Source organism: Microbacterium sp. M1A1_1b, from assembly GCF_053345565.1.
On record NZ_JBKFAJ010000007.1, the window covers coordinates 114,169 to 167,550 of the forward strand.

The 53,382-nt window shown below is 70.2% G+C and carries 43 protein-coding genes, 3 tRNA genes and 3 rRNA genes (1 of these 49 only partly in view); 12 read left to right on the forward strand and 37 right to left on the reverse strand.

The genetic code is table 11. From position 1 onward, the window contains the following. The 7 genes from ACLBWP_RS15520 to ACLBWP_RS15550 all read right to left on the reverse strand — a co-directional run. Positions 1–1,635 carry the start of an AAA family ATPase gene (locus ACLBWP_RS15520; RefSeq protein WP_447655841.1) on the reverse strand. It extends 2,091 nt beyond the left edge of the window, so only the first 1,635 of its 3,726 coding nucleotides appear in the window; it begins with the start codon at positions 1,633–1,635; its stop codon lies off the left edge, out of view. Positions 1,636–1,706: 71 nt separating this feature from the next. Beyond that, entirely contained in the window at positions 1,707–2,672 is a 966-nt protein-coding gene (gene mutM, locus ACLBWP_RS15525; RefSeq protein WP_447655842.1) for a bifunctional DNA-formamidopyrimidine glycosylase/DNA-(apurinic or apyrimidinic site) lyase, read from the reverse strand. Between the two features lie 3 nt (positions 2,673–2,675). Further along, a complete protein-coding gene (rnc, locus tag ACLBWP_RS15530; RefSeq protein WP_447655843.1) occupies positions 2,676–3,431 on the reverse strand; it encodes a ribonuclease III in 756 nt (251 codons plus the stop codon). A 12-nt stretch (positions 3,432–3,443) separates the two neighbouring features. Further along, on the reverse strand, positions 3,444–3,647 hold the full coding sequence (gene rpmF, locus ACLBWP_RS15535) for a 50S ribosomal protein L32 (RefSeq protein WP_056126067.1): 204 nt from the start codon (positions 3,645–3,647) through the stop codon (positions 3,444–3,446). A 27-nt stretch (positions 3,648–3,674) separates the two neighbouring features. Continuing rightward, positions 3,675–4,217, reverse strand: a complete 543-nt coding sequence (locus ACLBWP_RS15540) for a YceD family protein (RefSeq protein WP_447655844.1) — start codon at positions 4,215–4,217, stop codon at positions 3,675–3,677. A gap of 60 nt (positions 4,218–4,277) precedes the next feature. Beyond that, positions 4,278–4,769: a pantetheine-phosphate adenylyltransferase gene (gene coaD, locus ACLBWP_RS15545; protein ID WP_243561908.1), complete on the reverse strand. Its 492-nt coding sequence runs from the start codon at positions 4,767–4,769 to the stop codon at positions 4,278–4,280. Positions 4,770–4,797: 28 nt separating this feature from the next. Next, positions 4,798–7,017, reverse strand: a complete 2,220-nt coding sequence (locus tag ACLBWP_RS15550) for an ATP-dependent DNA helicase RecG (protein WP_447655869.1) — start codon at positions 7,015–7,017, stop codon at positions 4,798–4,800. 194 nt (positions 7,018–7,211) lie between these two features. On the opposite strand from ACLBWP_RS15550, the gene ACLBWP_RS15555 reads away from it, so the two are divergent. Further along, positions 7,212–7,775, forward strand: coding sequence for an RsmD family RNA methyltransferase (locus tag ACLBWP_RS15555; protein WP_447655845.1), 564 nt, complete (start codon positions 7,212–7,214; stop codon positions 7,773–7,775). An 83-nt stretch (positions 7,776–7,858) separates the two neighbouring features. On the opposite strand, the gene thiL is transcribed toward ACLBWP_RS15555, so the two are convergent. Next, positions 7,859–8,872: a thiamine-phosphate kinase gene (gene thiL, locus ACLBWP_RS15560; protein ID WP_447655846.1), complete on the reverse strand. Its 1,014-nt coding sequence runs from the start codon at positions 8,870–8,872 to the stop codon at positions 7,859–7,861. 24 nt (positions 8,873–8,896) lie between these two features. Between thiL and ACLBWP_RS15565 the strand changes: the two genes are divergently transcribed. After that, on the forward strand, positions 8,897–9,373 hold the full coding sequence (locus tag ACLBWP_RS15565) for a DUF3515 family protein (RefSeq protein WP_243561905.1): 477 nt from the start codon (positions 8,897–8,899) through the stop codon (positions 9,371–9,373). Between the two features lie 227 nt (positions 9,374–9,600). On the opposite strand, the gene ACLBWP_RS15570 is transcribed toward ACLBWP_RS15565, so the two are convergent. The 6 genes from ACLBWP_RS15570 to leuC all read right to left on the reverse strand — a co-directional run bounded on the left by ACLBWP_RS15570 (position 9,601) and on the right by leuC (position 16,079). Beyond that, on the reverse strand, positions 9,601–10,698 hold the full coding sequence (locus ACLBWP_RS15570; RefSeq protein WP_447655847.1) for a D-alanine--D-alanine ligase family protein: 1,098 nt from the start codon (positions 10,696–10,698) through the stop codon (positions 9,601–9,603). 29 nt (positions 10,699–10,727) lie between these two features. Beyond that, entirely contained in the window at positions 10,728–11,741 is a 1,014-nt protein-coding gene (locus tag ACLBWP_RS15575) for an NAD(P)H-dependent glycerol-3-phosphate dehydrogenase (RefSeq protein ID WP_243562122.1), read from the reverse strand. Positions 11,742–11,847: 106 nt separating this feature from the next. After that, positions 11,848–12,681, reverse strand: coding sequence for a lysophospholipid acyltransferase family protein (locus tag ACLBWP_RS15580; RefSeq protein WP_243561903.1), 834 nt, complete (start codon positions 12,679–12,681; stop codon positions 11,848–11,850). 1 nt (position 12,682) lies between these two features. After that, positions 12,683–14,050 carry a UDP-N-acetylglucosamine 1-carboxyvinyltransferase gene (gene murA / locus ACLBWP_RS15585; protein ID WP_243561902.1) on the reverse strand — a complete coding sequence of 456 codons (1,368 nt, stop codon included), beginning with the start codon at positions 14,048–14,050 and terminating at the stop codon, positions 12,683–12,685. Beyond that, positions 14,050–14,646, reverse strand: coding sequence for a 3-isopropylmalate dehydratase small subunit (gene leuD, locus ACLBWP_RS15590; protein ID WP_447655848.1), 597 nt, complete (start codon positions 14,644–14,646; stop codon positions 14,050–14,052). Before leuD ends, murA begins: the two co-directional genes overlap by 1 nt. Beyond that, positions 14,646–16,079, reverse strand: a complete 1,434-nt coding sequence (gene leuC / locus ACLBWP_RS15595; protein ID WP_243561900.1) for a 3-isopropylmalate dehydratase large subunit — start codon at positions 16,077–16,079, stop codon at positions 14,646–14,648. The genes leuD and leuC overlap by 1 nt, the downstream gene beginning before the upstream one ends. A gap of 120 nt (positions 16,080–16,199) precedes the next feature. Here leuC and ACLBWP_RS15600 point away from each other — a divergent pair, with 120 nt between their 5' ends. Together ACLBWP_RS15600 and ACLBWP_RS15605 are read left to right on the forward strand one after the other, a co-directional pair. Continuing rightward, on the forward strand, positions 16,200–17,267 hold the full coding sequence (locus tag ACLBWP_RS15600; protein WP_447655849.1) for an FUSC family protein: 1,068 nt from the start codon (positions 16,200–16,202) through the stop codon (positions 17,265–17,267). Between the two features lie 67 nt (positions 17,268–17,334). Further along, the gene (locus ACLBWP_RS15605) at positions 17,335–18,891 is read left to right on the forward strand and encodes an MFS transporter (RefSeq protein WP_447655850.1); all 1,557 of its coding nucleotides are present in this window, start codon (positions 17,335–17,337) and stop codon (positions 18,889–18,891) included. Positions 18,892–19,112: 221 nt separating this feature from the next. Here ACLBWP_RS15605 and ACLBWP_RS15610 read toward each other — a convergent pair whose 3' ends face one another. Genes ACLBWP_RS15610 through ACLBWP_RS15620 form a run of 3 tightly spaced genes read right to left on the reverse strand, consistent with a single transcriptional unit; the run spans position 19,113 to position 20,511 of the window. Further along, complete coding sequence (locus ACLBWP_RS15610; RefSeq protein WP_447655851.1) at positions 19,113–19,715, reverse strand: histidine phosphatase family protein; 603 nt, start codon at positions 19,713–19,715, stop codon at positions 19,113–19,115. Beyond that, the gene (gene crcB, locus ACLBWP_RS15615; protein WP_243561896.1) at positions 19,712–20,086 is read right to left on the reverse strand and encodes a fluoride efflux transporter CrcB; all 375 of its coding nucleotides are present in this window, start codon (positions 20,084–20,086) and stop codon (positions 19,712–19,714) included. The genes ACLBWP_RS15610 and crcB overlap by 4 nt, the downstream gene beginning before the upstream one ends. Next, positions 20,083–20,511: a fluoride efflux transporter FluC gene (locus tag ACLBWP_RS15620; protein ID WP_447655852.1), complete on the reverse strand. Its 429-nt coding sequence runs from the start codon at positions 20,509–20,511 to the stop codon at positions 20,083–20,085. Before ACLBWP_RS15620 ends, crcB begins: the two co-directional genes overlap by 4 nt. A gap of 84 nt (positions 20,512–20,595) precedes the next feature. Between ACLBWP_RS15620 and ACLBWP_RS15625 the strand changes: the two genes are divergently transcribed. From ACLBWP_RS15625 to ACLBWP_RS15635, 3 genes are read left to right on the forward strand one after another with little or no spacing between them, the layout of a single operon-like run. Further along, positions 20,596–20,853 carry a BatC protein gene (locus ACLBWP_RS15625; RefSeq protein WP_243561894.1) on the forward strand — a complete coding sequence of 86 codons (258 nt, stop codon included), beginning with the start codon at positions 20,596–20,598 and terminating at the stop codon, positions 20,851–20,853. Beyond that, positions 20,850–22,091 carry a cupin domain-containing protein gene (locus ACLBWP_RS15630; RefSeq protein WP_447655853.1) on the forward strand — a complete coding sequence of 414 codons (1,242 nt, stop codon included), beginning with the start codon at positions 20,850–20,852 and terminating at the stop codon, positions 22,089–22,091. The genes ACLBWP_RS15625 and ACLBWP_RS15630 overlap by 4 nt, the downstream gene beginning before the upstream one ends. After that, positions 22,088–23,020 carry a sucrase ferredoxin gene (locus tag ACLBWP_RS15635; RefSeq protein ID WP_243561892.1) on the forward strand — a complete coding sequence of 311 codons (933 nt, stop codon included), beginning with the start codon at positions 22,088–22,090 and terminating at the stop codon, positions 23,018–23,020. Before ACLBWP_RS15630 ends, ACLBWP_RS15635 begins: the two co-directional genes overlap by 4 nt. Before the next feature lie 71 nt (positions 23,021–23,091). Here the strand turns inward: ACLBWP_RS15635 and ACLBWP_RS15640 are convergent. The 8 genes from ACLBWP_RS15640 to ACLBWP_RS15675 form a co-directional block, all read right to left on the reverse strand. Continuing rightward, positions 23,092–23,167 (reverse strand) — tRNA-Glu (locus ACLBWP_RS15640). A 37-nt stretch (positions 23,168–23,204) separates the two neighbouring features. Continuing rightward, positions 23,205–23,280: transfer RNA gene (locus ACLBWP_RS15645), tRNA-Glu, on the reverse strand. Positions 23,281–23,370: 90 nt separating this feature from the next. Beyond that, a complete protein-coding gene (locus ACLBWP_RS15650; protein WP_447655854.1) occupies positions 23,371–24,006 on the reverse strand; it encodes an MBL fold metallo-hydrolase in 636 nt (211 codons plus the stop codon). 134 nt (positions 24,007–24,140) lie between these two features. Beyond that, a complete protein-coding gene (locus tag ACLBWP_RS15655) occupies positions 24,141–25,148 on the reverse strand; it encodes a LacI family DNA-binding transcriptional regulator (RefSeq protein ID WP_447655855.1) in 1,008 nt (335 codons plus the stop codon). Between the two features lie 19 nt (positions 25,149–25,167). Continuing rightward, a complete protein-coding gene (locus ACLBWP_RS15660; protein ID WP_243561889.1) occupies positions 25,168–25,392 on the reverse strand; it encodes a hypothetical protein in 225 nt (74 codons plus the stop codon). 5 nt (positions 25,393–25,397) lie between these two features. After that, positions 25,398–26,309: a carbohydrate ABC transporter permease gene (locus ACLBWP_RS15665; RefSeq protein ID WP_374202509.1), complete on the reverse strand. Its 912-nt coding sequence runs from the start codon at positions 26,307–26,309 to the stop codon at positions 25,398–25,400. Further along, the gene (locus ACLBWP_RS15670) at positions 26,306–27,328 is read right to left on the reverse strand and encodes a carbohydrate ABC transporter permease (protein WP_374202508.1); all 1,023 of its coding nucleotides are present in this window, start codon (positions 27,326–27,328) and stop codon (positions 26,306–26,308) included. Before ACLBWP_RS15670 ends, ACLBWP_RS15665 begins: the two co-directional genes overlap by 4 nt. Positions 27,329–27,440: 112 nt before the next feature. Continuing rightward, positions 27,441–28,724 carry an ABC transporter substrate-binding protein gene (locus ACLBWP_RS15675; protein ID WP_447655856.1) on the reverse strand — a complete coding sequence of 428 codons (1,284 nt, stop codon included), beginning with the start codon at positions 28,722–28,724 and terminating at the stop codon, positions 27,441–27,443. A gap of 316 nt (positions 28,725–29,040) precedes the next feature. On the opposite strand from ACLBWP_RS15675, the gene ACLBWP_RS15680 reads away from it, so the two are divergent. Then, entirely contained in the window at positions 29,041–30,366 is a 1,326-nt protein-coding gene (locus tag ACLBWP_RS15680) for a glycosyltransferase family 2 protein (RefSeq protein ID WP_447655857.1), read from the forward strand. A gap of 163 nt (positions 30,367–30,529) precedes the next feature. On the opposite strand, the gene ACLBWP_RS15685 is transcribed toward ACLBWP_RS15680, so the two are convergent. Beyond that, the gene (locus tag ACLBWP_RS15685) at positions 30,530–31,837 is read right to left on the reverse strand and encodes a glycosyltransferase family 2 protein (RefSeq protein ID WP_243564437.1); all 1,308 of its coding nucleotides are present in this window, start codon (positions 31,835–31,837) and stop codon (positions 30,530–30,532) included. A gap of 157 nt (positions 31,838–31,994) precedes the next feature. Between ACLBWP_RS15685 and ACLBWP_RS15690 the strand changes: the two genes are divergently transcribed. From ACLBWP_RS15690 to ACLBWP_RS15705, 4 genes are all read left to right on the forward strand, one after another. Continuing rightward, positions 31,995–32,168, forward strand: coding sequence for a hypothetical protein (locus ACLBWP_RS15690; RefSeq protein WP_447655858.1), 174 nt, complete (start codon positions 31,995–31,997; stop codon positions 32,166–32,168). A 103-nt stretch (positions 32,169–32,271) separates the two neighbouring features. Further along, on the forward strand, positions 32,272–33,195 hold the full coding sequence (locus ACLBWP_RS15695; RefSeq protein ID WP_447655859.1) for a beta-1,6-N-acetylglucosaminyltransferase: 924 nt from the start codon (positions 32,272–32,274) through the stop codon (positions 33,193–33,195). Then, positions 33,192–34,703, forward strand: a complete 1,512-nt coding sequence (locus tag ACLBWP_RS15700; RefSeq protein ID WP_447655860.1) for an oligosaccharide flippase family protein — start codon at positions 33,192–33,194, stop codon at positions 34,701–34,703. Before ACLBWP_RS15695 ends, ACLBWP_RS15700 begins: the two co-directional genes overlap by 4 nt. After that, positions 34,703–35,911, forward strand: coding sequence for a glycosyltransferase family 4 protein (locus tag ACLBWP_RS15705; protein ID WP_447655861.1), 1,209 nt, complete (start codon positions 34,703–34,705; stop codon positions 35,909–35,911). Before ACLBWP_RS15700 ends, ACLBWP_RS15705 begins: the two co-directional genes overlap by 1 nt. A gap of 71 nt (positions 35,912–35,982) precedes the next feature. On the opposite strand, the gene ACLBWP_RS15710 is transcribed toward ACLBWP_RS15705, so the two are convergent. The 11 genes from ACLBWP_RS15710 to ACLBWP_RS15760 form a co-directional block, all read right to left on the reverse strand. Next, on the reverse strand, positions 35,983–37,023 hold the full coding sequence (locus ACLBWP_RS15710; protein WP_447655862.1) for a glycoside hydrolase family 16 protein: 1,041 nt from the start codon (positions 37,021–37,023) through the stop codon (positions 35,983–35,985). Continuing rightward, entirely contained in the window at positions 37,005–39,392 is a 2,388-nt protein-coding gene (locus ACLBWP_RS15715) for a DUF7402 domain-containing protein (protein WP_447655863.1), read from the reverse strand. The genes ACLBWP_RS15710 and ACLBWP_RS15715 overlap by 19 nt, the downstream gene beginning before the upstream one ends. Positions 39,393–39,429: 37 nt before the next feature. Next, positions 39,430–42,984, reverse strand: coding sequence for a glycosyltransferase (locus ACLBWP_RS15720; protein ID WP_447655864.1), 3,555 nt, complete (start codon positions 42,982–42,984; stop codon positions 39,430–39,432). After that, positions 42,981–43,952, reverse strand: coding sequence for a glycosyltransferase family 2 protein (locus tag ACLBWP_RS15725; protein WP_243564447.1), 972 nt, complete (start codon positions 43,950–43,952; stop codon positions 42,981–42,983). Before ACLBWP_RS15725 ends, ACLBWP_RS15720 begins: the two co-directional genes overlap by 4 nt. Next, positions 43,949–44,773 (reverse strand): glycosyltransferase family 2 protein, encoded by an 825-nt coding sequence (locus ACLBWP_RS15730; protein ID WP_243564448.1) that lies wholly within the window; start codon positions 44,771–44,773, stop codon positions 43,949–43,951. The genes ACLBWP_RS15725 and ACLBWP_RS15730 overlap by 4 nt, the downstream gene beginning before the upstream one ends. 383 nt (positions 44,774–45,156) lie before the next feature. Beyond that, positions 45,157–45,231: transfer RNA gene (locus ACLBWP_RS15735), tRNA-Gln, on the reverse strand. A 44-nt stretch (positions 45,232–45,275) separates the two neighbouring features. Continuing rightward, entirely contained in the window at positions 45,276–46,214 is a 939-nt protein-coding gene (locus tag ACLBWP_RS15740; RefSeq protein WP_447655865.1) for an NAD(P)/FAD-dependent oxidoreductase, read from the reverse strand. Between the two features lie 13 nt (positions 46,215–46,227). Then, a complete protein-coding gene (gene gltX / locus ACLBWP_RS15745) occupies positions 46,228–47,715 on the reverse strand; it encodes a glutamate--tRNA ligase (RefSeq protein WP_447655866.1) in 1,488 nt (495 codons plus the stop codon). Between the two features lie 126 nt (positions 47,716–47,841). Beyond that, a 5S ribosomal RNA gene (gene rrf / locus ACLBWP_RS15750) occupies positions 47,842–47,958 on the reverse strand. 128 nt (positions 47,959–48,086) lie between these two features. Continuing rightward, positions 48,087–51,216, reverse strand: a 23S ribosomal RNA gene (locus ACLBWP_RS15755). A 462-nt stretch (positions 51,217–51,678) separates the two neighbouring features. Next, positions 51,679–53,200: ribosomal RNA gene (locus tag ACLBWP_RS15760) — 16S ribosomal RNA — on the reverse strand. Together the 16S, 23S and 5S rRNA genes form the textbook arrangement of a ribosomal RNA operon. Positions 53,201–53,382: the final 182 nt, after the last annotated feature.

Here is a 53,382-nt window from a genome sequence, read left to right on the forward strand (position 1 = left end):
GAGCGCGACAGCTCGGTCGTCCGCCAGGACCGCGTCGGCCAGGCCGTCCAGGGCCGTGGCGATCGCGCTCTCCCACCCGGGCGTCACCGTGAGCTGGTCGGCCAGGCGACCGGTGATCCCGGCACGCCCGGCATCGATGAGCGCCTGCGAACCGTCGCGCACGTCGATCGACATGCCGAGCGCAGCGACCCGGGCGTCGAGGGCGTCGCGTTCACGCTCGAGGGTGTGCAGTCGGTCGCGCGCGGCGTCCCGTGCGGTCTGCGCCTGTTCGAGCCGCGCGCGGGCGGCCTCGAGCGCGCGCTGGAGTGCTTCGGGGTCGGCGTCGACGGACGGGTCCCGTCCGACCTCGGCCAGCGCGGCCTGTGCGGCACGGGCACGGTCTGTCGCCTCGGTCAGCGCGCGTTCACGACGCTCGCGGTCGGCGACGGCGGATCCGCGCCGCGACCGGGCGACCTCCACCGCGCTGGCGAGTCGTTGCGCGTCGAGGTCGTGCTGGGACACCTGCGCTGCCTGGGCTGCGATCTGCTCGTCGAGCGCGTCGAGCTCGGCACGGGCGCGCTGCACCGCCTGGGCGGCGGCAGTCTGGTCCCCGGCCATCGCCGTGGCCCTGGCGTCGAGGCGCTCGGCCTCGTCCCGCACACCCGCGACCTGTTCGGCGGTGACGGTCGGGCCCTGCTGCGGGGCGTCGGCCTGCTGCGCCAGGAACATCAGCCGCTGGTTCGCCAGGCTCGACAGGCCGCGCAGGCGTTCCTGGACGCTCTCGAGCCGGTGCACCACGGTGCGGGCCCGGTCGACGTCGTCGCCGACCATGCTCTGCTCGACGTGCTGCTGGCGCGCCCGGGTCTGGTCGAGCCGCTCGGTCAGGACGATGCGCTCGGACTTCCGGCCGGCCTCGACCTCCTGGTGCTCGTGGAGTTCGCGGCGCAGGCGGACCACGTCGTCGGCCAGGATGCGGGCCTTGGCGTCACGGGCGACCGCGGCGACCGACTGGGCCTTGCGCGCCACCTCGGCCTGCCGCCCCAGCGGCTTCAGCTGGCGGCGGATCTCCCCCGCCAGGTCGGACAACCGGGTCAGGTTGGTCTGCATCGCCTCGAGCTTGCGGAGCGTCTTCTCCTTGCGCCGGCGGTGCTTGAGGATCCCCGCGGCCTCTTCGATGAAGCCGCGGCGGTCCTCCGGGGTGGCGTGCAGGACCTTGTCGAGCTGCCCCTGCCCGACGATCACGTGCATCTCGCGACCGAGACCGGTGTCGCTCAGCAGTTCCTGCACGTCGAGCAGACGGCAGTTCTCACCGTTGATGGCGTACTCGCTGCCCCCGTTGCGGAACAGGGTGCGCGCGATCGTCACCTCGCTGTAGTCGATCGGCAGCAGCCCGTCGGTGTTGTCGATCGTCAGCATCACCTGCGCCCGACCGAGCGGACCGCGGGTCGAGGTGCCAGCGAAGATGACGTCCTCCATCTTGCCGCCGCGCAGGGTCTTCGCGCCCTGCTCCCCCATCACCCAGGCCAGGGCGTCGACGACGTTGGACTTGCCCGAGCCGTTCGGGCCGACGATGCACGTGACACCGGGCTCGAATGCGAACGTCGTCGGCTGCGCGAAGGACTTGAACCCCTTGATGGTCAGGCTCTTCAAGTACATGCGGTCTCCGGTGGTCCGGTGGTGCTCCGGGTGGCTCGTGGCTCGCTGTTCGGGCGGTGCTGGGCGTCAGGCTAGCGCGTGCGGAGGCGCGGGCTGGGTTGGCACACGGGGCAACGGTGGCTGGAGCGGTTCATGAAGGCCTCGCGGACGATCGTGGTGCCGCACCGGGGGCACGGCTTGCCCTGCTGCCCGTAGACGTTCAGGCGCTGCGAGAAGTACCCGGACTGCCCGTTCACGTTGACGTACTGCGCGTCGAAGCTCGTGCCGCCGTCCTCGAGGGCCCGTCGCAGCACGCTCCGCACCTCGTCGAGCAACAGCTGCACGGTCGCCCGGGGCAGGCGGTCGGCGGGGCGGTCATGGTGGAGCTTCGCCGCCCACAGGGACTCGTCCGCGTAGATGTTGCCGATACCGCTGATGACGCCCTGGTCGAGCAGCACGCGCTTGATGCCGCTCGAGCGCTTCCGGGCCATCTGGACGAACCGGGCGTCGTCGAAGGCGGCGTCCAGCGGGTCGCGGGCGATGTGCGACACCTGGCCGGGGATGCGTCGTCGCCACGCGGCGTCGGGCTGCTGCAGGTCGACGCCCCCCGCTGATCCGGCCGGAGCGCCGTCGACGGTCGGCACCATGCGGTCGATCGCCATCGAGCCGAACGTCCGCTGGTCGACGAACTCCAGCTCGACCGGCGACTCCGGGAAGCCGTCGCGGGTGGTGCCCGCAGGCTGGACCTGCAGCAGGATCCGACGATGCCTGGCGGCCGGTCGATCGCGGCCGAGCAGGATCTGACCGCTCATGCCGAGGTGCGCGACCAGGGCCTCGGGTCCGTCGGCAGCGTCGTCGAGCGGCATCCACAGGAACTTGCCACGGCGGACGGCCGCCTGGATCGTGCGCCCGGTCAACCGGTGCGCGAAGTCCTCGCCGGGGCCGTCGTGCCGGGTCAGGGCTCGCTCGTCGACGACCTGGACCGCCGTGATGCGGGCGCCGCTGACGGCGGGTTCGAGGCCGGCGCGGACGACCTCGACCTCGGGGAGTTCCGGCACGCCCTAGGCCTCGGCGGGCAGGACGGCCGGGGTGTCGATCGTGCGGCCGGACAGGCGCGTCCACGAGTCGAGCGCGGCGGCCATCTCGGCGGTCTTCTTGCTGGTGCCCGAGCCGGTCGCGATGTCCTCGCCCTGCAGCACGACGGTCGCGTGGAAGACCTTGTCGTGGTCAGGGCCCTCTTCGGTCACGCGGTAGGCGGGGTTGCCGAGGGAGAGCGACGAAGCCAGTTCCTGCAGGCTGGTCTTCGGGTCCATCGCGGCACCGAAGCGGTCCGGGTCGATGAGCAGCGGCTGCACGAGCCGCAGGACGAGCGCGGTGGCGTCGTCGGGACCGGCGGACAGGTAGGTCGCACCGATGACGGCTTCGACGGTGTCGGCCAGGATCGAGGACTTGTCGCGGCCGCCGGTGAGCTCTTCGCCCTTGCCCAGGCGGACGTAGGCGCCCAGGCCGATCAGTCGGGCGATCTCGGCCAGCGCGACCGTCGACACCAGGCTCGCCCGGCGCTTGGCCAGGTCGCCCTCGTCGAGGTGCGGGAAGTCGCGGTAGAGCTTCACCGTGACGGCCTGGCCGAGGATGGAGTCCCCGAGGAACTCCAGGCGTTCGTTGTGCCCGATCCCGCCGTGCTCGTACGCGAACGAGCGGTGGGTCAGGGCGAGCTGCAGCAGCTCAGGGTCGACCTGCACGCCCAGCAGGGCCTGCAGACGAACGACGTCCGACCCCACGGGGTTGGACCCCGCGGAACCGGACGTCGCCTTCATGCGTGTCGTCACTCAGACGTCGGCGACCTTGCGGCCCTTGTACTCCATGTACAGGGGGGTGCCGGCCGAGTCCTCGACGACCTTCGCGCGGTGCGGGAGGCTGTAGGTGACCTGACCGTTCTCGATCGTCTTCACGAGCTGGACCGGCGCGGCCTTCCACTGCGAACGACGGGCGTGCGTGTTGGCACGGGATTGCTTGCGCTTGGGAACGGCCATGGTGGTTCTCTTTCGGTTGGTCGGTGGTCAGTCGGTGGAGGTGCGGTCGGTCTCGTCGAACGTGAGTCCGTCGAGCGCGGCCCAGCGGAGATCGGTCGGCGCGGACGCCGGGCGATCACCCAGATCTGCCAGTCGCTCACCCGTCACCGGGTCGAGTCCTGGGCAGTCCGGTCGGCAGACCGGCTGGAACGGCAGCGACAGCACCACCGCGTCTCGAACGACCGGTTCACAATCCACGTGGTCTTCGTGAACATGGAAGTCGAAATCCTCCGAGGGATCATACGCGAACAGCTCGGCGAAATCGACCTCGACGGGCTCGGCGATGTCGATCAGGCAGCGCGAGCACTGCCCGGTGGCCTCGGCCGAGGCGTGCCCGGACACGAGCACCCCTTCGTGGAGCCCCTCGAGCCGGAGCTCGATGTGCATCTCCGCGCCTTCCTGGACCGCGACGACACCGGCACCGAGGGCTTCGGGGACGGTGATGTCGAGCGTGTGCTCGCGCATCTCGCCCGGGCGGTGCGCGAGGTCACGCACGCGCAGGGCGTAGGGGCTGTTCACGGGGGAAGACACGATCGACCATCCTAGCGCGGACCAGAGCAGACGTCGAGGAGCGGCGTGGCGCGCGCGTCGTCAGCCCAGGCGCCGACGGAGCGCCTCGCCGACCACCGCGGGCACGTACGGCGTGACGTCGCCGCCCAGGCTGGCGACCTGGCGGATGAGCGAACTCGACACGTGGGCCCGTGCGGCGTCGGGCAGCAGGAACACCGTCTCGACGTTCGCCAGGTGCCGGTTCATGATCGCCATCGGGGTCTCGTAGGCGACGTCCTCGCCGGAGCGCACGCCCTTCACCAGGACCGAGGCCCCGACCTGGCGGCAGTAGTCGACGAGCAGCCCAGCCGTCCACTCCCCGACCCGGATGTTCTCCGGTGCACCGACCTCGGCCAGGGACTCCTCGATGAGCCGGACGCGGTCGACGGCGTCGAACATCGCGGTCTTCTTGTCGGGGTTGTGCACCACGAGCACGTGGACCTCGTCGAACAGCCCGGCCGCGCGCCCGATCACGTCGAGGTGCCCCAGGGTCACGGGGTCGAAGGAGCCGGGGACCACCGCGATCTGCGTCATGGCAGCGACGATACCGAACCGGGCTCTGCTAGTTCTTGCCGAGGAACGCGGCGTCCGACTCGTCGAGGCGCCGGGCCAGCGCGGCGCGGAGCTCCGGCTGGTCCTGGAGGCCCGGGTCGCGTTCCAGTAGCCGCTCGGCTTCCTCGCGTGCGTCCATGATCAGGTCGGCGTCGCGGACGACGCGCAGCAGGTTGAGCGAGGACCGCCCACCGGACTGCCGCTCGCCCAGCACGTCGCCCTCACGCCGGAGCTCGAGGTCGACCCGGGCGAGTTCGAAGCCGTCGTCCGAGGCGGCCACCGCGTCGACACGCTCGCGCGAGGTGGTGTCGGCCTCGGCGGTGGTCACGAGCAGGCACACGCCCGGCCACTGGCCACGGCCGATGCGGCCGCGCAGCTGGTGCAGCTGCGAGACCCCGAAGCGGTCGGCGTCGAGGATCGCCATCATCGACGCGTTCGGCACGTCCACGCCGACCTCGATCACGGTCGTCGCGACCAGGACGTCGACGTCGCCGGCCGCGAACGCCGTCATCACGCGGTCCTTCTCGTCGCCGGACATCCGGCCGTGCAGGACCTCGATCCGGCGCCCCTGCAGCACGGGCATCGTGCGCATGCGGTCCGAGGTGGCCAGCACGGTCGCCGGCGCGCGTTTCGGTGCCTCGTCGTCGCCGTCGGGAGCCTCCTGCTCGCGGACCAGCGCAGGGCCGTCGTCCTCGGCGTGCGCTTCGTCGATCGCGGGACAGACCACGAAGGCCTGCCGTCCCGTGCCGAGTTCCTCGGCCATCCGCGTCCAGATGCGGGGCTCCCACCCGGGGTGCTCGGCGAGGCCGACCGCGTGGGTCTCGACACCGGCGCGTCCGGACGGCATGCCCGCGATGGTGGAGACGTCGAGGTCGCCGAACACGGTCATGGCCACCGTGCGCGGGATCGGCGTCGCCGTGAGCACCAGCACGTGCGGCGGGGTCTGCCCCTTCGTGCGCAGGGCCTCGCGCTGTTCGACCCCGAACCGGTGCTGCTCGTCGACGACCACCAGCCCGAGTTCGGCGAAGTCGACCCGGTCGCCCAGCAGCGCGTGCGTGCCGACGACCAACCGCGACCCGCCGGAGGCAGCGGCCAGCAACGCGCGCCGTCGTTCGTCGGTGGACTGCGAGCCGGTCAGGATGACGGGACGGAGCTCGGCCGCCAGGTCGGGGCCCAGGAACTTCACGATCGACCGCAGGTGCTGCGCGGCGAGGACCTCGGTCGGCGCGATGAGCGCGGACTGCCCGCCGGACTCGGCCACGGTGAGCATCGCCCGGATCGCCACCAGGGTCTTGCCCGAGCCGACCTCGCCCTGCACCAGCCGGTGCATCGGCCACGACCCGGCCAGGTCGTGCGCGATCTCGGCCCCGACGCTCTGCTGGTCGTCGGTCAGGGTGAAGGGCAGCATGGCGTCGAACCGTTCGAGGATGCCGCCGGGTGACGCGGTGCGCGACGTCGAGGCGGTGGCACGGGCCGCGATCCGCCGCTGGACCAGTGCGGTCTGCAGCACGAACGCCTCGCGGTACCGCAGTGCGTCCTGGGCACGCTTGAAGTCGGCGACCTTCTCGGGGCGGTGCAGCAGCTCGAGCGCGCGACGGAACGGCACCAGGCCCAGCCGTGTGCGCACCGAGGACGGGATCGGGTCGGCGATGTCCGGCAGGGTGTCGAGCACGACGGCCATGGCCTTGGCGATCTGCCACGAGGACAGCGAGGCCGTCGCCGGGTAGATCGGGATCGGCTGCTGCGAGAACCGGATCGCCTCGTCCGACTCGGGGTCGGCCGCGGCCCGGGGGTCGTCGTCGTCGAAGAGCTCGTAGTCGGGGTGCGCCAGCTGCCGGGCGCCGCGGTAGTCGCCGACCTTGCCGGCGAAGATGCCGCGGGCACCCACCACCAGGTCCTTCGTGCGCCAGCCCTGGTTGAAGAACGTCAGCGTCAGCAGGCCCTTGCCGTCGCCGATCTTGGCTTCGAGGATCGAGCCGCGCCGCTGCCGCATCGTGCGTTCTCGGACGTCGACCACCTCGGCCACGATGGTCACCGACTCGCCGATCGCCAGGGAGTCGAGCGCGGTGAGTGCCCCGCGCTCGGCGTACCGCCGGGGCGCGTGCTCGAGGAACTCCCCCACCGTGCGGTGACCGAAGGCCTTCTCGACGGCCTTCGCGGTCCGACCGCCCAGCACCGTGGCCAGCCGGGTGTCGAGCGGAGCTGGGCCCCACTCGGTCCGAGCGGGCACCGCGGCGCCAGCGACCCCGTCGGGGGTGTCGGAGGGCGCGTCCGCCGGTGCGGCGGCTCTGGAGGTGACCACACGGCAACGGTACCCGTCACGGCCGACGTGCCCCGAGCCTCCCGGCCGGCCTGTGGAGAACGCTGTCCGGCGGCCCTGTGGACAACTCCGGTGGGACCGCCTGCGGCCGCTACGGTTGCAGCATGACCCGCATCATCGCCGGCGCCGCCGGCTCCCTGACGCTCCGGGTGCCGAAGTCGGGCACCCGCCCGACCAGCGACCGCGTGCGCGAGGCACTGTTCTCGTCGCTCGACGCCCGCGGGCTGGTGGACGACACCTCGGTGGCGGACCTGTACGCGGGGACCGGGGCGCTCGGGCTCGAAGCGGCGTCGCGCGGCGCGGTCGAGGTCGTGCTGGTCGACCGCGCTCCGGCAGCGGCGGCCGTCTGTCGTGAGAACGCGCGTGCCGTGCAACAGCGCGTCAAGGGCGTGCGGATCGACGTGTACCCGCAGCCGGTGCTCGGCTACCTGCGCGGCACGGTGCGCACCTTCGACCTGGTGTTCATCGACCCGCCGTACGACGTCCCCGAGACCGAGCTCACCGAGGTGCTCGCGACCCTCGCGCCGAAGCTGACGCCGGACGCCGTGGTCGTCGTCGAGCGCAGCAAACGGTCCCCGGAGCCGACCTGGCCCGCGGGCCTGGCGCCGTTCAGCAAGCGCAGCTACGGCGAGACCGTGGCGTGGGAAGCCGTGGCGTCCGAGGCCTGAGCGCCCGAGCCCGCAGCACCTGCGGTGCACGCAGCGCACGCGGCGCCCGCGGCTCCCGCGGCGTTCGACCCGGCGTGGCGCCCTCAGCCCGCAGCGCCGTCCCAGTCGGCGTAGGGGTCCCACCCCGTCGTCGGCACGGGTCGGTCCCCGAGCAGGACGTCGGTGGCGCCACGCTGCACCACCACGCCCAGCCGCCGGAAGCCGCTCGGCAGGGCGACGTCCGCGGGGAACGTCGCGAGCAGTCCGTGGTCCTCGCCGCCGTGCAGCGCGACGTCGTCCTGCACCGCGTCGGCGTCGAGCGCCAGGGTGACGTCACTCGCACGCGCCAGACGGCCGCCGTCGATGGCGAGTCCGTCGGACAGGTCGAGCATCGCCGTCGCGCCGACCCGTGCGGCACCCGCCCCGCCGTCGATCGGCGGCACCGGGCGACGCTGCCGTGCCACGGTCGGGTCAGCATCCAGGTCGTTCACCCGCACCGCCTCGGCGGACGGCACCCCGGAGGCGTCGACCCCGAAGCGGAACAACCGCCCGAGCCCACGCGCCGCCTCGCCGAGTTCACCCGCGACCGCCAGCACGTCCCCGACGCGAGCACCCGAGCGGAGCACCGGCGCCCGGCCCTGCAGGTCGCCGAACGCGGTCACCGCCAGGGTGAACGCCGACGACGTCGACAGGTCACCGCCGACGACACCGCACCCGGGAGCGAGTGCGTCGACCGCCAGACGGAACCCGTCCGCGATGCCCTCGAGCACGGCCACGGGGGTGTCCTGCGGTGCGGCGATCGCGACGACGAGTCCGGTCGGCACCGCCCCCATCGCCGCGACGTCGGACAGGTTCGTCGCGGCCGCCTTCCAGCCGACGTCCTCGGGCGTCGACCACGCCCACCGGAAGTCCGGCCCGTGCACCATCATGTCGGTCGTGACGACGAAGCGTCCGTCGGGCGCCGCGACCACGGCGCAGTCGTCCCCGGGGCCCACGATCGGCGCCCCGGACGGCAGCCGCGCGGTCACGCGGTCGAGCACGACCAACTCCCCGAGCTCCCCCACCGTCGGCCCCGTCCAGGCGTCCACCGGTCCGGTCCGTTCGTCCGTCGCGTCCACACGAGAACGGTAGCCTGGACACCGATGTCCGCCGCACGCCGCACCCTCGTCGCCCTGGGCGTGACCGTCCTGGTCGCCGCCGCGCTGACCGGGTGCACGAACGCCGTCGCGATGACCGCCGCCCCGTCCGCGAACGCCGCCGCGTGCGCCACCGCCCAGGTCCGCCTGCCGGACACCGTGGACACGAAGTACGCCCTGCGCAACACGAACGCCCAGGCGACCGCCGCGTGGGGCGACCCGTCGGCGGCGCTGTACCGCTGCGGGGTCGCCGTGCCGACGGTCTCCGACCTGCCGTGCTTCACGAAGGGCACGGTGGACTGGATCCGCGACGACGAGGGCAAGCGGATCGTCTACACGACGTTCGGCCGTGACCCGGCGGTGCAGGTCGTCATCGACTCGACCAAGACCACCGACCAGGTGCTGCAGGACATCGGCACGGCCGTCGCGTCCCTGCCGAAGGACGGTCACCGGTGCCTCGACCCGTCCGACGTCAACGGCTGACGCACCAGCTTCCGCCACGGGCCCGGCCAGCCGGCTTTCCGACCGGGCACGACACCCCGCTCAGCTCCGCCGAGTGGTCACGATCCGTCGGTCACCAGCGAGCGAACCGACGGATGCTGACCGGTCGACGCACACCGCACGGGGTGTCGCGACCACCCACCGGACATGAGGCGCAACAAGAGGCGCGACAGCCGACACGCACCCAGCCACAGGCGCGCGCGGTGCGGTCAGCGGACCGCGGCGTGTCCCAGCTCGATGAGCTCGGTCACGAGCTCCGGGTAGCTGACGCCGGACGCGGCCCAGCAACGGGGGTACATCGAGAACGGGGTGAAGCCCGGCATCGTGTTGACCTCGTTCACGACGAAGCCGTCGTCGGTCAGGAAGCAGTCGACGCGGGCGAGCCCGGAGCCGCCGATCGCCTCGAACGCGCGAGCACCGATCGAGCGGATCACGTCGGTCTCCGCCGCGGTCAGAGGTGCCGGGCACAGCAGCTGCTCGTCCCCACCCAGGTACTTGGCCGCGAAGTCGTAGAAGCCGTCCTCGGCCACGACGATCTCGCCGGGCAGGCTGGTGCGCGGCACGCCGTCGCGGCCCTCGAGCACCGCGACCTCGACCTCGCGGCCGACCACGCGGGGCTCGACGATCACCTTGGTGTCGTGCTCGAACGCCAGGTGCATCGCGGCGGCCAGTTCGTCCGAACCGTCGACGCGCGAGACGCCCATGCTCGAGCCGGCGCGGGCGGGCTTGACGAAGAGCGGCCACCCGTGCGCGGCGATCGTCTCGGCGACACCGAGCTCGTCGGCGATCCACTCGCGGCGCAGCACGGTGGTCCACGGGGCGACGCGCAGGCCGGCGTGCTCGAGCACGGCCTTGGCGACGTGCTTGTCCATCGCCAGCGCGCTCGCGAGCACCCCGTCGCCGACGTAGGGCAGCCCGGCGGTCTCGAGCATGCCCTGGACGGTGCCGTCCTCGCCGAACGGTCCGTGCAGGATCGGGAAGACGATGTCGACGGGGACCGTGGTCGTGGAGCCGTCGGGGTGTTCGACGGTCAGCGCGCGGGGTTCGGCAGCGGACGGGAACCGCACGCGCGTGCCGTTGTCCGGCACGACGGGGAGCTGCTGGCCGACCAGGGCCCACCGGGCGGGGTCGTCGGGCTGCAGCGTGAACGCGCCGTCCTTCGTGATGCCGACCGGCACGAGGTCGTACGCGCCGCGGTCGACGGCGTCCATGATGCCGCCCGCGGTGACGCAGCTGATCTCGTGCTCGCTCGACCGGCCGCCGAACAGCACGACGACGACGGTGGTGGCGGGGGCGTTCTCGCTCATGGGCGCTCCAGTCCGGGTGGTCGGACCGGTCACTCGCCCTGGGGCTCGTCGGTCTCGGTGAGGTGCGGCGCGATGTTGCGCGGATCGAGCCTACCGGCGAGGACCTCGGCCACCTGCCCCACGATGGGCATGTCGACGCCGTTCGCCGCGGCGAGTGCCAGGATCGGTGCGACCGATGCGAGTCCCTCGGCGGTCTGGTTCATCTGCCGCACGACCTCGTCGAAGCGGTACCCCTGGCCGAGCAGCCGACCCGCGGTGTTGTTCCGCGACAGCGGCGACTGGCACGTCGCGATGAGGTCGCCCAGGCCCGCGAGCCCGGACAGCGTCGACGGCTGCGCGCCGAGCGACACCGCGAACTCGGTCATCTCGGCCAGTCCGCGGGTGATGATCGACGCCTTGGTGTTCTCGCCGTAGCCGACCCCGTCGACGATGCCGATCGCGACGGCGATCAGGTTCTTCAGGACCCCGCCGAACTCGGTGCCGATGACGTCGGTGTTGATGAACGACCGGAAGTAGGGGTTCGTCGCCACGGCGGCCACCGCGCTGGCGGTGTCCGCGCTCGTCGACGACACGACGGCCGCGGTGGGCTGGCGGCGGGCGATCTCGAGCGCCAGGTTCGGGCCGCTCGCGACGGCGATGCGGTCCTGGTCGATCCCCAGGCCCTCGAGCAGCACCTCGCTCATGCGCAGGCCCGTGGCCTTCTCGACGCCCTTCATCAGGCTGACGACGGGCACACCGGCGGGCAGCAGCTCGCGGATCGCGGCGAGGTTCGAGCGCAGGGTCTGCGACGGCACCGAGACGTAGACCTGTTCGGCGCCGTCGAGCACCGCGGCCAGCGACGTCGACGCCGTCAGGGTCCGGGGCAGGTTGATGCCCGGCAGGTACTCGGAGTTGCGCTTGGTCTCGGTGATCTCGCGCGCTACCTCGGGCCGGCGGGCCCAGACGACGGTGGAGGCGCCGCCCTCGGCCAGGACCTTCGCGAACGTGGTCCCCCAGCTGCCGGCGCCAATGACGGCGACACGGGGCTTGTCCGTGGACTGCATGACCACGCGGATCGCCGCGGTGTCGACGGCGCCGCGGGCAGCGGCGGTCGGGTCCGGGTGGTCGTCGTGCGGTCGGAGGCCGGACACGCCGGTCCGGTCGGCTGCGTCACTCAAACCTGCCGGTCTCCTTCTGGTTGTTCGCGGTCGGGTCCCAGCGCACCGCTGGCGCCCGTTCGCCACGCAGCTGTTCGACGAGCGCGGTGATCTCGGCCATCAGCTTGTCGGTGACCTCGTTGAGCAGCTTGGCGTCGAGTGGACGACCCCGGTACGCGGAGAGGTCCATCGGCGTGCCGAACACGACGTCGACGTGGGCGCGACGGAACAGGTTGAGCTTCTTGGAGTACCGCGGCATGATCCGCTGCGTGCCCCAGTGGGCCATCGGGATGAGCGGGACGTCGTTCTCGAGCGCGATCCGGGCCGCTCCGGTCTTGCCGCGCATCGGCCACAGGTCCGGGTCGCGCGTCAGGGTGCCCTCGGGGTAGACGATCACCGCGCCGCCCTGCTCGACCAGGCTGCGTCCACCGCCCAGCGGATCGTTGAGCCGGGTGCGTCCCGAGCGTTCGACGGGGATCTGCCCCATACCGGTCATCAGCTTGCCGACCACGGGCACGCGGAAGATCGAGGCCTTGGCCAGGAAGCGCGGCAGGCGCCGACTGACCCACACGGCCGTGCCGACGACCAGCGGGTCGATGTTCGTGTAGTGGTTCGGTGCCACCACGAACGCGCCGTGCTCGGGCAACCGGTTCGGGCCGTGCCAGCGGTACGCCGACACCCACCGGAACAGCGGGATGACGGCGACCGCCGTGATGCGGAAGGCGACGTTGGGTTCGCCGCGCTTCCACCGGCGGCCGGGGTTCGGCAGCCCGGTGGTCACCACGTCGAGGTCGCCACGCACCGGGCGCGCGGCATCGTCCGGCGTCGCGCCGTGGTCGGTGGCCACGTCAGCCTGCGAAGTCGAAGTCCGCGCCGAGCTTCCGCAGCTTCGGGATGAAGTGCTCGTACCCGCGGCTGATGATGCCGACGTTGGTGATGTGCGACTCGCCCTCGGCGGTCAGCGCCGCGATGAGGTGGCTGAACCCGCCACGCAGGTCGGGCACGCGCACGTTCGCGCCGTGCAGCTTGGTCGGACCGGTGACGACGGCGGCCTGCTCGAACGGACGACGCGCGACGCGGCGGTCGTGCCCGGGCAGTCCCTCCTTGTGCACGACGATGTCGGCACCCATCTCGTTCAGGGCGTCGGTGAAGCCGAAACGGTTCTCGTAGACGGTCTCGTGCACGACGCTGCGGCCCTCGGCCTGGGTCAGGGCGACGACGAGCGGCTGCTGCCAGTCGGTCATGAAGCCGGGGTGCACGTCGGTCTCGATGACGACGGGCTTCAGGACGTCGAGCTCGCGGTAGAACCGGATGCCGTCCTCTTGGATGTCGAACCCGCCGCCGACCTTGCGGAAGACGTTGAGGAACGTCATGAGCTCCTGCTGCTTCGCGCCCTCGACGAAGATGTCGCCGTTGGTCGCGAGTGCTGCGGAGGCCCAGCTGGCTGCCTCGTTGCGGTCGTTGATCGCCCGGTGCGTGTAGCCGCGGAGCGTCTTGACGCCCTCGATGAAGATCGTGCGGTTCGGCTCGACCGTGATGATCGCGCCCATCTTCTGCAGGATCGCGATGAGGTCCATGATCTCGGGCTCGATCGCGGCGTTGCGCAGCTCGGTCACGCCCTCGGCCAGGGTCGAGGACAGCAGGACCTGCTCGGTCGCACCCACACTCGGGTAGGGCAGCTCGATGTTGGCGCCCTTGAGGCCGTTCGGGGCCGTGATGTGGATGCCGTTGATCTGCTTGTCGACGACGGCACCCATGGCGCGCAGGGCGTCGAGGTGGAAGTCGATCGGGCGGTCACCGATGCGGCAGCCACCGAGGTCGGGGATGAAGGCCTCGCCGAGCTTGTGCAGCAGCGGGCCGCAGAACAGGATCGGGATGCGGCTCGAGCCGGCGTGGGCGTCGATCTCGGCGAAGTGCGCCGACTCGACGTTCGACGGGTCGAGGATGAGCTCGCCTCGTGCAGGATCGGTGATGCGCACACCGTGCACCTCGAGCAGCGCGCGGACGACCTTGACGTCGGAGATGTCCGGCACGTCCTTGAGGATCGACGGGGTGTCGCCCAGGAGCGATGCGACCATCGCCTTCGTCGCGAGGTTCTTCGCGCCGCGGACCTCGATGCGTCCGACCAGCGGCTTGCCACCGCGGATGACGATCTCGTCTGACTTGAGTCCCACGCGTGCCCCTGCTGCTGCTGCGTCCTGTACGAGAGAGTTCACTACTTCACCGGCAATGTTTTCGGCCGCCAAGTTGCCCGGCGGGATTCGAACTCCGTGATCGAGGTCTCGTCACGGAGGGTGAGCCCGATGTCGTCGAGCCCTTCCATCAACCGCCAACGAGTGTAAGCGTCGATCTCGAAAGCCACGTCCACATCGCCCAGCGACACGCGCTGGGTACCGAGGTCCACGGTCGCCTGGATGCCCGGGGACGCCTCGATCGCCGCCCAGAGCCGTTCGACGTCCGGTTCGGTGACCATCGCGGTGACCAGGCCCTGCTTGCCCGCGTTGCCCTTGAAGATGTCGGCGAACTTCGGCGACACGACCACTCGGAACCCGAAGTCGCGGAGCGCCCACACGGCGTGCTCGCGGGACGAGCCGGTGCCGAAGTCCGGCCCGGCGACGAGCACCTGGGCGCCCTGGTACTCGGGCTGGTTCAGCACGAACGCCGGGTCCTGGCGCCAGCCGGAGAACAGCGCGTCCTCGAACCCGGTCTTCGTCACGCGCTTCAGGTACACGGCGGGGATGATCTGGTCGGTGTCGACGTTCGAGCGCTTGAGCGGCGCGGCGATCCCGGTGACCGTGGTGATCTTGTCCATCAGTGCGCTCCCTCGAGGACGGCTTCGTCGTGTGTCAGGTCCCACGGGCTGGACAGCGTGCCGCGCACGGCGGTCGCGGCGGCCACGAGCGGGGACACCAGGTGGGTGCGGCCGCCCTTGCCCTGGCGGCCCTCGAAGTTGCGGTTCGAGGTCGAGGCGCAGCGCTCCCCCGGCGCGAGCTGGTCGGGGTTCATCCCGAGGCACATCGAGCAGCCGGCGAACCGCCACTCGGCGCCGAAGTCGGTGAACACCTTGTCGAGCCCCTCGGCCTCGGCCTCGAGCCGGACACGGGCGGACCCGGGCACCACCATCACGCGCACCCCCTCGGCCTTGGTGCGGCCCTTGATGACCGAGGCGAAGGCCCGCAGGTCCTCGATGCGCGAGTTCGTGCACGACCCCATGAACACCGCGTCGACGGCGATGTCCTTCATCGGCGTGCCGGCCTGGATGTCCATGTACTCCAGCGCCCGCTCGGCCGCGGCGCGGTCGTTGGGGTCGGCGTAGTCGGCGGGCGAGGGCACCGTCTGCGACAGCGACACACCCTGACCGGGGTTGGTGCCCCAGGTGACGAAGGGCTCGAGCGTGTCGGCGTCGATGAAGACCTCGGCGTCGAAGACCGCGTCGTCGTCGGTGGCCAGGGTGTCCCAGTACGCCACGGCCTGGTCCCAGTCGGCACCGGTGGGCGCGTGGTCTCGGCCCTGCACGTAGTCGTACGTGGTCTGGTCGGGGGCGACCATGCCGGCGCGGGCACCGGCCTCGATCGACATGTTGCAGATCGTCATGCGCCCCTCCATCGAGAGCGCACGGATCGCCGAGCCGCGGTACTCGAGCACGTAGCCCTGCCCACCGCCGGTGCCGATCTGGGCGATGACCGCGAGGATGACGTCCTTCGCGGTCACCCCGTCGCGCAGGGTGCCCTCGACCGTGACGGCCATGGTCTTGAAGGGCTTGAGCGGCAGCGTCTGCGTGGCGAGCACGTGCTCGACCTCGCTCGTGCCGATGCCGAACGCCATCGCCCCGAACGCCCCGTGGGTGGAGGTGTGCGAGTCCCCGCAAACGACCGTGATGCCCGGCATGGTCAGTCCGAGTTGCGGCCCGACGACGTGCACGATGCCCTGCTCCTTGTCACCCAGAGAGTGCAGCCGCACGCCGAACTCAGCGCAGTTGCGGCGCAGGGTCTCGATCTGGGTGCGGCTGGTCGGGTCGGCGATGGGCCGGTCGATGGCCAGGGTCGGGGTGTTGTGGTCCTCGGTCGCGATGGTCAGGTCCAGCCGGCGCACCGGCCGCCCTGCCTGCCGCAGGCCGTCGAACGCCTGCGGGCTCGTCACCTCGTGCACGAGGTGCAGGTCGATGTACAGGAGGTCGGGGTTGCCGTCCTCACCCTTGACCACGACGTGGTCGTCCCACACCTTCTCGGCGAGCGTCCTGCCCATGACGGTCCTGCCCTTCTTCGCGTCCGACGATGCTAGCACCGTTGGTATACCAACGACGGACCGGCGTGGAGGCTCGACCGACGTTCGCCGACAGGTGTCGCGGTGGGAGGATGGTCGGGTATGCCGACACCCCCGCACTCCCTGCGCACCGTCAACCTCGAGGGCGCCGCGCGCGCCGCCGTCGCCGGCGGCGTCCCGCTCGCGCTGCTCGTCGCGCTCGGCATGCCCGGGTACGCGGCCTTCGCGATGTTCGCCGGCTTCACCGCGATCTTCGGCCAGACCGAGCCGTACCGGCAGCGGGCCGTCACGACGGGCGTCGCCGGCGCCCTGCAGACCCTGTGCATGTTCGCAGGGATCGCCGTCTCGATGGCCGGCGCCGCGCTCTGGCTGCAGGCGGTCGGACTCGTCGTCGTGCTGGTGGTCGCCGTCGGCACCCTCAGTGCGCTGCGCACGATCCCCGCGCAACCGATCTTCCCGACCTTCGCGTTCGTCGTGTCGGCACTCGTGCCCCTGCGGCCGGCCGACCTGCCCGTCGTGACCGCGATCGTACTGGGCTCGGTGATGTGGGCCTGGCTCGTCGCGATGTCCGGCGCCGTCGTCCGGCGGGTCGGCCACCCCCGAGCGCCACACCGGTTCCGCCCGCTCGCCGAACCCAAGCAGCGGTCCCTGGCCGTGCTGCGCACCCCGGCACTGTGGGAGACCGTGGCACTCAACGTCGTCGGAGCGCTCGTCGCGGGGGCGATCGCCGAGGTCCTCCCCGGGCTCGGCCACCCGTACTGGGCCGTCATCGCCGTGGTGTCGACCTTGCCTGCGCTCCGCCAGCGCCACACCGTTGTTCGTGCCCTGCAGCGCTTCGTCGGCACGATCGGCGGCACCGTCATCGCCGTGGGGATCCTGCTGCTCGAGCCGGGCCTGTGGTGGATCGTGGTGATCGCGGTCGTCGGGCAGTTCTTCGCCGAGGTCTTCGTCGCGCGGAACTACGCCGTCAGCCTGCTGTTCCTGACCCCGCTCGCGCTCGCCGTGTCGTGGCTCAGCGTGCCCGAGGCGCCCGAGCTGCTGGCACTCGACCGCGTCGCGCAGACCACCCTGGGCGCCCTGGTCAGCGTGGCGCTCCTGGCCGTCGGACGCGCCATCGAACGCCGTCGTGGACGGGCCCTCGGAGCGACGAGCACGATCCGCACCGTCTGATCGGGGGACAGCGGACCGCCCCCTCGCTGCGGACCGGCGGGACGGGCGAGCCTAGCGTGGGAGCGTCATGAGCGCCGATCACCGCAAACCCGTCGAGCCGGACCAGCCTCCCACCGTCCAGCACCACGCCGCGCACCACGCGGCCGCCACCGCGACCCCGCGTCCGCCCGAGCAGCCGACGTCGCCACCGCCGGCCGACGACGCACCGGACCCGAACCGCTGGAAGGCGCTCGTCATCTGTCTGCTCGGTGGTGGCATCGTGCTGCTCGACGTCTCGATCGTGAACGTCGCGCTGCAGTCGATCTCCGCCGGCCTGCCCGGGGCCACCCCCGAGGCCGTGCAGTGGATCCTGTCCGGGTACGCCCTGTCCTTCGGGCTGCTGCTGGTCCCCGGCGGTCGGCTTGGTGACGCCTCGGGGCGCCGTCGGATGTTCGTCATCGGCGTCGGGCTGTTCACCGTCGCCAGCGCCCTGTGCGGGTTCGCCCCGAACGGCCTGGTGCTCGTCATCGCCCGCCTGGTGCAGGGACTCGCAGGCGGTCTGCTCACCCCGCAGGTCACCGCGCTCATCCAGCAGCTCTTCCGCGGCAAGGAGCGTGGCACCGCGTTCGGGCTCTTCGGCGCGACGGTCGGCATCGCGACCGCGATCGGCCCGCTGATCGGCGGCCTGCTGATCACCGCGTTCGGCAGCGAGAACGGGTGGCGCTTCGTCTTCTTCGTGAACCTGCCCGTGGGGCTGGTCACGATCCTCCTGGCCTTCCGCTACCTGCCCGCAGCGGCGTCGTCGGAGCGCGGCAAGCAGCACGACTTCGACCCGGTGGGCATCGCCCTGCTCGGTGCGGCCGTCGTGGCGCTGCTGCTGCCGTTCGTGCAGTCCGAGGTGTGGAAGAGCGGCACGAAGTGGTGGCTCGTGGTCGTCGCCGTGGTGCTCGCCGTGGCGTTCGTGCTGTGGGAGCGCCGGTACGCGCGGACCAAGGAACCGGTGATCGACCTCGGGCTGTTCCGCCGCCGGTCCTTCTCGCTCGGAGTGGGACTGGCCACGCTGTACTTCGCCGGCTTCACCCCGCTGTTCTTCGTGCTGACCCTGACCCTGCAGTCCGGGCTGCACTACTCGGCGCTGCTGGCCGGTGCGACGAGTGTGCCGTTCGCGGTCGGCTCGGGCATCGCGTCGACCATCGGCGGGCGGATCGTGCACCGGTTCGGCCGACAGCTCATCGTGATCGGCACGATCCTGGTGCTGATCGGCCTGGGCGCCGTGGTGTGGGTGGTGTCGAACCACTACGGTCCCGACCTGGGCTGGTGGCTCATCGCACCGCTGCTGGTCGCCGGCATCGGGTCCGGGCTGACGATCTCGCCGAACCAGACCCTCACCCTGTCCGAGGTGCCCGTCGAACAGGGCGGCTCGGCGGGCGGGCTGATCCAGGTCGGCGCCCGCGTCGGCTCGGCGATCGGGATCGCGGCCGTCGGCAGCGTGTTCTACTCGGCACTCGCCAGCTCGAACGGTGACCACACGACCGGGCTGCCGCTCGGGCTCGGCGTGTCGCTGGCGTTCGTCGCGGCGGCCCTCGTCGCGGGGATCGTCGACGTCGTGGTCGGACGCGTGCACGGCACCCAGGCCACGGTCTGACCGGCACCCCGCGGCTCGCCCGCCCCCGCCCCCGCGGCTGACTCGGAACGACATCGCCGACGTCGTACGACATCGATCGTGTCGTCCCGCTGGCGGCCTGCCGCCGGGGCGACACTGCCGCTGTCGTACGACAGCGGCAGTGTCGCTCTGGGCGCGACCACCCGCCAGACAGGAGGCCCGGTGCCAGCTGGCACCGGGCCTCCCGTCCGGCGGTTCCACGCCTAGCGGGGCTGGATGTTCCAGGCGTCGATGACGGGGCGGCCGTGCTCGTAGCCGAGCACGCTCACCGAGGCGGTCGACAGTGCCAGCACCGCGCCGTCCTGGGGGGCGAGCCGGATCCACGCCGCGCCGATCGCCCGCAGCACGTGGCCGTGCGCGACGAAGACGGCGTCCTGGCCCTCGGCCAGCTCCAGGCGCGCGCGGTCGAGCACGCGTTCCGCCCGGACACGCACCTCGGCCGCGGACTCGCCCGGGGTCGCTCCGGCGGGCACACCGTCGGTCCACAGGTCCCACGGGCCGTGGCGCTGCACCTTGATCTGCGGGGTCGTCAGGCCCTCGTACGCACCGTAGTCCCACTCGTACAGGTCCTCGTCGAGCTCGGGGTCCAGGCCGATCAGCGCGGCGGTGTCGCGGGCACGCCGGAGTGGGCTCGACAGCGCGAGCGCGAAGTCCCGGTCGGCCAGGTACCGTCCGGCGCGCTGCGCCTGCTCGATGCCGTTGTCGGTGAGCGGGATGTCCGTGCGGCCGGTGTGCTGACCGCTCTTGGACCACTCCGTCTCCCCGTGACGGACGAGGACGAGTTCGCCGGGGCGTTCCGAGGTCATGTGTTCCTTCCGAGCCAGAGGCCGAGCGCGGCTGCGCCGACCGAGACGACGAGCATGCCGAGGCTGTTCAGGACTGCGGAGCCGGTCTTGCCGGCCTGCACGAGTCGCACGGTCTCGACACTCGCCGTCGAGAACGTCGTGTACCCACCCATCATGCCCGTCCCGAGCACCGCGACGGGCACGAGAGCGAGCGTCCCGGCCTGGCCCAGGCCGGTCAGCAGCCCCAGGACGAGCGATCCGCTCACGTTGATGACCATGGTGCCGAGCGGGAAGCCGCTGACGCGGGACTTCACGACGCCGTCCAGGACGAAGCGCAGCGCTGCCCCGAGCCCGCCGCCCACGGCGACCAGCAGCACCTCGAGGGGGCTCACCGTCCGCTCCCGGCGGTGCGCACCCGGGTGGCCACGACCAGGCCGACGACCACGGCTGCGAGCCCGAGCACCACGGAGAGCAGCGCGTACCCGGTGCCTGCACCCCACCGGCCGTCGACGAGCAACCGTGCGGTGTCGTCCGCCAGGGTGCTGTAGGTCGTGAACCCGCCGAGGACACCCGTGCCCACGAGCAGCCGCACGGTGCGCCGCCGTCCGACGTCGGGGCCGCGCCGCGCGAGCGCCTCGAGCAGCAGCCCGAGGCAGAACGCCCCGACGACGTTGATCGCCAGGATCGTCCAGCTCAGGCCGTCGACCGCGGGTGCCAGGTCGGACAGCACGGCTCGCACGGCGGTGCCGATCGCGCCGCCGAGGGCCACGAGACCGATCAGGTGCCAGCGGAGATGGGGTGGTCGGTCGTCATGCACGGGACAATCCTGGACCCTCGTCAGCCGCACGTCCTACGCTCGGGCGCAGACGGCACCGCGCCGCTCGGTGAACAAGGGACCACCATGAGCATCAACGACGACGACATCACGACCGACCCGCAGAGCGCCGGCGAAGGCCCGGCGGACGGCGGCGCGAACCCGAACGGCCACGACGGCGGTGCGGACGGCTCCGCCGACGCCGGTGAAGGCCCCGCGGACGGCGGCGCGAACCCGAACGGCCACGACGGCGGTGCGGACGGCTCCGCCGACGCGGGCGAAGGCCCCGCGGACGGCGGCGCCAACCCCAACGGCCACGACGGCGGCGCGGACGGTTCCGCGTGAGCCGAGGGCTCGAGACGGTGGGGACGGCGAGCGCACTCCAGCGGTGCGTCGCCGTCCCGGCCGACGACTTCGCCGACCGGTACTGGGGCCGGCAGGCGCTCCTGAGCAGCGCCGACGACCTCGGGTCGACGTTCGACGACCTGTTCTCCACCCAGGCGGCCGACGAGCTGCTGAGTGTCCGGGGGCTCCGGACGCCGTTCATCCGGATGGCGAAGGACGGCTCGGTGCTGTCCCCGCAGGCGTTCACCGCACCGGGCGGCTACGGCGCCGAGGTCGGTGACCAGGTCAGTTCCGAGAAGGTGCTCGCCGAGTTCGCCGCCGGGTCCACCATCGTGCTGCAGGGTCTGCACCGCACCTGGCCGCCGCTGCAGGAGTTCACGCGGCGCCTGGTCGCCGAGCTCGGGCACCCGGCCCAGGTCAACGCGTACATCACCCCGGCGTCCTCGCGCGGGTTCGATCCGCACTACGACGTGCACGACGTGTTCGTGCTGCAGATCGCCGGCGAGAAACGCTGGGTGATCCACGAGCCGGTCAACGAGCTGCCGTTCGGCGACGAGCCGTGGAGCGACCACCGCGACGCCGTGGCCGCCCGCGCTGCCGGCACGCCCGCGATCGACACGGTGCTGGCACCGGGCGACGCCCTCTACCTGCCCCGTGGGTACCTGCACTCGGCGACCGCGCTCGGTGGGACCACCATCCACCTGACGATCGGCATGCCCGCCGTCACGCGCTCGGATCTGGCGCGGGTGCTCGTCGAGCGGGCCCTGCGTTCCGATGCGCTGCGGGCGTCACTGCCGCTCGGCATCGACCTCGGCGACCCCGAGCAGATCGCTACCGAGGTCCGTGCGGCCGCCGACGACCTGGTCGCCGCGCTGACGACGACGGAGGACCCCTCGCCCGCCGTCGCCGCCACGGTCGGAGCCCGCTTCGCTCGGTCCACCCGGCCCGAACCCGTCCGTCCCCTGCACACGGTCGAGGTCGCGGCGGCGCTGACCGGCACCGACCGGGTGCGCTGGCGCGAGGGCCTGCCGGCGGACGTCCGCACCGAGGGCGCCCAGGTCGCGATCACGCTGCCGAGGACGACCGTGCGGCTGCCCGCCGTGTGCTCCGACGCACTGCATGCGCTGTCGGACGGCACCATCCACGCGGTCGGCACGCTGCCGGGGCTCGACGAGGACGACGCCGTCGTCGTCGTGCGACGCCTGCTGCGGGAAGGCGTGCTGGTACCGGCCTCGTGACCGAGTGGCGTCGTACCGGACCGACCGACCCCGGACTCCCCCGCTCGAGCGGCGGTCCGGCCTGCAGCGCGGGCGCCCGTCTGCGCGACGAGGACGTGTCGGCCACGGCGTCCCCCGGCAAGCGCTGGCTGCTCGTCGAGGTCGCCGGCGCCTGGGGCTGGAACGTGTGGACGGACTCCCCCGTGCTCGACCCCGAGCTGGGTGCGGCGATCGCCCGGCGGGTGCAGCACGCCGGCATGCGGATCCTGGCCGTGCGTCGACCGGGGCGCTCCCGCGGCTCCGGCCGGTGGCGGTGGGCCGTGGTCGACGCCGAACGCGCGACGACGCACTGGGGCGAAGTCTCGTCCCCGCACGAGTTCCTGACGCTCCCGCTCGACGGCAGCTCCGGGGTCCCGTCCGACCAGGCGCTGTTCGTGGTGTGCGCACACGGGCGCCACGACGCGTGCTGCGCGGTGCGGGGTCGGGCGGTCGCCGAGCGGCTGTCCGAGGCCTACCCCGACGAGACGTGGGAGTGCTCGCACCTGGGTGGTGACCGCTTCGCCGCCACCATGATGTTGTTCCCGCACGGGGTGAACCACGGTCGTGTCGACGACCACGACCCGGTGGCGATCGCGGATGCGTACCTGCAGGGTCGGGTCCTGCAGGACGGGTACCGCGGGCGGTCGACCCTGTCGCACGTCGAGCAGGCAGCCGTCGCCGCCGCGGTCCGGCACACCGGCGACACGCGCCTGGACGCGTTCCGACCGATGTCCGCGACCGAGCTGCCGAGCGAACCGGGTGGGTGGTCGGTCGACGTGGCCGGCGACGACGGCGTGCTGCGCGTGCGGCTCGAACACGTGCGGACGGGGCCGACCTTCACCACGTGCCGCGCGACGCTGGCGGTGGAGATCCCGCGCTTCGTCGTCCGGGACGTCACGGCGGCGAGCTGAACTGGTCACGCGCAACACGTGCGGCCTGAACGCGAGAACTCCCGCCGGACGATGTCCGACGGGAGTTCTGGTGGTGACCCCAGCGGGATTCGAACCCGCGTTACCGCCGTGAGAGGGCAGCGTACTAGGCCGCTATACGATGGGGCCGCGGCATACTTGTTGTCGGACTCGGAGGAAGCCACCGTGGTGACCCCAGCGGGATTCGAACCCGCGTTACCGCCGTGAGAGGGCGACGTACTAGGCCTCTGTACGATGGGGCCGTTCCGACAACTCGACAAGTATGGCACAAGCCCGGCAGCGCGCCAAAACGAGGCGTGTCGCAGGCCGGCCACGCCGTCACCACCGCCCGGTCAGAGGGCCATCGACTCCCCCGGGCGCAACACGACGAGTTCCCCGGCGGGTTCCACGACCTGCCGCAGGCGCCCGACGTGCATGTCGAACCCGATGTCGGACAGTGTCGCCTCGTGCACCGGGTAGGCGCGGCGCGGTGCGATCGCGGTGACGTAGTCCATCATCTCGGCGACCTTGAGCCACGGCGCACCCACCGGGGCCGCGAGCACCTCGACGGGGACCCCGGGCACCGTGTAGCTGTCCCCGGGGAAGAAGAGCCGCCCGCCCACCAGCACGCCGGTGTTGTCGACGACCGGCACGGACGCGTGGATGACGGTGTGCTGCGTGCCGTGGAACGTCAGGTCGAACGGCCCGACCGTGTGCGTGGACCCGTCCGTCACGACCTCGACGTGCACGCCGGTGTCGGCGAGTGCCCGGGCGACCCCGGGCGGCCCGAACACCCGCGCACCGGGGTTCGCTCCGAGGATCCGGGTGAGCTGTTCGGGCATGACGTGGTCCGGGTGTTCGTGGGTGACGACGACCGCCACCACCTCGTCCACGTCGACGTCGCGCGTGAAGCCGCCGGGGTCGATGACCAGTCGGGCACCGTCCTGCTCGACGACCTGGCACGCGTGTTCGAGCTTCGTCACCTGCATGCCGCGAGCGTACGCGCCGGCAAGCGGCGAACGTCCGCGCCGGCAGGCGGCGAACGTCCGCGCCGGCAGGCAGCGAACGTCCGCGCCAGCAGGCAGCGAACGTCCGCGCCAGCAGGCTGCGCAGGGACCGAGCCTCAGGTCCGCGGCGCCGCGGTGCTCCGCCGGACCACCAGCCGTGCCGGGGCCGCGGGCAGCAGGTCGGCCGGAGCGCCGTCGACCTCGGCCAGGACCGCGAGCGCGGCGGTCCGCCCCTGCGCCTCGGGGTCCTGCGCGACGGTCGTCAACCCCGCCGGAGCGCCGTACTCGTGGCCGTCGATGCCGACCACCGACAGGTCCTCCGGCACGCGCAGTCCCAGCCGGGCGGCGGTGAGCAGCACGCCGAGCGCCATCTCGTCGGACGCACAGGACACCGCCGTCGGCCGGTCCCGAGCGGGGACGTCCAGCAGCGCAGCACCGGCGGCCACTCCCCCGGCGAACGAGAACCGGCCGTCGACGAGCCACCGGTCGGCCACGGGGCACCCGGCGGCGCGCATGCCGTCCAGGAACCCGTCGCGCCGCCGGTAGGGCACCGCCACGTTCATCCCGGCCTCGTCCTGCCCGCCGACGTAGGCGATCCGTCGGTGGCCGAGCGCGAGCAGGTGTCCGACGGCGAGCCCCTCGACGTGCAGGTCGTCCACGCCGACGTTCCGGATGCCCGGGGCCGGCCCGCCGATCACGATCATCGGGTGGCGGCTCAGCTGCAGTTCGTTCCGCTCGGTCGCATCGAGCACGAGCGACAGCAGCACGAGGGCATCGACGCGGTGCCGCAGCATCGAGCGCCGGAAGGCACGGTCACGGTCGCCGTCCGGGCCGCCCAGGTTGTACAGCACCAGGTCGTACCCGGCGCGGCGCAGCTCGGCGTCGACCCCACCCATGGCCTTGACGTAGAACCACCGGTCGATCACCGGCACGACGACGCCGACCGCGCGCTGCCGTCCGGTGGCCAGACCGGCCGCCGCCGAACTGGGGACGTACCCGAGTTCGTCGGCGACCCGCCGGACCTGGTCGATCGTGGTGTCCGCGACCGTCGGCAGTCCGCGCAACGCGCGGGAGACCGTGGCCTTGGACAGCCCCGTGACGGTCGCGATCTCCTGGATCCCCATCACACGGCCTGGAGGCCCGTCAGCCGTCCGCGCTCGCGGTCCGCCGGAGCACCCGCACCCGCCAGACGTCGAGCACGACCACGGCGAGCACGCACGCCAGCAGGGTGAGTGCCCAGCCCAGGGCGGGGCGCCCCGTGAACTCGCAGAACACCGTGACGAGCAGGAACGCGATGCCGAAGAAGCCGACGAAGCCGATCGCCTCCTCGATGGGCGCCGAGGGTCGACGCGGGGAACGCAGGGCCATGGCCGTCAGCCCTTCACGCCGCCGGCGGTCAGGCCGGCCACGATGCGTCGCTGGAACACGAGCACCAGGATGACGAGCGGGATCGTGACGATCGTCCCCGCCGCCATCACGGCGGTGTACGGCTCCTGGTGGGGCTGGGAACCGGCGAACGACGCGATGGCGACGGTCACGGGCTGGGTGGCGTCGCTCGACAGCTGCGACGAGATGAGGTACTCGTTCCAGGACGAGATGAACGCCAGGATCGCGGTCGTGAACACCGCGGGCGCGGCGAGCGGCAGGATGATCCGCCGGAAGGCCTGCACGCGGGTGCACCCGTCGATGCGGGCGGCCTCTTCGAGGTCCCACGGCATCTCGCGGAAGAAGCTCGCGAGCGTGTAGACCGTCAGCGGCAGCACGAACGAGATGCTCGGCAGGATCAGCGCCTGGTACGACCCCATCCAGCCGATGTCCGTGAAGAGCTGGAACAGCGGCGAGATGAGCGCGACGCCCGGGAACATCGACGCCGCCAGGATCGCACCGGCGATGAGCGACTTGCCCTTGAACTCCAGCCGCGCCAGCGCGTAGGCCGCACTCGTGCCGACCAGCAGCGCGATGATCGTGACGACGCCACCGATCAGCAGGCTGTTCGCCAGCGCACGGCCCAGGTGGTTGCCGAGCGCGGTGGAGAACGCCGTCGTGTAGTTGTCGAGCGTGACGTGGGTCGGCCAGGGAGTGGCGTCGAACGTGAACCCGACGTCGCGGAAGCTCGTGACGACCATCCAGTAGAACGGCAGCAGGCACCAGACCGCGATGACGATCGCCTGCACGGCCGTGCGGACACGAGGACCGGTGTCGCGCTTGATGCGGACGTCGGCGCGGTCGATCGACTTCTCGCGCGAGCGGGTGGTGGACCGGGGGCGGTCGGCTGCGAGCGTCACTTGAGTTCACCCTTCTGCTGGGCCGCCTGGGTCTGCACGACGTTCGCTCCGAGGAAGCGCACGAACAGGAAGGCGACGATGAAGATGACCAGGAACGTGATCGTCGACAGGGCCGATGCGGAGTTGAACCCCTGCCGGATCTGGTCGACCACCAGGATCGACAGCGTCGTGGTGGCGTTGCCGGACCCACCACCGCCGCCGGTCAGGATCGCAGGCAGGTCGTACATGCGCAGCGCGTCGAGCACGCGGAACAGGATCGCGACCATGAGCGCGGGTCGCAGCAGCGGCAGCGTGATCAGCCAGAAGCGCTGCAGCGTCGACGCACCGTCCATCTTGCCGGCCTCGTAGACGTCCTCGGGGATGAGCTGCAGGCCCGCCAGGATCAGCAGCGCCATGAACGGGGTGGTCTTCCACGTGTCGGCGATGATGACCGCCCACCGCGATGCCCACTCGCCGCTGGTCCACAGGATCTGGTGACCGATGACGTGGTTGAGCACGCCGTTCGCGTCGAAGATGAAGTACCAGAGCTTCGCGGTGACGGCCGTCGGGATCGCCCACGGCACCAGGATCGCGGCGCGGACCAGGGCGCGGCCCGTGAAGTTGCGGTTCATGATGATCGCCATCCACACCCCGATCAGGGTCTCGAACGCCACGGTGACGATCGTGAAGAAGACGGTGTTGCCCATCGACACCCAGAACTGCGAGCCGAGGCTGCCGGGCGGGCAGGTGACGTTGCCGCACTGCTGTCCGAGCCAGTGCGCGTAGTTCGTGACGCCGGCGAAGCCGCCCTGCACGAACAGGCCGGTCGCCTTGTCGAGTCCGGCGTCGAGCTGGAACGACTGGATGATCGCACTGACGACCGGGTAGCCGATCACGATCGCCAACAGCACGATCGTCGGGCCGATCAGGTACACGGCCCAGCGGCCGTGCTCGGCGTTCAGGCCGCCACGCCGCCGCTTCTGCGGTTCGAGCCCCGTGGGGTTCGGGACGGCGGCGGGGATCTCTGTTGCTGCTGACACGGACGGCCTCCTTGCCGGTGTCGGAACACGAGTGGGGGCGGACTGGAGGCTCGTGGCGGGCCCGCCACGAGCCTCCAGTCCGATGCGGCGCGAGCCGCAGCGACCGGGGTCGCTAGTTGCTGCTGCTGGTCGCCGACTTCAGGGCGGCGTCCATGTCCTGCATTGCCTGGTCGACGCTCTTCGAGCCCTTGAGCGCCGCGTAGGAGTTGTCCTGGATCGCCTTGGTGACGGCCGGGTAGAACGGCGTCACCGGGCGGGGCTCCGCGCTCTTGATCGACTCGAGCAGGGTCGGCAGGTAGGGCAGCTTGCTCGTCAGGTCGGAGTCGGTGTACAGGTCACCGACGACCGGGGCCAGCGAGCCCTGCGTCGCGAAGAACTTCTGCGTCTCGTTCGACTCCAGGAACTCCAGGAAGTCGTGCGCGGTCGCCTTGTGCTTCGAGTAGACGCTGATCGCGGCGTTGTGGCCACCGAGCGTGGATGCACCCACGCCGTCGGCACCGGGGATCGGTGCGACGCCGAACGTGTCCTTGACCTTGCTGGACCCGTCGGTCTTGGCCAGGTTGTAGACGTAGGGCCAGTTGCGCAGGAACAGCAGCTTGCCGTCCTCGAACGCGGTGCGGCCCTGCTCCTCCTGGTAGGTGATCGCCTCGGCCGGGATGTTGCCGTCCTTGAACGCGTCGACCAGGTTCTGCAGGCCGGCCTTGGCCTTGCTGGTGTCGACGTCGGGGGCGCCGCCCTTGGTCAGGATCGACCCGCCGGAGCCGTTGACGGCCTCGGACGTGTTGACGGTCAGGCCCTCGTACTTGGCGAACTGGCCGGCGTAGCACCCCATGCCGTTCTGCTTGGCGATCGAGCAGTCCTGCATCATGTCGGCCCACGTCGTCGGCGGCGTCTTCACGAGGTCCTTGCGGTAGTACAGCAGCGCACCGTCGGAGGTCTGCGGTGCCGCGTAGAGCGTGTTGTTGTACGTGGCCGTCTTCACGGTCGCGGGCAGGAGCTTCGACGTGTCGATCTTCATGCTGCCCGTCAGCGGGACCAGCCAGCTCTTGGCGGCGAACTCCGCGGTCCACACCACGTCGACGTCGACCACGTCGTAGCCGTCGTCCTTGGCCTGGAAGTGCTGCACCAGGTCGTCGTGCTGCTGGTCGGCCTGGTCGGACTGCTCCTTGAACGTGACCTTCTCATCCGGGTGCGCCTTGTTCCACTTGGCGATCAGTGGTCGGACCACGTTGGAGTTGTCCTTGCCCTGGACGTACGTGATCGGTCCGCGGCTGTCCTGGCCGCTCGTGGCGTCGTTCGACCCCGAGCTCCCGCCCGAGCATCCGGCGAGTGCGAGTCCGATCACGGCGACGCCCGCCACCGATGCGAGTCGCACCTTCGCGCGTGGGTTCTTCACAGCGTTGTCTCCTCATCGAGATCACCAGGGGACGCCGACCGGACACCGGCCGACGGACCCCTGGAGCAGGCGACACTGCCTGCTGGATGGGGAACGTACGCCCGGCCACGGCGATCCGCAACCGGTTGCATCGCGCCGTTACCTGAGCGTGACCTCTGGACTTCCGGTGACTTCCTGGGTGAGCGCTCACGCACCGCTCCCCGTTCACCGGGGGTCGGCGGACCCCGCACGGGGCCGCTGCGGAACCCCGCATGAACCCCGCCACCACCGCGCCCGGGCGTTGAGCAGCCGAGGGCCTGCCCGTAGCGTCCCCACCATGACCCAGCTCTCCCCTGTCACCGTGCCCGGCCCCCGACGGGTCGTCAGCGTCGACCTCGATGCCCCGCTCCCGCGGCTCGTCGCCGACGAGAACGGCACCTCCGCGCTGGTCGTCGGCTACCGGGGCGGTTTCCCCGTGACCACGATCGACGTGCTGCTGACCGAGGACCCCGCCGACGCCGAGCGTGCGCTCCTGCCGCTCGTCGAGGACCGCAAGTCCGCCGCCGAGACCCTGGTGGCGCCCGTCGCGGACCACGACCTGCCGAAGATCTCGATCGTCGTGTCGACGATCGTCACGCGGGTGGCGGACATCCGGAACCTGCTCGACTACCTCGAGCACCTCGACTACCCGGACTACGAGGTGGTCATCGTCGACAACCGCGTCACCCTCCCCGAGATCGACGCGCTGCCGGGTCTGCTGGACGGCCGCGACGTCCGGCTCGTCGTCGAGCGGCGCCCCGGCTGCTCCGCCGGCCGCAACGCGGGTGTCGCAGCGGCGACGGGCGAGGTCATCGCCTTCACCGACGACGACGTGCGCGTCGACCCGCAGTGGCTGCGGTCGATCGGCACGCGGTTCGTCCGCGAGCCCGAGGTGTCCGCGGTGACCGGGATGATCCTGCCCGTCGAGCTCGCCACCCCTGCGCAGATCTGGTACGAGGCGTACTACGGCGGCTTCAGCGGCGAGCGCACGTTCGACCCGGTGACGATCGTGCCGGACGACGTGCCCGGCGTGATGCGCCACGCGCAGGCGAAGGCCGTCGACCCCGACGGCACCGTCCGCAAGCACTTCGCGATCTACGGCATCGGCGGCTACGGCGCCGGCGCCAACTGGGCGGTCCGCCGCTCGGCCTTCGACGCCGTCGGTGGGTTCGACCCGGTGCTCGGCGCCGGCGTTCCCGCACGTGGTGGCGAGGACCTGGCGATCTTCATCGACATCCTGTGGGGCGGCGGGCGCATCGGCTTCGAGCCCCGCGCCGTCGTGCACCACCGCCACCGCCAGACGCTCGAGGGCCTGCACGGGCAACTGCACTCGAACGGCGTCGGGTTCACCGCGCTGATGTGCGAGCTCATCGCGAAGGACCGGCGGCACGCGCTCGTGCTGGCGCGACTGATGCCGCGCGCGGGCAAGATCAAGCTCGCGCAGCTCCTCTCCCGCCTGGCGGGCAAGCGCGACGCAGCCGCGGAGACGATCACCGAGGCGTCGACCACCCGGATCCCCCGCTCGCTGGCGTACCACGAGTTCCGTGGCTTCCCGGCGGGCCCCGCGGCCTACTTCAAGAGCCGGAAGTTCTGGCGCGAGGTCGAGGCCAAGCAGGCGGTCTGACCGGCCTGCCCCGAGCGTGCGGGGACGGCAACGGCGCCGTTCTCGCACAACGAAGAGCACGCGAAACCATGGATCACCGTGGTGTCGCGTGCTCTTCGTTGTGCGGGCCGCGCCGGCCGCGACGCGCGCAGGGGCGGCGCCGGCCGCGGGGGCGGCGCCGGGGCTAGCCGCGTGCGCGCAGGCGGCCGCGCAGGTAGCGCCACGGGCCACCGAGCGCCGCGACCAGTTCGACGCGCTTGAGTCCGGCTGTCGCCGCGCGGAACTCGTCGTCGACCGGCCACCCGGCGGACGCGGACACCGCGGTCGACACCTGGTCGGAGCCGCCCTGTCCGAGCGCCCCGAGCTGCCGGAGCGCACCGACGGCACGACGGAGCACCGCGGCCGCCGTGCGCGGCTGCGTCATGAGCTTCGCGACCCAGGCGCCGAGCCCGGTGCCGTACCCGAGCGCCTGCGCCCGCAGGGCCTCACGGTCCGAGCGGTGCTTGTGCCAGACGAACGCCGACGGTTCGACCGCCAGCGCCCCGCCGGAGAACAGCACCCGGGTGAACAGGTCCGGGTCCTCGCCCGCACGGGACGGGGTGCCCGGACCGAGGGCGACGTCGAAGCCGCCGAGCGCCAGCGCCGCGTCACGCCGGAGCGACATGTTCGCGCCGGTGCCGAACGCGCCGACCGAGAACGGGAAGAGCGGCAGGTCCGCCGGCGGCGCCGACGTGCGGAACACCCGGCGGTCGAGGTTCCGCGCCCAGGTCACCCGCTCGTCGAAGTACCGCTGCGTGGGGTTCCGCAGCTCGCCGCTCGGGACCAGTCCGGTCACGCAGACCACGTCCGCGTCGCGGGCGTAGGCGTCGGCGAGCGCCGCGAGCCAGTGCCGGTCGACGACGACGTCGTCGTCGACGAAGGCGACCACGGACCCGGTCGCCAGGGCGAGACCGGCGTTCCGTGCGCGCGAGACGCCGGGTCGGGCCTCCAGGACGTGGTGCAGGCGAGCGTCGCGGAACGAGGCGACCACGTCGCGGGTCGCGGTGGTGGTCGGGGCGTTGTCGACGACGAACACCTCGAAGTCGTCGTACGCCGACGCCAGCACCGAGGCGACGCAGCGGCGGACGTCCTCGGGACGGTCGCGGGTGCCGATCACGACGGAGATGCGGCCGACCGGTGCGCCCTGCGGGGCGGCCGGGAGGCTCGTGGCGCGGAGTGCACGCAACGCCGGTCCCAGCTCGGCCTGGTCCACGTCGCCGCTCGCGTCGACGGCCACGTCGACGAAGCCGGCGACCTCGCGGCCGTCGCGGACCAGCAGGCGCGCCCGGTCGAAGCCGACGGCGCCGGCGAGCTCGACGGCGGACGCGGCGAGCGCCGCGGGTCGGTCGATCGCGCCGACCCAGGCCGCGCCGGCCCAGGTGGGTGCGTCGGGCGAGGGCATCGCGGGCGCGATCGTCAGCACGCGGGACACGGTGGCCTGGTGATCGGTCATGGTCCGATGCTCCGGTGGTGTCAGCGCACGCGCAACGAGGGCCCGTGGTGCGTGCGGCGACCCCCGTTCCTCTTGCGGTTTGCCGCCAGTGACCAGGTGGTTCCCCCTAGGATCGTGGGGACGACCCGGCGGCAGCACGCCGGCACGAGGAGGACGCATGCCGCTGGGCCCCAGGACCGAGTTCGGCGCGGTCCTCCCGTCCGAACTCGCGGTCGTCTCGGTCGACACCGCGACCTGTGTCTGCGGCCACGGGCAGGACGCCCACGAGCACTACCGGCCGGGTACCGACTGCGCGCTGTGCGACTGCCCGAAGTACCGCCGGAAGCGCTGATCCCCAGGCCCCTGACAGGCCGGGTGCGGGAAACCGCCGCTTCCCCGCAGAGGCCCCCGGGTCGCCTTGTCGGCCCCGGAACCGCGCCGTTAGCGTCGCGTCCATGGCCATCCCCACCACGGCGCCCGCGTGCATCGTCCTCGCTCACGAGGACCCTGACCACGTCCGTCGCCTGATCGACGCGCTGGACCCGTTCCCGGTGTTCCTGCACGTCGATGCGCGGACCCCCGAGTCGGTGTACCGGGCCATGACGGACGGGCTCCCCGAGCGGGTGCGGCTGCTCCCCCGGATCCGGACCGGATGGGCGAAGTGGGAGAACGTCGCCGCCGAGGTGTCCGGCTACCGGGCCGCGCTCGAGCAGACCGACGCCTCGCACGTCGCCGTCCTGACGGGCAGCGACTACCCGCTCGCCAACCCGGACGAGATCACCGCGGTGCTCCGCGAGCACCCCGAGCAGTCCTTCGCACAGGTGCAGCCGCTGCCGTTCCCCGAGTGGGGCCGCTCCGGTGGCTACGCCCGCGTCCGGTACCCCCACTGGGCGTGGCAGAAGACGATGATCCGGGTGCCGATCCCCCGCCGCATCCCGCGTGACGTGGTGCTCGCTGGCGGATCGCAGCTCAAGGTCCTCGCGCGGCACCACGCCGCCGCCGTCGTCGACGTGGTGGACAACCGCCCGGACCTGGTGGCGTTCTGGCGCCGCACGTGGATCGCGGACGAGACGTTCGTCCCCTCGGTCCTGAACTCCCCCGCACTCACCCCCGACTTCGTCGAGGAACACGTCCCGCACACCCTCTGGTGGATCGGGTGGGACGGCCAGGCCCGGAAGAGCCCACCGTGGCTGACGATCGAGGACTGCGGCCGCCTGTTCGAGCAGCGCACCGACGCCGAGCAGCGCCTGCCGCTGCTGTTCGCCCGGAAGTTCTCGACGGAACGGAGTGCCGACCTGCTCGACGTCGTCGACGCCGCGTTCGGGCTGCGGGTCGGACGGTCCGCCGCGACCGAGGCCGGGCAGGTGGTCGCACCGTGACGCTGCCCCCGCAGACCCGCCGCGAGGCCCGGGCAGCCCGCGAGGCCGTCGCCGCCCGCGACGCCGTCGCGCCGGTGCCCGAGGCGCTCGACACCGGCTCCGTCGCGGTCCGCAAGGGCTCGTCGGTCCTGTTCGGCCGCGGCCTGCTGTACGTCGTCGTCTGGTCGATGCAGCTCGTCGTCTCGTCGCTGATCTCCCCGGTCCTGGCGCACCTGATGCCGCCCGCGGAGTTCGGCGTGCTCGCCTCGGCGATCGCGCTCTACCAGGCGCTCGTCGTCCTGGCGGTGCTCGGGATCGACCAGGCGTCGGTGCTGCAACGCGCCGAGGACGGCAACGACCACCGTGCCCGCGGCCTGATCGCCGTCGGCATGGTGACCGCGATCCTCGTCACGGTGCTCGCACTGACGACGATCCCGCTCTGGGCCGACGCCGCCGGCTTCGTCGGGGCGCACCCGCTGCTGCTCGTCGCCGTGCTCTGGACGGGTCCCGCCGCGATCGTGCAGATCTCCCTGGCACTCCTCGTCGCGCAGGACCGCATCCGTGTGTTCGCGGTGACGAGCCTGCTGTCCTCGATCGGCGGCTCGATCATCGGCCTCGGGCTGCTGGCCCTGGTGCACGCCGACGCGACCACGTACGCGTGGGGCGGCGTCGTCGCGCAGGGTGTGGCGATGGTCATCGGCATCGCCGCCACACGTCCTCGCCTGGCGGGCCTGCTCGACCACCGGACCACCGCCCGGGCGTTCAAGCTCGGGATCCCGATCGCGCTCGGCAACCTGTCGTACTTCGTGCTGAACGCCGGCGACCGGGTCGTCGTGCAGCGTCTGCTCGGCCCCGAGGAGGTGGCGCGGTACCAGATCGCCTACGTCGTCGGGTCCGCGGTGATCCTGCTCCTGACGTTCACGAACCAGGCCTGGGCGCCGCACTTCGCCGCGCTCCGCGACGCCGCCGCTCGACGGGACCTGGCGATGCACTCCCGTGACGAGCTGTACAAGATGCTCGCCCCCGTGCTGCTCGCCGTGACGCTGGTCTCCCCCGTCGCCCTGCCGATCCTGGCGCCGGCGTCCTACCGGGTGCAGGACCTGACCATCGTCGTGTTCGTCGTCGCGCTGACGGCCTTCCCCGTCGTCGCCAGCGGTGCGACCGGGCGCCTGCTGCTCATCGAACGCCGAGGCGTCACCGTCGGGGTCGTCGCCGCCGTGGCCGGTGTCCTGAACATCGGCGCCAACCTGGTGTTCGTCCCGCTGTTCGGCATCGCCGGCGCCGCACTCGCCACCGTCGTCTCGTACGTCGTGCTGGCGGGCATGCAGCTGCTCGCGATCTCCGACCGTCGCGAGTGGCGCGGTCCGCGCCTGGGCGTCGTGCTGCCGGTGCTCGCCGCGCTGGTGATCGCCGGCGCGTCGTTGCTCGTCCCGCAGGACGTGCTCTGGAACTGGATCCGTGTCGCCGGTGTCCTCGGGTGTCTCCCGTGGTTCGTCCGCCGTCTGCGGGCCGCACGAGGGGGGATCTGATGACCGGCGACGGAGTCGACCAGGGGCGCACGCTCCGCATCGGCGTGCTGACCGCCGGGCTCGCCATCACCGGCGGCCTGGAACGGTGCGTCCTCGAGGACACGACCGAGCTCGTCGCTGCCGGCCACGACGTCGAGGTCTGGCACCGCAACGCCACCGCGCCGCGACCCGAGGACGGCCGTGCCGCGTTCGAGGAGCTCGGCGTCCCGCTCGCCGAGGCACCGGACCCCCGGTTCTCCGTCCGTACCGCCCTGGTCGACGTCGCGCGGTTCGCGCGGTTCGGCCTGCGGCTCCGACGGTCCCACCTGGACGTCCTCTGGCTGAACCGGCCGGAACACCTGCCGTTCGGCCGGGTCGTGTCGATGGTGTCGGGCGTCCCGCTCGGCGTGCACCTGCACCACCTGCCGAACTACCACCGGATCCGTCCGATGGCCGGTGGGCGGACCGGGTTCCTGGCCGTGTCGCACTCGATGGCCGCCGCCTGGGGTGCCGCCGGCGCCCCCGCCCGCAGCATCCGACTCGTGCCGAACGGCGTCGACACCGCCGCGTTCCCGGCTGCCGACACGACGGACACGCACCATGCCAAGGCCGCGCTCGGCATCGACGAGCACACCCCGACGGTCCTGTACTACGGACGCCTCACCCGGTCGAAGGGCGTCGTCGCGCTGCTCGAGGCGTGGCACCACGTGCTCGCCCGGGCCACGGCGGACGCCCTGACGCTGGCCGGACGCTCGTCGTGCGGCACGATGCCCCGGACACCGCTGCTCGTGCTCGCCGGCGCGCTCTACCCGGAAGAGGCCCCGGCGGTCGAACGAGCGATCGCTGCGCTGCCCGACGGCGCGGTCCTGGTGCTGCCGGAGCGGGACGACGTCGTCCCGCTGCTGCACGCGGCGGACCTGGTCGTCGCACCGTCGATCGAGCCCGAGGGCTTCGGCCGTGTGGTCGTCGAGGCGATGTCGACCGGTGTGCCCGTCGTCGCGGCCGCATCCGGCGGCACCGCGGAGATCCTGGCCGACGAGTGGGCGCGGTTCACCGTCGACCCGACGGACGCCGTCGCCCTCGCGGGCAAGATCGTCGACGGGCTGGACGAAGCCGCCCACGACGCGACGCTCGGTGCGCGGGCACGTCGGTGGGTCGACGAGCGGTACGGGCGCGCTGCACACGTCGGTGCCCTGCTCCGCGCCCTGCACTCGCTCGCGCGCCGCTGAGACACTGGCTCGCACACGTCTGAGACCGGCTGGCACGGCCAGCCGGTCTCGGACGTGGGGTGCGTCGCGGGTCAGCCCGTCTGGCGATCGGCGACGGTCCAGGTGCCCTGGTCCGGCACGGTCTCGCCCTCCGGCAGCGTCGCCGGCGGCTCGGCTCCCTGAGCCGGCACGTCGATGGTCATCCAGTCGATCAGCAGGGACCCTTCGGCGCTGCGGGGCGGACGCCCACCGATCGAGCCGGTCTGCACCACCAGGTGCATCTTCGACATCGGGATGCTCGAGGTCGTCGTGGCGACGACCGCGTCGTCGATCAGGAACGACATCCGCACCGGCGTCCACTCGATCGTGTAGGTGTGCCAGTCGGACAACGACGCCGGGGTCTCGTAGTGCACGCACTTCTGTGGCGGGTCCTCGAGGCAGTGCACGTTGAGCTGCGCCGCCGAGCCGAGGTTGCCCTCGGGGAAGTCGACCTCGCCCTGCGACCAGACGTTCTCGTCGCTCCAGAGCAGCATCGCCACGCCGTACCCGTCCACCCGGTCGCTCTTCATCCGCACGCTGTACCGGCCGGCGGTCTGCCCGCCCCACTGCCCGTCGATCAACGGGACGACCCCACCGGCGAGCGGTGTGCCGCCGGCGGTCGTCCGGAGCCGCATGTCGAGCATGCTGTCGTGCGCGCTCAGCGCCGACGCCGAGTAGCGGCCGGTCCCTGCGGTGTCGGCGAACCCGTGGTAGACGGAGAACCGGTCCTGGTAGGCGTCCTCGAACCCGCCCGTCGGGGTGTCCTTCGTGAAGTCCTCGGAGAACACCCGGTGCCATCCGGCGCCGTCGGTGGTCGGCATCACCACTCCGCTCGGGTCGGTCGGGTCGGTCCCCGCCGAGGTCGTCGCAACGGCGACGACACCGGCCACGACGACCATCGCGCCCACGGCGAGCGCGATGCGCCGTCGGGCGCGACCCGTCCGGTGTCCGTGTCCGCGTCCGTGTCGAGCGATCCCGTCGCCGTGGGCGGGTGCTGCGCCGTGGGCCGACGCCGCGTCGGCGTCCAGCCAGGCATCCTGCAGGTCGATCGGTCGGTCGACGACGTCATCGGGGGTCAGCTGGTCGCCGCCCACGCGCGCACCTCCGACAGCCCGGCGTTCTGCGTGCCGCTCGAGACCTTGGTGGCGGTGAACCGGACCCACGAGACCTTCCGGGCCGTGAAGTCGACGGTCAGCGGCCCACCGGCGTTGGGCAGGCTGCCGACGGTGACCTTCGACCCGTCGGAGAACGTCAGGGTCCCGGCGGTGATCTGGTCGGTGCTGTTCGGACGGTCGTACAGGACGACCCGCTTCAGGGACACCGGCGTGGTCCAGTCGAGCTGGAACCACGTCCCGGTCTTGCCGCCCGGTGCCACCCACTCGGCGCCCGGGTTGGCGGGGTAGCCGGACAGGACACCGTCGACGGCCTTGGCCGCGGTCTGGCCGTCCGCCGGGTTGTCCTTGACCGCCGAGGGCTTCGCCGCGCTGGTCACGTCGGTGAGCGTCGGGGTCGGCGTGGGCGTCGGGGTCGGGGTCGGCGTCGGCGTCGGGGTCGGGGTGGGCGTCGGCGTGGGCGTCGGGGTCGGCGTGGGCGTCGGCGTCGGCGTCGGCGTCGGCGTCGGCGTCGGCGTCGGCGTCGGCGTCGGCGTCGGCGTCGGCGTCGGCGTCGGCGTCGGCGTCACGGTCGTGCCTGCCGGGGCGAACGCCTGGATCTCCGCCAGACCGATGTTCTCGGTCGACGAGCTCACCGAGGTCACCGTGAACCGCACCCACGTCACCTGGCGCGCACTGAACGTGACGGGTTGCAGTCCGCCACCGTTCGGCAGCGCCGGCACGGACACGCTCGAGCCGTCCGAGAACGTCAGCGTGCCACCGAGCACCTGGTCGGCCGTGTTGGGGCGGTCGGCCAGCCGCACCTCGGACAGGGTCGTCCCCGACGCCCACCCGAGCTGGATCCACGTGCCGGCCCTGCCGTTCGGCGCGACCCACTCCGCGGACGAGTTCGCCGGGTACCCGCTGACGACACCGTCGACCGCCTTCGCAGCGGTCTGCCCGTCGGCCGGATTGTCGGCGCTCACCGTGACGGTGGCGGCCTTGGTCACCTCGACCGGGGTCGTCGTCACCGGCGGTGTCGGGACGGTCGTGCCGGACGGCCCGAACGCACGGATCTCGGAGAGCCCGACGTTCTGCGTCGACGCGCTGACCGACGTCACCGTGAACCGTGCCCACGTCACCGGTCGCGCACTGAACGTGACCGCCTGCAGACCGCCGCCGTTCGACAGCGACGGCACCGCGACACTCGACCCGTCGGAGAACGTCAGGGTCCCGCCGGTCACCTGGTCGGCGGCGTTCGGGCGGTCGGCCAGCCGGACCTCGGACAGTGTCGTGCCCGACGCCCACCCGAGCTGGATCCACGTGCCCACCCCGCCGTTCGGCGCGACCCACTCCGCCGAGGGCGCGTCCGGGTAGCCGCTGACGACACCGTCGACCGCCTTCGCGGCGGTCTGCCCGTCGGCGGCGTTCTCCGCACTCGCGGTGACGGTCGCCCCGGCGGTCACGTCCACGGCCGTGGAGGCCGGGGGTGCGGTGACCGTCGACCCTGCGGTGTACTCGCGGCTGAGCCACTGGGGTTCGGGCCGGTCGCCGCAGGACGCGTACGAGCTGCAGGTCAGGAAGTCGGAGGGCGCGTAGGTGAAGAACGTGTCGGCCTTGGCGCTCGTCTCGGCCGCGGTCAGGTTCGACGGCCGGTCGGCGATCGGGTAGCCCATGTACCCGGTGAAGTCGTGTGACCCGGTGTACTGCTGCTGCACCTGGTCGGTCAGGTACGCGACCGTGTGGTGGTCGCTGTGGTCGCCGTCTCCGTAGGTGCCCACGTTGTCCAGGCTGTGGATGTGGTTCGGCTTCGTCAGCTGGATCAGGCCGAGGATCGTCGCCCGGAGCTGGTCGAGCGTGTACGTCTCGGCGTGGTCCGCGTCGGGCACCGTCGTGATGGAGTTCGCGTAGCCCAGGTAGACCTGCTGCAGGCTCTGGTAGCCGTCACCCCAGAAGCCGTTCCCCTCGACGTTGCCGTCCGGCAGCTCCATGAACACCAGGCTGATGCGGGGTGCGGTCGACAGGGTCTCGGTCCGGAGCGTGTGTCCGGCGACGACCGTGTCGCTCGCGACCCACGTCGACGTCACACCGGCCATCTGCGCGTACGCGGCCATGAGTCCCTGCTGACGGCTCTGCCAGTACCACTTCGGGTAGCCGGCGTCACCCGCGGTGACGACGACGGAGCGCACGCACTGGTTGCCCGTGATCGCCTTCCGCAGTGCGGTCCCCTGGAAGAGCAGGTCGTCGTCCGGGTGCGCGATCATGCTGAGCACGGAGCCCGCGCTGCAGTCGGGCGTGGCCGCGACGGCGGACTGCGCGGCCAGACCGCCCAGCGTGCCGACCACGGTGGCCACGACGGCCGCGGCGGACACGGCGATGGTCCGCCATGTCCGCCGCGACCGGCGTGGGTCAGCGTGCGCCAAGACGCACCCCCGCCTGTGTCAGTTCGTACGACACCGTGGTCCCCGAGGACCACACCGGCTTCCAGTAGGGCGAATCGGCCATGGCTGCTGCGAGTTCCTGGTAGTGGGCATCGGTCTGGTAGCCGTACCGCTCGCCGTAGGCACCGAACGGCTCGGCGACCAGGGCGTAGTACTTCGTCGCCGGGACCGTGCCGACGAGCTTGCGGGTGATGTCGGCGACGTCCTTCGCGGCGTCGTACGTGCCGGTCGGGTCCTGGTACTTCACCAGGGCCTCCCGGGTCAGGTAGGACACGTCGAAGTACCGGGCGCCGGTGTTGCTCGGCACCGCGATCGCCGAGCCGGTCAGCAGCATGACGGAGCCCTTGGGGGCCGTCTGGTCGTACCGCTGCGTGGCTGCGGACTCGCTCCGCGTGGGCACGCGGTTCCAGTCGAGCGCGGTCTGCCCGAACGCACCGATCGCGACGAGCGCCGCGACGCCGACGCCGGCGACGGCGACCCGGACGACGGCGGGGCGCATGGCGCTCCGCGTCAGCGAGCCGACCCAGGCCAGGCGACCGGTGGGCGACGGCAGTCCTGCGGCCAGGATCGCGATCCACGGGGTGGCGAACAGGACGACGCGGAAGATGCCCTCCTGGCCGTAGTTGGTCGCGACCAGCAGCGAGATCGGGCTGGCCGCGGCGACCAGCAGCGCCCAGTGGACCCGATCACGGCGCAGCAGGACGGTGACCAGGGCGATGAGGCCCAGGACCACGAGCGCGGCGGCGGGGACGTCGAACGCCAGCCGTGTGACGAGCGGCTGCGGCAGGACCGTCGAGTCGTGCGACGGCGGCTGCACGTTCTGCAGCACCTTGCCGACGGCGCCGAGCGACAGGAACTTGTCGAGCACGCTGCCGTTGAGCAGCGCGAAGACCACGGCCGGCACCAGGACGACGAGCGGCAGCCACCACGGTCGCGCCAGCTTGAACACGACGAGCACCACGAGTGCCGCGACGGTCAGGTAGGGCGAGATCTGGTGCGTCACGGCCAGCACGATGCTGATCGCGCCGATCGCGATGACGTGCGACAGGGGCGTCTTCCGGGCCCGCGGCTTCGCAGCGACGGTGTCACCTGCCGGCACGGTGCCCGTGTTCCGCAGCGGACCGGTGGCGAGCACGAGGATCACGATCGACAGCAGGATGCCGACGGACTGCGGCGAGAAGTACGTGGTGTTGAGCGAGCCGGTCATCGCGGTCAGGAAGGCCGCGATCCACGGACGTCGGGTGCCCGGCAGCCAGTTCGACGCCAGCACACCCACACCGATGACGGTGGCGAAGGCCAGCAGCACGGGGACCCATGCGGCGATGAGCATCGCGTTCACGATCCCGGCGACGTCGGCGACCCAGGCCCCGCCGGCGAACAGGCCGGACCAGGTCTGGAAGATGTCCGCCGCGGGGTTCGTCCCGCCCCAGCGGCGGATGTACTCGAGCACACCGACGTGGCGCGCAGCGGCCATGACGGTCGGCATGCCGTAGGTGATGGCCTGCGCCAGCTGGATGGTCCCACCGAGCACGACCACGGGCGCCGCGACGCCCACACCGCGGACGAGTGCGATGACGGCGGCGGCGACGACGACCGCGAGACCGACGACCAGGCCGGGGCCCAGCGAGCCGAACAGCCCGTCGCGCACGGGGTCCCCCATGTGGGTGAGCGCCGTGACGACCACGATGACCAGGCCGACCAGGGACATCGCCGTGGCGTTCGTGGTGTCCCACACGGCGCGGGCCAGCTCGACGAAGGGCACCAGGTTCGCGCGCCGGAGTTCGGCCACGTCCCGCGGCACCGCGACGGCGAGGGCCAGCGCGGTCAGCACGACGACGGCGACGAAGGGCACGACGGGTTCCCAGATGTGGGCGGTTGCCATCGTGTAGCCGATCGCGATCGTCCCGACGAGCGATCCGGACACCGCCAGCACGGCGAACCGGGCCAGGGGCATCGGTCGCAGCAGCAGCAGCGGCGCGACGCCGAGCAGGGCGAACAGGAAGACCGCGACGGCGCTCGCGCGCAGCGTCGGCAGACCGGCCAGACTGCCGACCGCCGCGGTGAGCAGGGTCAGGGTGACGAGCGCCGCGGCGGCGAGCCGCGCGAGCGGGCCCATCGCGTTGCCGGTCACCAGGCGCGCCGGTCCGGCGGATTCCAGGCCACGCCGCAGCTCGTGTCGACCGCCGGCCGTGCGGTCGATCGTGCCCGCACCCCCCATCCGCTCACGCAGGGTGAGGAAGGGGGCCGCCAGGACCCCGCGACGCTCGACACCACGCAGGCGACGCCGGGTCGCCGCGAACTCGCTGTCCACCACGTCGAGCGCCCCGGTCGACGTGACGCCGTCCGCCGTCTCGGCACGGTCGCTGTGCTCGAGCCCGAGTCGCGCGAAGGCGGACAGGGCGTCGGGGGCAGCGTCGAGCGATGCGGCGAGCGTGTCGCGGTCGAGGGCGTTCTTGGTCATCCATGCTCCGAGTCCGTGGCCGTTCGCGCTCGCGGCTCGGCGCAACGACGCGACGTCGTCCGCCGATCGCTGCCACGCGATGGCGGCCGGTTCGACCGCGATCGCGGAACCCGCGAAGAGCAGTCGGGTGAAGAGGTCGAGGTCGTCGCCGCCACCGACGCGGGTGCCCGGCCCGAAGGCGGTGTCGAACCCGCCGATCCGCAGGACGGTCGCACGTCGGACGGCCAGGTTCGCGCCGGTGCCGTAGGCGGACGCGGCGAAGGGGTGCAGCGGCAGGTCGTCCGGGGTGTCCTCGAGCCGGAAGACACGGCGGCGGATCGTCCGGGCGGCCGGCGTGCGGTCGTCGTGCCAGCGCTGCGTCGGCGTGCGGAGCTCGGCGCTCGGCACCAGCCCGGTCACGCAGGCGACCTCGGGGTCGGCGGCGAAGGCGGTGGCGATGGCGTCGAGCCACCCTGCGTCCACGATCGCGCCCTCGTCGACGAACGCGACGACGTCCCCCGTGGCGGCCAGCAGTCCGGCGTTGCGCGCGGCGGCGAGCCCGCCGTCCGGGGCCGCGACCGTGGTGACGCGGCGGTCCTCGATCGTGACGACCGTGCTGTCCCCCGCCTCGGCGGCGTGCGACACCACGACGACGTCGAAGTCGTCGTACCGGCAGGCCAGGACCGAACGCATCGTGTCACTCGAAGCGCCGTCGGTGCAGAGCACGACGGTCACCGACGGCAGCACCTGATCTGCTGCCGGCAGTGCCGGGGTCGGACGGATCGCGGGGGTGGCCATCGGCCGGATCGCCCGCTGGAGGGCCCGGACGTCGATGGTCGCGCCGATGCGCCGGCGCTCGGTCACCTCGGCCTCGACGAACCCGAGCGGTTCGCCGTGGTCACGGACGAGCAGGCGGGCACGACGGTACCCCTCGGCACCGTCGAGGGCGATGACGTCGCGGTGGCTCGACGCGTGGACGTCCGCACGGTCGACCTCGCCGACCCACAGGGCGCCGTCCCACGTGGGGAACAGCGGCCCGGTGACGATCGGCGAGACGACCATCGCGAGGGTGGCGCGGGTCACGGTGCACCCACGCGTTGTGCCGGTGCTGCGACCGGCGTCGGAGCCGCGACGACGACCCCGCCCAGGAACCGGCCGACGGCGTAGCCGATCGCCGTGCCGAGCACGGTCGTGACGATCGCGACCGCGCGGGTCCCGCCGCCACGGCCGAGTCCGCGCAGTTCGCGCAGCAGGGCCTTCGGCAGCACCGTCGTCAGGTACGTCGACTCGCTCGACAGCGAGTCCTTGGCACCGACCCGGCGGCTCAGGACCGCCTTGGAGATGCCCTCGTAGTAGCTGCGACGACGGACGTAGCGCATGGTGACGCGGTCCGGCGAGACGCGGTGCGACACGTTCGACCGCGGCTCGAAGCGGATGCGCGCGGACGGGTCGGCCTGCGCGATGCGGATGCAGAGCTCCGTCTCCTCGCAGCCGAGCGGCTGGTTGCCGACGCGGCCGATGCCGGACCGGAACCCGCCTGCGGCCAGCAGCACGTCACGGCGGAAGGCCATGCTCGAACCGATCACGTTGCGGACGTCCTCGGCTCCGGTGGGCAGTCCGGTGTAGCTGCATCCGACGATCCAGAGCAGTTCGTCCGGGTACGGGCCGGCGCCGGTCGTGGTGGGCCACGACGGGGTCGCACGACCGCCGACGCCGACCACCGACGGCAGTGCCAGGGCCTCGACCAGGTGCGCGAGCCACTCGTCGTCCGCCGTCGCGTCGTCGTCGAGGAACGCCACGACGTCCGACTCGGCCAGGGCGACGCCGGTGTTCCGGGCGCCGGACAGGCCGCGGTCCTCGGAGTTCTCCACCACGCGCAGCTCGGGCCAGCGGGCCTTGGCGCGCAGGAGGAGCTCGGGCTCGTGGTCGATCACGACGATGACCTCGGTCGCGTGGGGCTGCCGCTTCGCCGACTCGACCGAGTCCTGCAGGTCGCCCCACCGCAGCTGGGTGTACGCGCAGATGACGACCGCGACGGTCGGCGCGCTCACGCGGCTTCCTCGTCGAGCGCCGGGACGGCGGTCGGCACGGAGCGGGTCGTCACGGGAGCCAGGCGGGCCCGGGCCTGCGCCGCGGCAGCACGACGGCGCTCGTGCATGATCGACTTGAGCACGCGGATGCCGTCGGTGATCGCGTTGAGGTTGCTGGAACCGTGCACGCGGAGCTTCTCGTGGCTCGGGACCTCGGAGATCGCCAGGTCGGCGGAGGACCAGCGGCAGGTCAGGATCGTCTCGATCTCGAACCCGTCACCCCACAGCATCGACCCGTCGGACGGCTTCGGCAGCGTCGACGACAGCAGCCCGATCTTCGGCAGGGTGTCCGCCCAGAACGCGTTGTAGCCGTAGCAGAGGTCCGTGTAGCTGGCGCGGAGCAGGACGTTGCTGACCATGTTCAGGCCGCGGTTCCCCAGGCTGCGGACGATCGTGATGTCGTCACTGCCACCGCCGAGTGCGTAGCGGGTGCCCTTGGCCACGTCGGCGCCGGCGACCAGCGCGTCGACGAAGCGCGGGATCTCGTCGGGGTCGGCGGAGCAGTCGGCGTCGAACATGACGACGACGTCGCCGGTGACGGCTTCGAACCCGCAGACGAGGGCGTTGCCCTTGCCCTTGCGGGTCTGCTGCACGACCTTGATCGTGGGCATCAGGCGCTGGGCGGTCGCGATGGTGTCGTCGACCGAGTTGCCGTCGACGAGGATCACCTCGTACACCGGTGGCAGCTTCGGGAGGATGATCTCGAGGTTCCTCGCTTCGTTGCGTGCGGGGATGACGACCGAGACGCGCGGGTCCAGGGGACGGATCGTGCTGGCGGACATGGTGCTCCTGTCGGGTTCAGGGCTGCAATCGGGAGGGGCAGTCAGGGCGACGGCCGATGGTCCATCAGTGATGAGGACCGGACGCGGGTACGTCAGCTGCGGTGCGCGGCGGTGAGGGTGCACCGCCGTTCCCGTCCAGAGCGGGGGTACGCCGCTCCCTGGGGATTCCCACCCTCGCGGGGGTGGGCGGAGCGGTCAATGCGATCCGGGGTCCATTGCGGGACGACCACGGCGGATACGGAAACCCGCAACCACGCAGCGGGGCCGGACAGGAGGCCCGGCGCGGCTCCGTCACGCGCGCTCGGCTCCACGCCCCAGTGGGGACGGCACCAATGGGTACGCGAAAGGCCCCCGGGATGCATCCCGGGGGCCTTCCGTCAGTCTGGCTGGGGTACCTGGACTCGAACCAAGAACGACGGTACCAGAAACCGCTGTGTTGCCAATTACACCATACCCCAAGAGGCCGTTCGGCCTCGTGCCCCGCGATCCGGGGCACGGTCAATTACTGTACAGCATCCCGGAGGTCCTCGAGACCACCGACCAGGTCGCGGTGGACCGCTGCGGCGGTGAGCGCGCCGTGACCGGCCGCGACGATGAGCTGTTCCGGGCCGGGTGGGGTGACGTCACCGACGGCGTAGATCCCGGGAGCGCTCGTGCGGCCCGAGCGGTCGACCACGACCAACCCCTCGGCGTCGCGATCGAGCGCCACCGTGACCCAGTCGAGGTCGGCGTGCCACGTCGGTCGCACGAACCCACCCGTGCGGGGCTCCACGTGCCCGTCCGCCAGGCGGACACCGGTCATGCCGGACCGGTCCCCCTCGAGGTCGGCGACGGGCCGCTCGTCGACGCGGACGCCCGCCCGCACCAGTCGCTCGCGCCCGGCGTCGTCGAGGGGGGCGACCCCGTTCGTGTAGACCACCAGGTCGTCCGTCCACGACGCCACCAGCAGCGCCCGGTCGACGACGTCGGCGGTCTCGCACACGAATGCCAGCGGCTGTCCGGCCTTGTCGTAACCGTCGCACTCCACGCAGCTGTGGACCGCGGTGCCGTAGAACGCGCGGAGCGACGGCAGCGCCGGGAACTCCTCGCGCAGCCCCGTGGCGATCACGACGGTGCGTGCCCGTGCGGAGACCTCGGCGCCGCGCCAGGCGCCGTGCACGAGGAACCCGTCGTCAGCCCGCTCGACCCGGTCGACGAACGCCTGGACGACCGTGGCCTCCGGGTACCCCTCGACCTCGAGCCGCCCGAGCTTCCGGAGCTCGAGCGGGGAGATGCCGTCGCGCGTCAGGAACCCGTGCGAGCGCAGTGTCGCGGCGTTCCGTGGGCGGTTGGCGTCGACCAGCAGCACCCGGCGCTTCGCCCGCACCAGGTTGAGCGCGGCGCTGAGGCCGGCCGGCCCCGCGCCGATCACCGCGACGTCGTACTGCTCGTGGTCGGTCATCGTGCGTGGCAGCTCAGCGAGCCGCGAGGGCGCGCAGTCGGACCAGGGTGGAGTCCTTGCCGAGGATCTCCATCGACTCGAACAGGGGCGGGCTGATGCGCCGACCGGAGACGGCCACCCGCAGCGGTCCGAACGCGACACGGGGCTTCAGTCCCAGGTCGTCGATCAAGGCGGTGCGGAGCGCCGCTTCGATCGGGGCGGTCTGCCAGTCCTCCAGCCCCTCGAGCGCGGTGATGCCGGCCGCGAGCACCGGTGCGGTGTCGCCCTTGAGGCTGGCCAGCGCGTCGTCCTCGACCACCAGGTCGGCGTCGGCGGTGAACAGGAAGCCGAGCATGCCCGGTGCTTCACCGAGCAGTTGCATGCGTTCCTGGACCAGAGGGGCAGCGAGTTCGAGCACGCGCTCCTGCTCGGGGGTCGCCGGGTCGGCCAGGAAGGCCGTCAGGTACGGCTTCAGCCGGCCGCGGAAGTCCGCGGCGTCGAGCAGGCGGATGTGGTCGCCGTTGATCGCCTCGGCCTTCTTGTGGTCGAACCGGGCCGGGTTCGGGTTGACGTCGACGACGTCGAACGCGGCGATCATCTCGTCGGTCGAGAACACGTCGCGGTCCGGGCCGATCGACCACCCGAGCAGTGCCAGGTAGTTGATGAGCCCCTCGGGGATCATGCCGTTCGCACGGTGGTGGAACAGGTTGGACTCGGGATCGCGCTTCGAGAGCTTCTTGTTGCCGTCGCCCATCACGAACGGCAGGTGCCCGAACACCGGGATGAACCCGGTCAGCCCGATCTCGAACAGTGCCTCGTACAGCGCGATCTGGCGCGGTGTCGACGACAGCAGGTCCTCGCCACGCAGGACGTGCGTGATGCCCATCAGGGCGTCGTCGAGGGGGTTCGTGAACGTGTACAGCGGCTTGCCGTTCGGGCGAACCACCACGAAGTCCGGGAAGGTGCCCTGCTTGAACGTGATCTCGCCGCGCACCAGGTCGTGGAACCTGAGGTCGCGGTCCGGCACACGCAGCCGGAGCGCCGGCTGACGCCCCTGGTCGCGGAACGCCTGGCGCTCGGCGTCGGTCAGGTCGCGCTCGTGGTTGTCGTAGCCCTGCTTCGGGTCACGGCCGGCGGCGACGTTGCGCGCTTCCATCTCCTCGGGGGTGACGAAGGACTCGTACACGTGACCCGACGCCTGCAGCTTGCCGATGACGTCCTGGTAGAGGTCGGTGCGCTCCGACTGCCGGTACGGTCCGTGGGGACCACCGACCTCGACGCCCTCGTCCCAGTCGAGCTCGAGCCACCGCAGGGCCTCGATGAGCTGCTGGTAGGACTCCTCGGAGTCGCGGGCGGCGTCGGTGTCCTCGATGCGGAAGACGAGCTTGCCGCCGGTGTGCCGCGCGTACGCCCAGTTGAAGAGCGCCGTGCGGACGAGCCCGACGTGCGGCGTGCCGGTCGGTGACGGGCAGAAACGGACACGGACATCGGAGCCGGTGGCGGTGGTGAATGGCGCAGTCATGACGCCCACGATCCTACCGTGACCGCTTCGGTCCCCCGGGGTTCTGCCCACATCTGTGGAAGGCCCCTGGAACGCAGAAAACCCCTGACCAGTGAAGGTCAGGGGTTTCCTGGTGTTGCACGTTGAGTCCGGCGGCGTCCTACTCTCCCACAAGGTCCCCCTTGCAGTACCATCGGCGCTGAGAGGCTTAGCTTCCGGGTTCGGAATGTGACCGGGCGTTTCCCTCTCGCTATGACCACCGGAACACTGTCGACCATGAACGGTCTCAAACAGGCTCCGCCGTATGCGAAGTATTCAGTTTGATTCCCGATCGTCTGTCGGGAACCACAAAGTGGACGCGAGCCCCACACCAAGGTGTGGGAAATAATTGTGTTGTCAAGTCTTCGGCTTATTAGTACCGGTCAGCTCCACGGGTCGTTAGTCCCCGCTTCCACATCCGGCCTATCAACCCAGTAGTCTGCTGGGAGCCTCTCACACTCAAGGTGCATGGAAATCTCATCTCGAAGACGGCTTCCCGCTTAGATGCTTTCAGCGGTTATCCGGTCCGAACGTAGCTAATCAGCGGTGCCCTTGGCAGAACAACTGACACACCAGAGGTTCGTCCATCCCGGTCCTCTCGTACTAGGGATAGATCTTCTCAAATTTCCAACGCGCGCAGCGGATAGGGACCGAACTGTCTCACGACGTTCTAAACCCAGCTCGCGTACCGCTTTAATGGGCGAACAGCCCAACCCTTGGGACCTACTCCAGCCCCAGGATGCGACGAGCCGACATCGAGGTGCCAAACCATGCCGTCGATATGGACTCTTGGGCAAGATCAGCCTGTTATCCCCGAGGTACCTTTTATCCGTTGAGCGACAGCGCTTCCACAAGCCACTGCCGGATCACTAGTCCCGACTTTCGTCCCTGCTCGACCTGTCAGTCTCACAGTCAAGCTCCCTTGTGCACTTACACTCGCCACCTGATTGCCAACCAGGTTGAGGGAACCTTTGGGCGCCTCCGTTACTCTTTGGGAGGCAACCGCCCCAGTTAAACTACCCATCAGGCACTGTCCATGAACCCGATCAGGGTCCTACGTTAGACATCCAAAGTGACCAGAGTGGTATTTCAACAATGACTCCACGAACACTAGCGTGCCCGCTTCACAGTCTCCCACCTATCCTACACAAGCCACTCCGAACACCAATACCAAACTGTAGTAAAGGTCACGGGGTCTTTCCGTCCTGCTGCGCGTAACGAGCATCTTTACTCGTAGTGCAATTTCGCCGAGTTCGCGGTTGAGACAGCTGGGAAGTCGTTACGCCATTCGTGCAGGTCGGAACTTACCCGACAAGGAATTTCGCTACCTTAGGATGGTTATAGTTACCACCGCCGTTTACTGGGGCTTAAATTCAGAGCTTCGCCCAAAGGCTAACCCCTCCTCTTAACCTTCCAGCACCGGGCAGGCGTCAGTCCGTATACATCGTCTTGCGACTTCGCACGGACCTGTGTTTTTAGTAAACAGTCGCTTCCCACTGGTCTCTGCGGCCTTCAACGCTCACGGAGCAAAGTCCGGTCACGTGTCCGGCCCCCCTTCTCCCGAAGTTACGGGGGCATTTTGCCGAGTTCCTTAACCACGATTATCTCGATCTCCTTGGTATTCTCTACCTGACCACCTGAGTCGGTTTCGGGTACGGGCGGCTGCAACCTCGCGTCGATGCTTTTCTCGGCAGCATAGGATCACTGATTTCCCCTTGACGGGTACGCGTCGGATCTCAGGCGTACAGACGACGGATTTGCCTATCGTCAGCCCTACATCCTTACACCAGGTTCACCTTACGGATACCATCGCCTGGCTCAGCTACCTTCCTGCGTCACACCTGTTCATACGCTAACCGCACCAGCATGGGGTCGAGCGTTAGACCGGCCACCATCACCCCGAAGGGATCCGGATGTGCCGGGTTAGGACTCTTAGCACCACTGGATTAGCTTGGGCGGTTGTTCGCCGGTACGGGAATATCAACCCGTTGTCCATCGACTACGCCTGTCGGCCTCGCCTTAGGTCCCGACTTACCCAGGGCGGATTAACCTGGCCCTGGAACCCTTGGTCTTTCGGAGGACGGGTTTCTCACCCGTCTTTCGCTACTCATGCCTGCATTCTCACTCGTGTAGCGTCCACGGCTGGATCACTCCGCCGCTTCACTCGCCACACGACGCTCTCCTACCACTCCGCACGACTGAACCACGAAGGCTTGTCGAGTGTGCGAAATCTACAACTTCGGCGGTGTGCTTGAGCCCCGTTACATTGTCGGCGCGGAATCACTTGACCAGTGAGCTATTACGCACTCTTTCAAGGGTGGCTGCTTCTAAGCCAACCTCCTGGTTGTCTGTGCAACTCCACATCCTTTCCCACTTAGCACACGCTTAGGGGCCTTAGTTGGTAGTCTGGGTTGTTTCCCTCTCGACGATGAAGCTTATCCCCCACCGTCTCACTGCTGCGCTCTCACTCACCGGCATTCGGAGTTTGGCTGACGTCAGTAACCTGTTGAGGCCCATCGGCCATCCAGTAGCTCTACCTCCGGCGAGAAACACGCAACGCTGCACCTAAATGCATTTCGGAGAGAACCAGCTATCACGAAGTTTGATTGGCCTTTCACCCCTATCCACAGCTCATCCCCTCCATTTTCAACTGAAGTGGGTTCGGTCCTCCACGACGTCTTACCGTCGCTTCAACCTGGCCATGGATAGATCACTTCGCTTCGGGTCTAGGACATGCGACTGAATCGCCCTATTCAGACTCGCTTTCGCTACGGCTGCCCCACACGGGTTAACCTCGCCACATATCACTAACTCGCAGGCTCATTCTTCAAAAGGCACGCCGTCACATCAACAAGGATGCTCCGACGGTTTGTAAGCAAACGGTTTCAGGTACTATTTCACTCCCCTCCCGGGGTACTTTTCACCTTTCCCTCACGGTACTTGTCCGCTATCGGTCATCTGGGAGTATTTAGGCTTATCAGGTGGTCCTGACAGATTCACACGGGATTTCTCGGGCCCCGTGCTACTTGGGATACACATCCGGCCATAACACCATTTCGTCTACGGGGCTGGCACCCACTACGGCCCGGCTTTCAAACCGGTTCGACTATGATGCGCTGTAACCGCCCCAGTCCGGCAGAACTGAGTGACGTGTCCCACAACCCCGACCATGCAACGCCCGCCGGCTATCACACATGATCGGTTTAGCCTCATCCGCTTTCGCTCGCCACTACTCACGGAATCACATGTTGTTTTCTCTTCCTGTGGGTACTGAGATGTTTCACTTCCCCACGTTCCCTCTACCCGCCCTATATATTCAGGCGGGAGTCACCAGGTCACAAAAGCGCCTGGCGGGGTTTCCCCATTCGGAAATCCTCGGCTCACAGCTCGATTATCAGCTCCCCGAGGCTTATCGCAGATTTCTACGTCCTTCTTCGGCTCCAGATGCCAAGGCATCCACCGTTTGCTCTTAGAAACTTGACCACAAAGATTAAAATTGCGATCCAACGCCACACCAACCACCACCCCGAAAGGTGAAGCCGGTCATGACGCGAATCTAAAGATGCTCGCGTCCACTGTGTAGTTCTCAACATACGATCGGCACCGCACTCCACCACAACCAACCGGTCATGGCTTCACACGGCCCACCGAAGGACACCCACAGATCATCACGACCCGTGGCCCAACCCTGGCAACCCGAAGATCACCAGCAGCCTGGTCCCTCAGGACCCAACAACGTGCATCAGCCAGCAACTCCACCTACGACCCGTCCCAACCGAACCCCGCAAAGGAGCCTGGCGTACTGAGGTCGGAAGCATCACTCCCAACTGCACTGTCAATGTTCCACCCATGAGCTACCCGTCGGACACGTTCGGTCCGAACCGGGCGCCTGAACCCAAACCCCCACCACATGACGCGGTGGAACCTGAGCCAGATGCTCCTTAGAAAGGAGGTGATCCAGCCGCACCTTCCGGTACGGCTACCTTGTTACGACTTAGTCCTAATCACCGATCCCACCTTCGACGGCTCCTTCCACAAGGGTTAGGCCACCGGCTTCGGGTGTTACCGACTTTCATGACTTGACGGGCGGTGTGTACAAGGCCCGGGAACGTATTCACCGCAGCGTTGCTGATCTGCGATTACTAGCGACTCCGACTTCATGAGGTCGAGTTGCAGACCTCAATCCGAACTGAGACCGGCTTTTTGGGATTCGCTCCACCTTACGGTATCGCAGCCCTTTGTACCGGCCATTGTAGCATGCGTGAAGCCCAAGACATAAGGGGCATGATGATTTGACGTCATCCCCACCTTCCTCCGAGTTGACCCCGGCAGTCTCCTATGAGTCCCCGGCATAACCCGCTGGCAACATAGAACGAGGGTTGCGCTCGTTGCGGGACTTAACCCAACATCTCACGACACGAGCTGACGACAACCATGCACCACCTGTACACCGACCACAAGGGGGCGACCATCTCTGGCCGTTTCCGGTGTATGTCAAGCCTTGGTAAGGTTCTTCGCGTTGCATCGAATTAATCCGCATGCTCCGCCGCTTGTGCGGGCCCCCGTCAATTCCTTTGAGTTTTAGCCTTGCGGCCGTACTCCCCAGGCGGGGCGCTTAATGCGTTAGCTACGACACAGAAACCGTGGAAAGGTCCCTACATCTAGCGCCCAACGTTTACGGCATGGACTACCAGGGTATCTAATCCTGTTCGCTCCCCATGCTTTCGCTCCTCAGCGTCAGTTACGGCCCAGAGATCTGCCTTCGCCATCGGTGTTCCTCCTGATATCTGCGCATTCCACCGCTACACCAGGAATTCCAATCTCCCCTACCGCACTCTAGTCTGCCCGTACCCACTGCAAGCCCGAGGTTGAGCCTCGGGATTTCACAGCAGACGCGACAAACCGCCTACGAGCTCTTTACGCCCAATAATTCCGGACAACGCTTGCACCCTACGTATTACCGCGGCTGCTGGCACGTAGTTAGCCGGTGCTTTTTCTGCAGGTACCGTCACTTTCGCTTCTTCCCTACTAAAAGAGGTTTACAACCCGAAGGCCGTCATCCCTCACGCGGCGTTGCTGCATCAGGCTTTCGCCCATTGTGCAATATTCCCCACTGCTGCCTCCCGTAGGAGTCTGGGCCGTGTCTCAGTCCCAGTGTGGCCGGTCACCCTCTCAGGCCGGCTACCCGTCGTCGCCTTGGTGAGCCATTACCTCACCAACAAGCTGATAGGCCGCGAGTCCATCCCCAACCAAAAAATCTTTCCACCACCAGACCATGCGGCCAGTGATCATATCCAGTATTAGACGTCGTTTCCAACGCTTATCCCAGAGTCAGGGGCAGGTTACTCACGTGTTACTCACCCGTTCGCCACTAATCAACCCAGCAAGCTGGGCATCATCGTTCGACTTGCATGTGTTAAGCACGCCGCCAGCGTTCGTCCTGAGCCAGGATCAAACTCTCCGTAAAAAATTACAGACCCGACACCCGAAAGCATCAGACCGAGTTGATCTTGACTGTTGACTGTCTACTGACAATCTTCAATCCAAAAGGAATTGTCTCCGACTCGACCAGCAAGCTGACCGAGCACGGGGTCAATAAATTGGCATTGACAATGTGCACGCTGTTGAGTTCTCAAGGACCAGACGCAC

Coding starts and splice junctions, on each gene's coding strand:
- ACLBWP_RS15740 (WP_447655865.1), bottom strand. CDS start 46,214: ATGACCGACCACGAGCAGTACGACGTCGCGGTGATCGGCGCGGGGCCG.
- ACLBWP_RS15610 (WP_447655851.1), bottom strand. CDS start 19,715: ATGACCTCGGAACGCCCCGGCGAACTCGTCCTCGTCCGTCACGGGGAG.
- ACLBWP_RS15685 (WP_243564437.1), bottom strand. CDS start 31,837: ATGACCGATCACCAGGCCACCGTGTCCCGCGTGCTGACGATCGCGCCC.
- ACLBWP_RS15565 (WP_243561905.1), top strand. CDS start 8,897: ATGTCCGCCGCACGCCGCACCCTCGTCGCCCTGGGCGTGACCGTCCTG.
- leuC (WP_243561900.1), bottom strand. CDS start 16,079: ATGGGCAGGACGCTCGCCGAGAAGGTGTGGGACGACCACGTCGTGGTC.
- ACLBWP_RS15705 (WP_447655861.1), top strand. CDS start 34,703: ATGACCGGCGACGGAGTCGACCAGGGGCGCACGCTCCGCATCGGCGTG.
- coaD (WP_243561908.1), bottom strand. CDS start 4,769: ATGACGCAGATCGCGGTGGTCCCCGGCTCCTTCGACCCCGTGACCCTG.
- rpmF (WP_056126067.1), bottom strand. CDS start 3,647: ATGGCCGTTCCCAAGCGCAAGCAATCCCGTGCCAACACGCACGCCCGT.
- ACLBWP_RS15625 (WP_243561894.1), top strand. CDS start 20,596: ATGAGCATCAACGACGACGACATCACGACCGACCCGCAGAGCGCCGGC.
- ACLBWP_RS15660 (WP_243561889.1), bottom strand. CDS start 25,392: ATGGCCCTGCGTTCCCCGCGTCGACCCTCGGCGCCCATCGAGGAGGCG.
- ACLBWP_RS15680 (WP_447655857.1), top strand. CDS start 29,041: ATGACCCAGCTCTCCCCTGTCACCGTGCCCGGCCCCCGACGGGTCGTC.
- ACLBWP_RS15695 (WP_447655859.1), top strand. CDS start 32,272: ATGGCCATCCCCACCACGGCGCCCGCGTGCATCGTCCTCGCTCACGAG.
- ACLBWP_RS15655 (WP_447655855.1), bottom strand. CDS start 25,148: ATGGGGATCCAGGAGATCGCGACCGTCACGGGGCTGTCCAAGGCCACG.
- ACLBWP_RS15555 (WP_447655845.1), top strand. CDS start 7,212: ATGACCCGCATCATCGCCGGCGCCGCCGGCTCCCTGACGCTCCGGGTG.
- gltX (WP_447655866.1), bottom strand. CDS start 47,715: ATGACTGCGCCATTCACCACCGCCACCGGCTCCGATGTCCGTGTCCGT.
- rnc (WP_447655843.1), bottom strand. CDS start 3,431: ATGAAGGCGACGTCCGGTTCCGCGGGGTCCAACCCCGTGGGGTCGGAC.
- ACLBWP_RS15730 (WP_243564448.1), bottom strand. CDS start 44,773: ATGTCCGCCAGCACGATCCGTCCCCTGGACCCGCGCGTCTCGGTCGTC.
- leuD (WP_447655848.1), bottom strand. CDS start 14,646: ATGGACAAGATCACCACGGTCACCGGGATCGCCGCGCCGCTCAAGCGC.
- ACLBWP_RS15575 (WP_243562122.1), bottom strand. CDS start 11,741: ATGCAGTCCACGGACAAGCCCCGTGTCGCCGTCATTGGCGCCGGCAGC.
- ACLBWP_RS15650 (WP_447655854.1), bottom strand. CDS start 24,006: ATGCAGGTGACGAAGCTCGAACACGCGTGCCAGGTCGTCGAGCAGGAC.
- ACLBWP_RS15570 (WP_447655847.1), bottom strand. CDS start 10,698: ATGAGCGAGAACGCCCCCGCCACCACCGTCGTCGTCGTGCTGTTCGGC.
- ACLBWP_RS15690 (WP_447655858.1), top strand. CDS start 31,995: ATGCCGCTGGGCCCCAGGACCGAGTTCGGCGCGGTCCTCCCGTCCGAA.
- ACLBWP_RS15600 (WP_447655849.1), top strand. CDS start 16,200: ATGCCGACACCCCCGCACTCCCTGCGCACCGTCAACCTCGAGGGCGCC.
- ACLBWP_RS15605 (WP_447655850.1), top strand. CDS start 17,335: ATGAGCGCCGATCACCGCAAACCCGTCGAGCCGGACCAGCCTCCCACC.